This window comes from Simplicispira metamorpha (assembly GCF_004341365.1).
GTDB lineage: Bacteria > Pseudomonadota > Gammaproteobacteria > Burkholderiales > Burkholderiaceae_C > Simplicispira > Simplicispira metamorpha.
Genome location: NZ_SLXH01000014.1, coordinates 1 through 57,531, shown reverse-complemented (window position 1 = coordinate 57,531; position 57,531 = coordinate 1). Strand labels below are relative to the sequence as shown.

Below are 57,531 nucleotides of genomic sequence, written 5' to 3'. Positions count from 1 at the left end.
CACTGCACTTCAATACAGGTGCCGCAAGGGGTGTGCCGCAGGGCGTTTTCAATCAGGTTGCGCAGTCCCATCTCCAACAGCACAGGGTGCCCGGACAGCATGAGCGTGGCGGGCCCGTCCACTGACAAGGTGTCCTTTTTTTCCCAAGCGGCCTGTGCGTAATCGGCTACCACGGTACGCACCAGCTGCGCCACGTCCACCGGACTGGCAGCCCCATGCCATTGGCCGCGGCTGGTGCGCGCCAGCGCCAGCAATTGATCCAGCACATGGCCAGCGCGCAGTGCGTCGGTGCGTATGCGTGCCAATGCCGCCACCTGATCGGCAGAAAGCAGGCCACTGCCGCCTAAAGCCTGTGCCTGCAAGACCATGGACGCGAGCGGTGTGCGCAGTTCGTGGGCGACCTCGTTGGCCAACTCGCGCTCCCTTGCCAGCGCCTCTTGCTGGCGTGCCAACAAGGTGTTTACAGACCGTACCACCGCATCAAACTCCCGCCAGGGGTGCTGGCGCTCCAGGCGCTGCGCGCCCTGCACATCCAGTTGCTCGACTTCTTGCGAGAGTTCATGCAAGGGTCGCAGCCCCCGGGCAATGGCCAAACCCAAGGCCAGAAAAACCACGGGCAAAAGCCACATCCCGGGCTCTATCATTTGTCCGGCAATGTCATGGGCCAGCTGGTCACGCTCTTGCAGACTCAGCAGCACCATGACCTTGTGCCCATGCGCCACATCCCATTTGGAGAAGCTGCGCCACGGTTGTGCATCCGGCCCCAGGTACAGATTGGCGTAGCCTTCGGCCACATGGAACGCAGGCAATGGGGCATCGCCCACGCGCAAAATCACCCGTTGCTGTGCATCCCACTGCACCACGCTCAAAGCGTGCTGGTAGTCATGGCTTTTGGCCCACGGCAGTGCAACACCAGCGCTTTCCGGAATGGACTGTGTCCGGGTATGTACGCCCAGATTCAGCAACAAGGCTGCCGCACTTGCAAGCTGCCCATCCGTCAACTCATCGGCCTCATGCACCCCGGTGCGATAAGCCAGCCCGACAAAGCAGCCCCAGACCAGTACCAAAGCCCCCAGGCTCCAGAGCAACAGACGGCGTGTGAGCGATTGACTGCCCGCAGGCACTTGGGCAACCATCACGCATCGTCCCGGGGAATGAAGTAACCGACCCCCCGCATGGTTTGAATGCAATGGCTGCCCAGCTTGCGCCGCAAATGGTGGATATGCACCTCTACCGCATTGCTGTCCACCGCCGATTGCCAGTTGTACAGCCGCTCTTCCAGCTGTCTGCGTGAAAGCACCCGCCCTCGGGACTCCAGCAACACCAGCAACACGGCAAACTCGCGCGGCGACACATCCACCAACTGGCCGCGCAATCGCACGGTACGGACTGCGGGATCGAGCTCGATGTCGCCCTGGCGAATCAATGGCTGCGCTCGCCCTGCGGCGCGGCGCAGCAACGCACGCAGCCGCGCCTCCAGCTCATCCACATCAAAGGGCTTGGCCAAATAATCGTCAGCCCCCAGGTTCAGGCCTGCGATGCGCTGGCTCACTTGATCGCGTGCCGTCATGATGAGCACGGGGGTGGCGGGGTCTGGCAATCCAGCGCCTGCCAGACCGGGCTCTGCGCGGGTGTTGCCGCGCAGGCGCTGCAGCAGTTCACTACCGTCGCCATCGGGGAGCCCCAAATCCAACAGCACCGCATCGAATGGTTCTGTGCGCAATGCACTCCAGGCACTCGCTACACCATCGCACACATCGACGGCGTAGCCGCGCTGGCGCAGGTTGGTTCGCAGGCCCTCGGCAATACCGTTGTCATCTTCCACCACAAGGATTCGCATGGCGCCATTGTCGCCAGACATTAAGGCGCTGTTAAGTGGCGCACACTATGGTGCGAAGCATGTCTTTGTCTGCTGCGGCGCCTGCGCCAACCCATCCACCGTTTGCCGCGCTCGCCTGGACGCTGGTTTCCTTGCTGGGTGTACTGGCCTGGGATGCCTTGGCCCAGGATCGCGCACTGGCCCGTGTATTCGGTACAGCGACGGGCTTTCCCCTGCGAGAACAATGGTTCTTGGTCAGCGTACTGCACGAGGGGGCACGCCGCGCAGCCTGGGGCGTGATGCTGGTACTGACCATCGCAGTCTGGTGGCCTTTTGGCGTACTGCGCCAGATCAGCAGTGCCGATCGCCTGCAGCTGGCCATCACCGCTTTGCTGGGCGTCGCAGTGATCAATGTCTTGAAATACGCCAGCACGACCAGTTGCCCTTGGGATTTGGCTGAGTTTGGCGGGGTGGCACGGTATGTATCGCACTGGACTTGGGGCGCAGCAGATGGTGGCGTTGGCAGGTGCTTTCCGGCCGGTCATGCTTCGGCAGGGTTTGCCTTTGTCGGCGGTTTTTTTGCGCTGCGGCGGCAACAACCACGCGCCGCCCGCATCTGGCTGGCTTGTGCGGTAGCGGCAGGCCTGCTGCTGGGCATGGCGCAGCAGGCACGTGGTGCGCATTTCCTGAGCCATACCCTGTGGACGGGTTGGCTGTGCTGGAGCACGGCCTGGCTGACGGATGTGGCTGCCCGCAAGTTACCTCGCACGGCCTCTTGGGCAGACAGCACGCCACCAGCCCAAGGCGAGGAACCCGTCAAGCAGCAGCGGGTCAAATAGCGCGGCAGATTTTCAGCATGTTGGTGCCGCCAGGCGCCCCCATCGGCTCGCCGCAAGTGATGGCATACACATCTCCCGCCTGGACAATGCCCCGGTCTTTGAGATGGCGCTCTGCCTGCTCCAAGGCCGTATCCCTATCCGCACTGGTGTCCATCAACAGGGGACGCACATTGCGAAACAGTGCCATGCGGCGTTGTGTGGCCACTTTGGGGGTCAGCGCATAAATAGGGATGTGGATGCGGTGCCGGCTCATCCACAGCGCTGTCGAGCCACTGTCGGTCATGGCCACAATGGCTTTGGCGCCCAGGTGATGGGCGGTAAATAGCGCGCCCATGGCAATCGATTGGTCAATGCTGGAGAAGGTGCGACCGGAAAAATCAGCGTCCAATTGCACGTCTTCTGCTGCTTCGGCAGCAGAGCAGATTTTGGCCATCTCCTGCACGGTTTCGAGCGGAAACTTGCCGGCGGCTGTCTCGGCGCTGAGCATGACGGCATCGGTGCCATCCAGCACCGCATTGGCCACATCGCTCACCTCGGCGCGCGTGGGCACGGGATTGGTGATCATGCTCTCCATCATTTGCGTGGCAGTGATGACCACCTTGTCCATGTCACGCGCCATGCGGATCATTTTCTTTTGCAGCGCAGGCACCACTGCGTTGCCCACTTCTACGGCCAGATCGCCGCGCGCCACCATGATGCCGTCGCTGGCACGCAAAATTTCTTCCAGGCGGGGAATGGCCTCGGCACGCTCAATCTTGGCTATCAGGCCCGGTTTGTGGCGGTATGGGGCTGCGGCCACATTGCACAGTTGGCGCGCCATTTCCATATCGGTGGCATTTTTGGGAAAACTCACTGCCACATAGTCGGCCTGAAAAGACATGGCTGTTTTGATGTCTTCCATGTCCTTGGCCGTCAGCGCGGGGGCCGTCAGTCCGCCACCCTGCTTGTTGATGCCCTTGTTGTTGGACAACTCACCGCCGAGTTTGACGGTGGTATGTACCTGCTCGCCGCGCACGGCATTGACCGTGAGCACAATCAGTCCGTCATTGAGCAGCAGCAAATCGCCAGGCTTCACATCGCGCGGCAGTTCTTTGTAGTCCAGGCCGACACCACCCAGGTCGCCGGGCTCGGTGCGCGACGCATCCAGCACAAAGGGCGCACCGGGCTCCAGTTGCACCTTGCCCTGGGCAAATTTGCCGACGCGGATTTTGGGCCCTTGCAGGTCGGCCATGATGGCTACCTCGCGGCCCGCGCGCTGCGCAGCCTCACGCACCGCCGCAGCGCGGTCGATATGGTCTTGCGCACTGCCGTGGCTGAAATTGAGGCGCACGACGTTGACTCCCGCTGCAATCATCTGCTCCAGCAAGACCGGGTCGCTGGAAGCGGGGCCCAAGGTGGCAACGATTTTGGTAGCGCGGCGTAACGTCATGAAAAACCTCGTATGTAATTGAATTTCAATTTTCACACGAAATCAGTTACACACCGACGACCTACACAACAAGTGAAGGCGGGCATGGGCCGAACACCCCGGACGCGCCCGAAACACCCGTAAAAAAGGCCATCACGATGGATGGCCTGGGTTGGTATCTGGCGCCCACCGGGCCAGAAAAAGCGTCAGCGCGGCACCTGCAACAGGCGTTGCACATCCCTGTCGTTGGGCAAAGCGTAGTCGTGGCCACGCACGATGCGGCTGTCTTCGGTGCGCACGAGCTTGAGGCTCACATACGTGAAGCTGGCGGCGGCCGAGTAGGTACCCACCAGCACCATGGAGGCATTGTGGCTGCGAGCGATGTCCTTGATTTCACGCGAGAGCAGCAACTCGCCCGCGCCTTCTTTGACGAACACATCGCCACGCAGCTTGATTTCTTTCACGTTGAAACCGGCAGCTGCCATGTGCGAAGCGTATTGCTCGGACAAAGTGCGGCCCAGCGGCGCAGAACGGCTCAGATCATTGACGTTGACCACTGTAGCGACCAGCACCGGGCCGCCACCCAAGGCGCTCATGTCAAAGCCATCGGTCAAGCGGGCAATGGCCTCACGGCTGCTTTGCAGGAACGGACTGGCGGCAGCTTCCTGGTAGGTAGGCTCCACGCGCACCGGCGCTGCATTGTTGGCACAGCCTGCCAACACGGTAGCGGTCAGCGCCGCCAGAAGGGCAAAGGATTTCATTGCGAGACCACCTTCATGTTGACGTTTCTGTAGGAGGGACGCAAGAACAAAGGCGTGTCCGCATTTTCAAGGTAATACACATCGGTTTTACGCACCAGGTATTGCCCACCCCGGCTGACCGTGGTGGTCAAAATCATTTCGGTATTGGTAGGCCCACCAGAATTAATGCTGGCTCCATAGTCGGCAGCCGCAGACAAACCCAGTACACCCAGGAGTTGGGCATCGAGGTGCTCGTGGCGCAGCCCGTAAGCGGCCATGAGGCCTGCAGCAATCATGGTGTACTGACCAGGAACGAAATGGGGGCGATCGCTGTTATGGCGCACCAACTGGGTGTGATAGGTCACATCCAGCGCCTGGCCCGGGGCTTGCTGCACGGAGGCGCCGCTTTGCACCAGCTGGGTGATCAGAAACTCACGGAACGCCAGGTCGAAAGAACTGGGGCTGACAGGCAATGCCACATGCAAGGGTGTGCCTGGGGGCATACCGGCCTTGTCAAGTGAACCCAGCGTCTGGGCTACCACATCGCGCGAAAGCAGTTCCCAATGGCCAGCAGAGCGCACCTTGGGCTGAACCGTCAGCTCAAAATTCTCTGCGAGGGGGATTGGCGATTTAGCAGCGCACCCCGTCAAAACAGCCACAGCACCTGCCAACAAGGCGGCACCGATTGCTTTTGCAAACACCATGATTTCCCTCCTCCATATTGGGACGGCGGGATTTGAGAAACAGCACCCGTCCGATTCAAAAATAATTCTGGTCGTTAACCACGACAAAAACAAGAAAAAGGTAGTTCAAATATGCACGAATGCATGCTTCTTGTTGTTTTTGTCACATTGCGGGCAATGCTCAGGATGCAGCAACCTCTGTAGCGCGTTTTTGCAGAATTTCAAACGCAGGCAATGTTTTGCCTTCCAGCACTTCCAGAAATGCGCCCCCGCCGGTGGAGATATAACCCACCTGCTTTTCAATTCCGTATTTGGCGATGGCCGCCAATGTGTCGCCACCGCCCGCAATACTGAAAGCCTGTGATGCGGCAATGGCCTGGGCAATCGTGCGGGTGCCGTTCTCAAACGCGGCAAACTCGAACACACCTACCGGGCCGTTCCAGACGATGGTGCCTGCAGCCTTGAGCTGGTCTGCGAGTTTCTGGGCCGTTTCAGGCCCGATATCGAGGATCAGATCATCATCGGCCACGTCGGCAGCGGCCTTGACGGTGGCGGGCGCGTCGGCCGCAAAGGTCTTGGCCACCACCACGTCGGTGGGAATCGGCACCTCGGCGCCACGCGCCTTCATGGCGTCCATCACGGCACGGGCCTCGGCCAGCAAGGCGGGCTCGGCCAGGCTTTTACCGATGGGCAAACCAGCCGCCAGCATGAAGGTGTTGGCAATGCCGCCGCCTACGATAAGTTGATCGACCTTATCGGCCAGGCTTTGCAAAATCGTCAGTTTGGTGCTGACCTTGCTGCCAGCCACGATGGCGGCCAGCGGGCGCTGGGGCTGTGCCAGTGCTTTGGTCAGGGCGTCAATCTCGGCCGACAGCAGCGGGCCAGCGCAAGCGACGGGGGCAAACTGGGCGATGCCGTAGGTGGTGCATTCAGCGCGGTGGGCGGTGCCAAAGGCATCGTTGACGAAGATGTCGCACAGCGCGGCCAGCTTGCGTGCCAGGTCTTCTTTGTTCTTTTTCTCGCCCACGTTGAGGCGGCAGTTTTCCAGCAGTACCACCTGGCCGGGTTGCACCTGCACGCCGTCCACCCAGTCAGCGACCAGTGGCACGTCACGGCCCAGCAATTCCGACAAGCGTGCAGCCACGGGCGCCAGCGAGTCTTCTGGCTTGAATTCGCCCTCAGTGGGACGACCCAGATGGCTGGTGACCATCACGGCAGCGCCCGCATCCAGCGCCAGCTGAATGCAAGGGATAGAGGCGCGGATGCGCGTGTCTTCGGTGATGCGGCCGGCATCGTCTTGCGGCACGTTCAGGTCGGCACGGATAAACACGCGTTGGCCACGGGCTTGGCCTTGGGCACACAGGTCAGAGAAGCGAAGGATTTTCATGGCGGCAATGTCTGCAAACGGGCTGTTGGAAGCGGGCCACATTGTAGGCGCGCCCTACCCGGCGCCACGACCGCCGCCAGCGCAGCCGTTACCAGCCCCCGACGATGTGCAGCGGCAGGTACACCGCCATGCCCACGGCAATCGTGCCCAGGATGCCGCGGCGCCAAAAGTAGTACAGCGCAGCGCACAGCACGGCGGGCAGGCGGGCATCCCACCACGTAGTAATCAGCTGCCCATGGCTCATGACAATCTCGGGGGCAATCACTGCCGTCAGGGCGGCCAGCGGTGCGTATTTCAGGCCGCGCTTGAGCCAGCCGGGCAGGGGCATCTCGCGCTCCGGGATCATGAAAAAAGAGCGCGTCAGCACCGTGATGGCCGCCAGACCCAGAACCACCAATGCAGACTCGATCCAGGAGGCATCCATCACTGCGGCTCCTCGGGCTGGGGCACTTTGGCGGGCGGCGGCAAAGGGGTGCGGCTGCGCTCCAGCGCCTCCATGCCCAGGCCCACGGCCACAGCGGCGGCAATGGCCACCAGAATGTTGAGTTTGAGTGGCAGTGCAAATGCGGCAATGGCTGCCGTGGCCGCCACTCCGGCAGCCAGCCAGGTCGCACGGTCAAACAGCATGGACAGCAAGATGCCCAGCAGCGCCAGCACCCCGGCGAATCCCAGCCCCCACGACAACGGCACCACGTTGGCCAGCAAAATGCCAGCAATCGATGGCACCTGCCAGGCTATCCAGTTGGTGGATGCAGCGCCCCAGAAGTAGGGCACCTGCTCGGCCTGCACCTGGGGCTGCGGGTAGCGCTTCATGAAGGCCACAAAAATCACGTCGCCACTGAAATAGCCGATGGCCAGACGCTGGCGCAGTGGCAGGTGCTGAAAATAGCTGCGCCACAGGCTGCTGAAAATGACGAAGCGCAGGTTCACACACGCTGCCGTCAGCCAGACCACCCACAGCGGTGCGCCCACGGCCAGCAGCGGCATCACCGCCAGCTGGGCACTGCCCGCATACACCAGCAACGACATGATGATGGCCAGGGGCACGGACATGCCGCTCTTGACCATGGCCACCCCCGTGACCAGGCCCCAAGCCCCCACACCGACAGCTGCGCTGCCCATGTCGGCCACGCCCCGGCGGTACGCCGGGTGAACCACGGTGGCGCGCAGGGCCTGCCAGGCCTGTACCCAGGCGCTAGTGGTGGGCATCCGCCTCGGGGCCAGCCCCCAGCACCATGCCTGGCTCCAGCGCAAAGCCACGCAGAAAATCAGCGGCGGCCAGGCGCTTGCCACCGGCGCGCTGCAACGTGGTCAGGCGCAGTGCGCCATCACCACAGGCCACCGTGACGCCCGCAGAATCTACAGACAAAATTTGGCCTGAAGCCGCGCCAGATGGGCGCGAGCAGCTATCAATTTCACAGCACCACAGCTTGATGACCTCACCACCCAGCACGGTGGAAGCCCCCGGAAACGGATCAAAAGCACGGATACGTTGGCCAATCACCGTCGCGGGCAAAGACCAATCCACAGCGCTCTCGGCCTTTTCGATCTTGTGCGCGTAGGTCACACCCTGCGCGGGCTGGGGCGTGGCGTGCAGCTGGCCGCTGGCGACTTGCTCCAGGGCGCGCACGATCAGATCGGCACCCAGCGCCGCCAGGCGGTCGTGCAACAGCGCGGTAGTGTCGGTGGGGGCGATGGCCAGGCGCTCCATGAGCAGCATGTCGCCGGTGTCCAGGCCCGCGTCCATCTGCATGATGGTGACGCCGGTTTCGGCATCGCCCGCCTCGATGGCGCGGTGGATGGGCGCGGCGCCGCGCCAGCGCGGCAGCAGGCTGGCGTGGATGTTCAGGCAACCGTGGGGGGGCAACTCCAGCGTCCAGGTTGGCAGGATCAGGCCGTAAGCGGCCACTACCATCACATCGGCCTGTGCGGCCTCCAGGGCGGCGCGCGCCTCAGCGGCGTCTTGCGGGTATTTGCCATCCAGGCGCAGGCTGCGTGGCTGCGCCACGGGGATGCCGTGCTCCAGAGCGCATTGTTTGACCGGCGATGCCTGCAATTTCATGCCCCGGCCCGCTGGGCGGTCGGGCTGGGTCAGCACCAGGGGCACGGTGAACCCGGCATTGATCAGGCGCTGCAAGGCCATGCGGGCAAATTCCGGGGTGCCGGCAAAAACGACTCTCATGCAAGGGCTGCACACAGGCAGAAAAAAGAAACGCGAAACATCAGCGGTAGTGGTCGCCAGCAGCAGGGTCGTCGGTAAAGACCACCTCGTGGGCGATGCCCGCCGCATCGAAATGAATGTGGGCCAACCGGTAGCGGTCAAACTCCCGGAAGCGGTAAACCCAGACGGCGGTCTTGCCCGATGGGTCTGCGCCGCTGGTCTGGGTGGTTTGCTTGGCGGGCGGGCCCAGGGCGCGCAGCACATCGGCAGCGCGCTGGCCACCTTGGGCAACCGCCGCCAGGTGCTGCGCCGTGTGCACGGACTCCACGCGCAGCAGGCGGCCATTGGCGTCAAAGTCCAGCGCCTGCAACTGCGAGCCGTCGCGCTGGGTGCTGTAGAACAGCCGCTTGCCGCCGGGCAGGTCGTAGGCGGCACGCGGCTCACCCCAACGCACCGCCACATCGTCTTGCGACATGCCGGGGGCAACGCCGCCACCGGGCATTGCACAAGCGGCCAGCACCGACGCCGCAGCCAACAGCGCAACCACAGCGCCGGTACGGCGCGCTGGCCACCGCGCCGTCATTCGCGCGCCTCGCGCTGGCGCTTGAGCATCTTGGACTTGACGCGGTTGCGCTTGAGGGGCGAGAGGTATTCGACAAACACCTTGCCCAGCAGGTGGTCCAGCTCGTGCTGCACACACACCGCCAGCAGCCCCTCGGCTTCGATCACGCGCGAAGTACCCTCGGCGTCCAGCGCACGCACATGGACGGCCACTGCACGCTGCACTCCGTCGTAAATGCCCGGCACCGACAGGCATCCCTCGTCGCCGACCACGGTTTCCGGGCTGGCCCAGACGATCTCGGGGTTGATCAGCACCTGGGGCTGGTCGCGCTCTTCAGAAACGTCGATCACCACCACACGTTCGTGGACATCAATCTGCGTGGCGGCCAGACCGATGCCGTGGGCGTCGTACATGGTGTCGAGCATGTCGGCCACCAACTGGCGCACGCGCGCATCCACCACAGCGACCGGGCGCGCCACGGTGTGCAAACGGGCATCGGGATAACAAAGAATGGGGAGAATGGCCATTGCATCAGGGGAGAATATTTCGTCATTTTCGCCACTTTTGCTGCACCACGGCACAGGCTCGGCCAATAATCGTTGCCCAATCAAGGGCTTGGACTGAGAATCTCGGCCGATGTGTAACGTATTTCTGCCGCTTCTTCCCCCGCTCGGGCGCAAGGCGGTGCCAGCGAGGGAGCGCATTAGCGATGCATGACGACCAAACCAACAACACAGCCCTCCACCGCCTGCGGCGCACGGCACTGGGCGCCCTCACGGCCGTAACCACCGCCCTGCTGTGTATGTCGGCACAAGCCCAAAACGCTCCGGTCACCGGCAGCCAACGCGCAACGGCCCAGCAAGTAGCACAACAGGGCGTGCCGCTGGCAGAGCTGGCTCCCAACGCCCCCGACACCTATGTGGTCAAGCGCGGCGATACGCTGTGGGGAATCTCGGGCATTTACCTGCTGCGTCCCTGGCGCTGGCCCGAGCTGTGGGGCATGAACCTGCAAGACATTGCCAACCCCCACCTCATCTTCCCCGGCCAGACGCTGTACCTGGACAAGCAAGGCGGCTATGCCCGCCTGCGCACCCGCCCCAACGACAACAGCGAGCCCGCCACCGTGCGCGTTTCCCCGCGCACCCGCAGCGACAGCCTGGCCAACAGCGCACTGCCCACCCTCAAACCCCACCTGATTGAGCCCTTCCTGGTCGAACCCATGGTGGTGGACGAGCAGACCCTGCTGCGCGCACCGCGCATCGTCGCCACCACCGAAGACCGCGTGCTGATGAGCGCTGGCGACCGCGCCTACGCCCGCAGCGATGCATCCAACCCCTTGCGCGCTGAACCGGGCGAGCCGCGCCAATACCGGGTGTTTCGCGATGCCGTGCCCTTGAAAGACCCCGGCACGGGCGAAATCCTGGGCTACGAAGCACAGTACCTGGGCAAAGCAGAATTGGTGCATGGTGAATCGGTTGCCGTAACGCCTGACGGCAAAGGCGGCAGCACGGCAGACCATGTCCCGGCCACGGTGGACATCACCGCCACACGCGAAGAAATCCGCGCGGGCGACCGGCTGCTGCCTGCGCCCGAACGCACCTTTATCAGCTACACCCCGCACGCCCCCGAAGGCGATGTAGAGGCCCGGGTAGTCTCGATCTACGGCTCCGCTTTTGCCAATGCGGCACAAAACCAGGTCATTGCCATCAACATGGGAGAAGACGATGGCATACAAAGCGGCCATGTGCTCAACCTCATGACCCAGGGCGACCGCATCAAAGACACCACAGCCGATGCCCGGGACATGATCAAGCTGCCCAGTGAAAGCAACGGCATGGCCATGGTGTTTCGCACCTTCGACCGCATCTCGTACGCACTGATCCTGGATGTGCGCACCACCGTGCGCGTGGGCGACCGACTCATCACCCCCCGCTGAACCCCGGTGGTGCCAGCGTCCATGGAACGCGATGAACTCACTGCCTGGCTGCGACTGATCCTGACGCCTGGCGTTGGCAATGCCACCGCACGCCGCCTGCTGGCAGCCTTCGGACTGCCGCAACACATCTTCACGCAGCCGCGTGCCGCACTGGAAAACTGCGCCAGTGCGGCGCAATGCAAAGCGCTGCACAGCATTCCGCCCACCCTGCAAGAACAGCTCGATACCACCTGGCATTGGCTGCACGGCACATCGCCCGGCGGCCCTGTGCGCGCCATTGCGCCGCTGGGCCACCCGCTGTACCCAAGCGCCCTGCTCGATACGGCCGACCCGCCCCTGTTGCTGTACCTGCTGGGGCCAGAGCGCTTTCTCAACCCCAACGCCCCCGCACTCAGTGCAGCGCACTGCATTGCCATCGTGGGCAGCCGCAACCCGACAGCCCAGGGGCAAACCAACGCCAAAGCCTTTGCCCAGGCCTTGCGCGCCAGCGGACTGACGATTGTGTCCGGCCTGGCTTTGGGCGTAGATGCCGCAGCCCATGAAGGCGCGCTGGCCGACGCCACCGGAAACAGCGCCACGCCCGCCACCATTGCCGTGGTGGGAACAGGCCTGGATCGCGTCTACCCCAGTCGCCACCGGGAGCTGGCACACCGGATTGCCGCCCACGGCCTGTTGATGAGCGAATACCCGCTGGGCACACCGCCCCTGGCCGCCAACTTCCCCAAACGCAACCGCATCATTTCCGGCTTGTCGCAGGGCACGCTGGTGGTAGAGGCCGCACCGGCTTCGGGCTCGCTGATCACCGCCCGCATGGCGGCAGAGCAAGGTCGCGAAGTATTTGCCATTCCGGGCTCCATCCACGCACCCCAATCGCGCGGCTGCCATGCACTGATACGGCAGGGCGCCAAACTGGTCGAATCTGCCCAGGATGTACTGGAAGAGTTGCATCTGCCCGCAGCCCCCGGCTCCCGCACAGACGCAAAACCCGGCACCGATGTCGGTACAGATAACAGCGTCACCATCGAGAGCACCGCTGCCTGCGAATCGCCCTTGCTGACGGCACTGGGCTTTGATCCGGTCGGACTGGACACGCTGGTAGCGCGCACCGGGCTGGATACAGCCACCTTGCTGGTGCAATTGCTGGAGCTGGAACTGGACGGTGTGGTGGCACGCCTGCCCGGCGGCCTGTTCCAGCGCACAGCCCAGGCCTGAGCGGGGTCAGTTCAGCAAGCGCTCCGGGTTGGCATCGATTTTTGCCAAGGCATCGCGCGCAGCGCGCACCGTGAGGCCTTCTTCTTCCTGCGCCATGATCAAGCCTGCCTGCAAATACGCCGCCAGACGGCGCAGCTGGATCAGGTAGCTGCTGCCATCGACTGCGGCAAACAAATGCAGCTGTTTACGCTGGCTTTGCCAGACGTACTGCACCTGGGCACGGGCACCGTTGTGGTCCAGAGTGAACCAGGTGCCGGGCTGCAACTCACGGGCCCAGTCCAGCATGGCCTCCTCGACCGGCGTACCGTTGTCTGCCACGACATGGATGGCCGAGGCATCAATGCCCAGCATCATTTCGATGGATTCGGCATCCAGGGGCAAATCACCCAGCACGGCATCGTCGATGAAATCTTCCAGATTGGCCAAGCGCCGTGCCATGGCATCGATATGCTCACGTGGAATGGCCGCTGTCTTGGACAAGAACGCCTCCGCCAGAGTGTCGGTCAGTGCCTTGACTTGTACGTCTTGCGCGGCCCCCTGCACGCCCAGCAGGTTCAACCCCTGGCGCAAGCGCTGTAGCAAGCCTGGCAGGCTCTGGATCACCTGCGCACGGTCGCTGCGGTGGGGCTTGGCACTGGCGGCCCACACCAGATCGGCTGCCGTTTGCTTGAACGCCAGGGTGTCAGCATGCTGCGCACCTTCGCGCACCGCAGACAGCGCCAGTACCTCGGCCCAGGTCTTGAACAGGAAGTCGCGGATCTCGTCGCGCACCGGCATGTCTTTGAGCATGGTGCGCAACTCGATGGTGTACTGAATGGCCAAGGTCTCTTTTTGCTCGACCTGCTGCGCCACACTGACCACCCGCGAGGTGGACTGTTTTTGCGTCAGGAACTGGGCCAGGAACTTCTCAAATTCGTCGTGAACCAGCTGAAAAACCCGGCGCCCAGTCTCGGGGTATTGCTCAATTACCTGCACCACGCGGCGAATTTCAGCCTCCAGCGCACTGCCACCAATCGAGGTGGCATCAAAACCCATCACGCAAGCGCCCATGCGGTCAATCAGTTGGCGCGCCGGGTGGTTGAGGTTGCTGAAAAATTCCGGTTCAGCCAGTGCCACGCGCAAAACAGGCACCTGCAAACGGGCAAACCAGACCCGCACTACCGGTGGAATACGATCTTCAGAAAGAATGCTCTGGAACATGAGCGCCACCACTTCAATGATGGCTTTTTCGCTGTCGGTACCAGCCTTCTTTTTCAGCTCCGCTGAGCGGTCGCGCACCGCACCCACCAGTTGCACGACGGCAGCGGGGCTGACATCCTGCACCAGCGCGCCCACCGTGCTGTAGTAGGTCTCGGCCTGAACACGCTGCTCGGCCAGCGCATGCGCCAATGCCGCAGAGGCAGGCGGCGCCTGCACTGCGCTGGTACCCGATGCCCCCATGGCCCCCATGCCGGTAGCCGAAGACACCGGCACCAGCCCTGTCCCCATGGCGCCCAGACCGCCAATGGCACTGAGGCCACCGACGCCAACCAGCGCAGGCTGCGCCATCAAACGGCGCAACTGCCCCATGACACCATAGGCACGCTGGCGTGCGCGGGCCAAGGGAGTCAGGGCAGGCAACGGTGCCATGCCCGTTGCAGGCCGCGCCGCTGGGGCCGCATCAACGCTGACCGGGCCCAGCGCAGACTCAGTCCCCAGACCACGGGCGGCAGACAGCGCTCCCTGGGACTGCTCCAGCGCCTGCGAAACCAGACTGCCCGATACCGTTCCCGCGCCTGTGGCGCCCCCAGCGGGTCGGCTGACGCGCAAACGCACATCCTGGGGCGCAACGCCCTGCCCGCCCAGAAAATCGTTACAGGCTTGGTAGGCCGCTTGCACGCGCTCCGCGAGTGCGCGCTGCAACGGGTCGATGACCGTTTGCAAATTGGCACGCGGCAAGCCCACCTCCACCCACCGCTCGACCAACAACAGACTGAGGGTTTCGGGCCGCAAGATATCGTTGCGGCCCAGCTCCTGCCCTTCCAGCCTTTGCACGCGCAGGCGCAGCGCATCAAAGTGGGTGCTGACAGCCTCCAGAACGGTGAGAGCCATGCGCGAGGCAACGATCTTGTTCTCCACCACATCGTCACTGAGCAGCTCCAGGCTGGCACCGGACAAAGAGGCTGAACGCGAGGCACTGGCTTGCGGGCCCAGCGCTTGCTGCAAGGCGCGCTGGGTGGCACTGACCCACTCCGCCCGGTGCTGGCCATACAGCTGCCAGGCATCACGCCGGCTTTGCATCTCGCGCTGCGTGCCCGTCTGGCCCATGAGCGCAGTCAGAAACTCCAGCACCGCTTTATCGATGTCTGCCAGGCTCGCGCTCAGGGCTGCTACGAATTGCTGACGCACCTGGTGCGCCAGACTCTGCTGCGTGCGGGGCGTGACGGGGTTGTGCATGGCGGCCCAGTGCTAGTGCAAAAGAATGCCTTCCAGGTCAGACCGTGGCGCCTGCGTTGGGATCGTTGGGATCGCCGTCTTGGCGCACCGTCTTGACCAGATCTTCACGTTTGACGCCCAACCACATCGCAATGGCAGCAGCCACAAACACCGAAGAGTAAATCCCGAACAGGATACCGACCGTAAGCGCCAGCGCAAAGTAATGCAGGCTGGGGCCACCAAAGAAGAACATGGCCAGCACCATGGCCTCGGTGGAGGCATGGGTAATGATGGTGCGGCTCATGGTGCTGGTGATGGCGTGGTCAATCACCTCGTGCGTGTTCATCTTGCGGTAGCGCCGGAAAGCCTCGCGGATCCGGTCAAAAATCACCACCGACTCGTTGACCGAATAGCCCAGCACTGCCAGTACCGCCGCCAGCACCGAGAGCGAAAACTCCCACTGGAAGAAGGCAAAAAATCCCAGGATGATCACCACGTCATGCAGGTTGGCAATGATGGCCGCCACGCCAAACTTCCATTCAAAGCGGAAGGCCAGGTAAATGACGATGCCCAGCACCACCATGCCCAGTGCCATCAAGCCACCGTACAGCAGTTCCTCGCCGACCTGCGGGCCCACAAACTCGGTGCGGCGCAGCGTCACCTCCGGGTCAGCCGCCTTGAGGGCACCCAACACCTGTTCGCTTTGCTGGGCCGAGGTCACGCCCTTTTGCACTGGCAGGCGGATCATCACATCGCGCGCAGTGCCAAAGTTTTGCACCTGCACATCGGGGTAGCCCAGCTTGGAGACTGTCTCGCGCACCTTGGCCAGCTCGGCGGGCTGGCTGTAGGCCACCTCCATCACCGTACCGCCGGTAAATTCCACCGACAGGTGCAAGCCGCGCGAAAACAGGAAGAACACCGCCAGCGCAAAGGTAATGAAAGAGATCGCGTTGAACACCAACGCGTGCTTCATGAAAGGGATGTCTTTTTTGATACGGAAGAATTCCATGGTCTTCCTCCTTTAGTTGGTCTTGGCCACGGCGGTGTCGGCGTCTGGTTTCCAGACCTGGCCGATGGACACGCTCTTGAGCTTCTTCTTGCCGCCATACCAGAGGTTGACCAGCCCGCGCGAGAAGAACACCGCGGAGAACATGCTGGTCAAAATACCGATGCAGTGCACCACGGCAAAGCCGCGTACCGGCCCCGAGCCAAAGGCCAGCAGTGCCAGGCCGGCAATCAACGTGGTTACGTTGGAGTCCAGGATGGTGGCCCAGGCGCGCTCGTAGCCCACATGGATGGCCATCTGTGGCGAGGCTCCGTCACGCAGCTCCTCGCGGATACGCTCGTTGATGAGCACGTTGGAGTCAATCGCCACACCCAGCGCCAACGCCATGGCGGCAATACCGGGCAGCGTGAGCGTGGCTTGCAGCATGGACAGGATGGCCAGCAGCATCAGCACGTTGACACCCAGCGCCACGGTGGAAAACACGCCAAACAGCATGTAATAAAAGCACATGAACACCGCAATGGCCACCAGGCCCCAGACCACGCTGTTGATGCCGCGCTCGATGTTGTCAGCGCCCAGGCTGGGGCCGATGGTGTATTCCTCAATGATCTCCATGGGCGCGGCCAGCGAGCCAGCACGCAGCAGCAGCGCCGTGTCATTGGCCTCGGCAGTGCTCATGCGGCCCGAAATCTGCACCCGGCCGCCACCAATCTCCGAGCGGATCACGGGCGCGGTCACTACCTCGCCCTTGCCCTTTTCAAACAGCACGATGGCCATGCGCTTGCCGATGTTGTCGCGCGTCACGTCCTTGAAAATGCGCGAACCCTTGGCGTCCAGCGTCAGGTTGACGGTGGGTTCCTGCGTCTGGCTGTCAAAACCGGGCTGGGCATCGGTCAGGTTCTCGCCGGTCAGAATGACCTGTTTTTTCACGATCACAGCCTGGCCATTGCGGTCAAGGTACTTTTCAGCGCCAAACGGCACCGGGCCGCCGCCCAGTTCGGCCGCACGTGCTTCCGTGCCTTCGTCCACCAGACGCACTTCCAGCGTGGCGGTGCGGCCCAGAATGTCCTTGGCCTTGGCGGTATCTTGTACGCCGGGCAGCTGCACGACGATGCGATCAAGCCCTTGCTGCTGGATCACCGGCTCGGCCACGCCCAGCTCGTTGATGCGGTTGTGCAGGGTGGTGATGTTTTGCTTGAGCGCCTGGTCTTGCACGCGGCGCACGGCCTCGGGCTTGATGGTGGCGCGCAGCTTGAACTCGCTGCCCTCGGGCACGCTGGTGGTTTGCAGGTCGGCAAACTGGTCGGCAATCAGGTTGCGCGCTGCCGTCTGGGTGGCCTCGTCGCGCAGGCGCACTTCAATGGTCTGGCCATTGCGGCTGATGCCGCCGTGGCGGATATTCTTGTCGCGCAGTGCAGTGCGGATATCGCCCGCGTACGACTCGGCCTTTTTGGTCAGGGCCGCTTCCATGTCCACTTGCAGCATGAAATGCACGCCGCCGCGCAAGTCCAGCCCCAGGTACATGGGCGCGGCATGGATGGCGGTGAGCCAAGCGGGTGAGCGCGACACCAGGTTCAGCGCCACGATGTACTGCGGATCGGCGGCGTCGGGCACCAGCGCTTTCTGGATGGCGTCCTTGGCTTTCAGCTGGGTATCGGGCGTATCAAAGCGCGCCCGTACCGAGGTGCCCTCCAGCCGCAACAGGTCGGGCTTGACGCCAGCGCCGTCCAGGGCCACCTGCACGCGCTCCAGCACGGCAGCATCGACCTTGACGGTGGCCTTGGCCGACGACACCTGCACCGCCGGGGCCTCGCCAAAGAAATTAGGCAGGGTGTAGAGCACCCCCACCAGCAGCGCGACCACAATGATCGCGTACTTCCAGACCGGGTAACGGTTCATGATCGCGCTTTTACCTCTAGGACAATAGGATCAGGCCGGTGCCGTGGCGACACCGGTGCCTGCAAAAAAACCACCGTGCGGCTGCTTACTTACTTGATCGTGCCTTTGGGCAGCACCTGCGCCACACCGCCGCGCTGGACCTGCACTTCCACGCCCGAGGCCACCTCGACATGCAGGTACTGCTCGGACAGGCGCGTGACTTTGCCCAGCATGCCGCCGCCGATCACCACCTCATCGCCCTTGGCGATGGCGTCGATCATGGCGCGGTGCTCTTTCTGGCGCTTCATCTGGGGGCGGATCATGACAAAGTACAGCACCACGAACATCAGCACCAAAGGCAGCATGCCCGTGAGCGTCGATGTGAAGTCACCGCCCGCAGCGGCGGCGGCGGGGGCGGTCTGGGCAATAGCGGAGGAAATGAACACGGGAAGCTCCCAACAAAACAACGTCAACAGAATCCGCCCGGCCAGCACCCCCGGTGGGGCGCAGCCAGACGAAAAAAGACGCATTGTATGCGGCGCCCCCTGTGCATCCCCCGCCAGGGCAGCGGGGTATTGGAGCCGCCCCGGGACACCATAAAATCAAGCCAAAACAGGCCACAAAGCCCACCTGATAAGCGCTAGCAGCTATCAAATAAATAGCAATCACCAACCCACACCACACAGGCTGGCCGCGCCCGGCTGCGACCACGGGCCGCACCAGCCAGTCGCCCGCTCTGCCTTGGCCTTCAACCCGCCGGTGCGGACAGTGCCCGGCGCCACTGGGCCAGCAGGCCGTCCCACTGGGTGCGTGCAGCGCGCAGGTGGCGCTCCTTGACATGGCCATAGCCGCGAATGCCCTCGGGGATGCGCGCAATCTCGGTGGCCAGCGCCAGGCGCTCGGGGGTTAATCCGGCCAGCAGCTCCTCGATGCAGGCGCGGTACTCCTGGATCAGCGCGCGCTCGGTGCGGCGCTCAGCGCTTCGGCCAAACACATCCAGCCATGAACCGCGCAGCCCTTTCATCCGCGCCAATACCCCGAAGGCACTGCGCACCCACGGGCCAAACGACTGCTTGAGGGCCTCGCCGCGCTCGTTGGTGTGCGCCCACAGCGGCGGGGCCAGGTGGTGAACGATGCGGTAGTCGCCCTCAAACATGGCCGCGATTTTGTCGGTAAAGGCCGGGTCGGTGTGCAGGCGGGCCACTTCGTACTCGTCTTTGTAGGCCATGAGCTTGAACAGGTAGCGCGCCACCGCCTCGGTGAGCTGGGTGCTGCGGCCCAGCCGGGCTTCGGCGGCCTGCACTTTCTCGACAAAGGTACGGTACTCGGCAGCGTAGGCGGCGTTCTGGTAGCTGGTGAGGTGCGCCACCCGCAGCGCCAGCACCTCGACCAGCGCGGGCTTCTTGACGAACTGGATCACCTGCGCCGTCTGCAACTGCGCCTGCACGGTGGCCAGGTCGTGGGCACAACGCCGGCCCCATTCAAACGCAGCCTTGTTGTTCTCGATTTGCACGCCATTCAATTCCATGGCGCGCATCAGGGACGCATGCGTGAGCGGCACCCGGCCTTTTTGCCAGGCGTAGCCCAGCATCAGCGGGTTGGTGTAGATGCTGTCGCCCAGCGCCTGCACGGCCACCTGCTCGGCATCGAAACTGCCCACCTGGTCAGCGCCCACCGCGGCGGTGATGGCGCTCTGGCAGGAGCCACCCGGAAACTGCCAGTCCGGCTGGGTCACAAAAGCTGCCGTGGGCGTGCCGTGCGTGTTGAGCGCCACAAAGGTGCGCCCCGGCTGCATCACCGCCAGCGTGGCTTTGTTGGCGGCCACGATGGCGTCGCAGCCAATCACCAGGTCGGCTTTGGCGGTATCGACCTTGGTGGTGTAGATGGCCTCAGGCCGGTTGGCGATCTGGATGTGGCTCCAGGTGGCGCCACCCTTTTGTGCCAGGCCACCCGCATCCTGCGTGACCACGCCCTTGCCATCCAGGTGTGCGGCCATGCCCAGCAGGGAGCCAATGGTGATCACACCCGTGCCGCCCACGCCACCGACGACGATGCCCCAGGCGGCATCGGCCACCGGCAGCACCGGCTCGGGGATGGCGGGCAGGCTGGAGAGGTCGCCTTTTTTTTCCTTCTTCGGCTTTTTGAGCTGACCACCCTCGATGGTGACAAAGCTGGGACAAAAGCCGTTGACGCAGGAGTAGTCCTTGTTGCAGGTGCTCTGGTTGATACGGCGCTTGCGGCCCAGCGGCGTCTCCACGGGCTCCACCGACAGGCAGTTGGATTTGACCGAGCAGTCGCCGCAGCCCTCGCACACGGCCTCGTTGATGACCACGGTTTTGTCGGGTGTGGCCAGCAGGCCGCGTTTGCGGCGGCGGCGCTTTTCGGTGGCGCAGGTCTGGTCGTAAATGATGGCCGTGCAGCCCGCCACCTCGCGGAACTGGCGCTGGATGCGGTCGAGTTCGTCGCGGTGAAACACCTCCACACCCGGCGGCAGGTCGTTGAGCAGCTCGGGGTGGCCGCTGCGCGCGGCGCTGCTGTCCACATGGTGCGTGCGGCCGTGGTACTTCTCGGGCTCGTCGGTCACCACCACCAGTTGCACCACGCCTTCAGCGCGCAGGCTGTGCGCAATCTGCGCTACCGAGTGGCCCTCAGGGCGCTCGCCCACCTGCTGGCCGCCGGTCATGGCCACGGCGTCGTTGTAGAGGATTTTGTAGGTGATGTTCACCCCGGCGGCAATGCTCTGGCGGATGGCCAGCAGGCCGCTGTGGAAGTAGGTGCCGTCGCCCAGGTTGGCGAACACATGTGCCTCCTTGGTGAAGGGCGCCTGGCCGACCCAGGTCACGCCCTCGCCGCCCATCTGCGTGAAGGTGCTGGTACTGCGGTCCATCCACACCGTCATGTAGTGGCAACCAATGCCCGCCACGGCGCGGCTGCCTTCGGGCACACGGGTACTGGTGTTGTGCGGGCAGCCGCTGCAAAACCAAGGCGCCCGCTCGCCGGTGTCGGTGCTGACCGTGAGGGGTGCGCGCTCTTTGGCATCCAGGATGGCGATGCGGCTGTCCATGCGCGCCGCGATGTCGGCGGGCACACCGAGCTTTTTCAGGCGCTTGGCGATGGCGCGGGCGATGATGGCGGGCGTCAGATCGGCCTTGGCGCGCAACAGCCAGTTCTGGCTGGGGTTGGGCATGCTCCATTCACCGCCGGTGGCATCGCCCTCGGGCTCGTCAAATTTGCCCAGCACGTTGGGGCGCACATCGGCGCGCCAGTTGTACAGCTCCTCTTTGATCTGGTATTCGATGACCTGGCGCTTTTCTTCCACCACCAGGATTTCTTGCAGGCCCTGGGCAAAGTCGCGGGTAATGGTGGCCTCCAGCGGCCAGACCACGTTGACCTTGTGCAGGCGAATGCCCAGCTGGCGGCAGGTAGCGTCGTCCAGGCCCAGATCGACCAGCGCCTGGCGCGTGTCGTTGTAGGCCTTGCCGCTGGCAATGATGCCGAAGCGGTCGTGGGGGCCTTCAATCACGTTGTAGTTGAGCCGGTTGGCGCGCACATAGGCCAGGGCGGCGTACCACTTGTAGTCCATCAGCCGCGCTTCCTGCTCCAGCGGCGCGTCGGGCCAGCGGATGTGCAGGCCGCCAGGGGGCATCACAAAATCTTCGGGCAGAACGATCTTCACGCGGTCAGGGTCCAGGCTGATGCTGCTGGAAGACTCCACCACCTCCTGGATGGTTTTCATGCCCGACCACACACCCGAAAAGCGGCTCATGGCAAAGGCGTGCAGGCCCATGTCCAGAATCTCTTGCACGCTGCTGGGAAAAAACACCGGCGTGCCGCAGGCCTTGAAGATGTGGTCGCTCTGGTGCGCGGCGGTGCTGCTTTTGCTGATGTGGTCATCACCGGCAATGGCAATCACGCCGCCGTGCTGTGCGGTGCCCGCCATGTTGGCGTGCTTGAACACGTCCGAGCAGCGGTCTACCCCCGGGCCTTTGCCGTACCAGATGCCAAACACGCCGTCGTACTTCTTGCTTTGCGGGTACAAATCCAGCTGCTGCGTGCCCCACACCGCCGTAGCGCCCAACTCCTCGTTCACACCGGGCTGAAAGACGATGTGGTTCTCGGCCAGGTGCTTTTTGGCCGCCCACAGCGCCTGGTCGTAGGTGCCCAGCGGGCTGCCCCGGTAGCCGCTGATGAAACCGGCAGTGTTCAGCCCGGCGGCGGCGTCGCGTTGGCGCTGCAACATCGGCAAGCGCACCAGCGCCTGCACGCCGCTCATGAAAGCGCGGCCACTGTCCAGCGTGTATTTGTCCTCCAGGCTGACGGTGGCAAGGGCCTGGCGGACGGATTCGGGCAGAGGGGCGTTCATGGCGGTTTCCTGTGGGGGGCGCAACGCAGCGTCGGCCTTGTGGGCACTGGCTGGGCAGCGGATGGGTTGGAGGGCAAGTTTATGCACAGTGCCGCGCTATGTGCTTTCGTTTTTGTGCCACGTTTACCCTTGTTTCAGAAAGGATCTTTCCTGAAACAATCTACCCATGAACAATTTGGACAAATTTGACATCGCCATCCTCAGCGAACTGCAAACCGATGCACGCCTGACCAACGCCGAACTGGCCCAGCGCGTGGGCCTGTCGGCGGCGCCCTGCTGGCGGCGCGTGCGGGCGCTGGAGGAGGCGGGCTACATCCTGGGCTACCGCGCCGAGATCGATCGCCACAAAATCGGCCTGGGGGTGCTGGCCTTTGTGCGCCTGGACGCCGAGCGCAGCACGGGCGGCCTGACGCGCGCCATGGAGGAGGCCATCCGCCAGATTCCGGAGGTGGTGTCGTGCCACTACATCAGCGGCACCGGCACGTTCGAGCTGCAAGTGGTGGCCCGCGATCTGGACAGCTTCTCGCAATTTGCGCGCGAGGTGCTGCTGAACCTGCCCAATGTGAAGGACATGCACACCAGTTTTTCACTGGGCGAGGTCAAGGCGGGCGGCGCGCTGCCGCTGGCGCACCTGGTGCGCTGAATGCGCGCCCGCTGCCAGCAGCGCCACCACCTTGAACAAGCTACTATTTTGATAGCTGCTAGCGCGTATCCTGCGGGCTTTAGAAGCCGATTTTGCTTAAATTTGAGACACTACCCTCAGCGCGGCCACAGCGCCCACAGGCGCAGCCCCTGCTTGAGGCGCCCGGCAATATCGCCCGCATCCTGACCCCAGCCGGTGAAGTAATCCGCGCGCACGGCACCGATGATGGCGCTGCCGGTGTCCTGCGCCAGCACCAGGCGCTGGATCTGGCCGGTGGGGCCGCTGGAGGCCATCCACACCGGCGTGCCATACGGAATGCTCTGGCGGTCTACGGCAATCGAGCGCCCTGGTGTCAGCGCCACACCCTGGGCGCCGCGCGGGCCAAATTCGGCGTCCAGGCCCTCCAGCGGCTCTTCCTTGAAGAACACGTAGCGCGGGTTGCTCCAGAGCATCTCGGGCACGCGCTGGGGGTTTTGCGCAATCCAGGCTTTGATGCCCGGCCAGGTGGCGTCGCGCACCAGGTTTTGGTCGAGCAGCCAGCGGCCCACGCTGCGGTAGGGGTGGTCGTTGGTGGCAGAAAACGCCACACGCACCATGCGCGTGCTGCCGTCAGGCTCGGTGATGCGCAACCTTCCTGAGCCCTGGATGTGCAGCACCAGCGCATCAATGGGGTCGGCCAGCCAGGCAATGGCGCGCCCTTGCAGCGCGGCCTGCGCTTCGGGCAGGGTGTCAATTTGCTGGCGCGAATACCAGGGCTTGCGCGATGCCAGACCGGCAGGCGCGCGGTACAGCGGCACGGTGTAGCCGTTGCCGGGCTGGCGCATGGCGACCAGTTCGGGCTCGTAGTAGCCGGTGAGCAGGCCATCGGGGCTGCCGTTGGTGGCCTCAATGCGGTAGGGCTGCAGGCGTTCGAACAAAAAGGCGCGCTGCTCCTGGGGCGTGCCGATGCTCAGGCGGCGCACCTGTGGGCACAGCGCCACGAAGGCCGGCGGGGGGCGCTCGCAACTGCGCACCCAGGCATTCCAAGCCTCGTGCAACGCATCGCTGTCCAGGCCGGGCAGTTCTTGCCAGGCGACGGGCACCCAGCGGCTGCCAGGCTGTGCCATGGGAGCCGCACCTGCCACGGCAGGCGCAGGCGGGGAGACAGAAGGTGCCACGCGGGCGGGAACGCCGGGCGACGGCGGGGCAGGCGCTCGCGTGGAGCAGGCCGCCAGCGCCGCAGCCACCAGGGCTGCGGCAGCAAGGCGCAGGAGTGCGGTTTTCATGGTGCCGATTTTGCTTGAAGCGGCGACAAGCCAGCGCCGATAGCTTTCGTCCTACAGCCATACAGCCTGGGTGCTGTTACGGTGTCCCGTATAGGGCGCTGCATCATCGCCCCCCATTTCACCTTCAAGGAACACATCCATGCACATGCGCAAACACCTCATTCTGGGCACTGCCCTCACCGCCTTGTTCATCAGCGGCTGCGCCAACATGAGCGACACCCAGCGGCGCACCGCCACCGGTGCGGGCGTGGGTGCGCTGGCCGGTGCCGTCATCAGCTCGGCCACGGGCGGCAGCGCGGGCACGGGCGCCGTCATTGGCGCGGGCGTGGGTGCTTTGGGCACCTATGTCTGGTCGCAAAACATGGAGCGCCAAAAACGCGAGATGGAGCAGGCCACCCAGGGCACGGGCGTATCGGTGTCGCAAACCCAGGACAACCAGCTCAAACTGGACATCCCGAGCGACATCTCCTTTGACGTGGGCCGCTCCGACGTCAAGGGCAACTTTGCCCCGGTGCTTGATCGCTTTGCCGCCAGCCTGCGCGCCAACCAGAGCACCGACGTGCGCATCGTCGGCCACACCGACAACACCGGCAGCGATGCCATCAACAACCCGCTGTCGGTGGATCGTGCCAACAGCACACGCAATTACCTGACGGCCCGCGGCGTCAGCGGCGCACGCATCCAGACCGAGGGCCAGGGCTCTTACCAACCCATTGCCAGCAACAACACCGCCGAGGGCCGCTCGCGCAACCGCCGCGTGGAAATTTTTGTCGGCGAACGCCCACGCAACTGAGCCAGCCGCCCGCGCGGGCGGCCTCAATGGCTGTCGCGCAGCAGGTTGGCCAGTTCCACCGCTGATTTGACCTGCATCTTGTCGAACACCCGTGCGCGGTGAACTTCGACGGTGCGCACGCTGATGTCGAGCTGGTCGGCAATGAGCTTGTTAGGCAGCCCTTCGACCACGCACTGCATGACGGCGCGCTCACGGTCGGTGAGGTCATCCAGGCGCTGGCGCAGGTCGTCGCGCTGACTCAGGTGCGCCAGGCGCGCAGCAGACTGCGCCAGCGCCTGCTCGATGCGATCGACCAGGGCGTTGTCGGAAAAAGGCTTTTCGCAAAAATCAAAAGCGCCGCGCTTGACGGTGTCCACCGCCGTGGGCACATCGGCATGGCCGGTGAGAAAAATCACCGGCATGGCCGCGACAGCGCCACGCGCCAGCAGCGCATCGAACAAGGCCAGGCCGCTGGTGCCGGGCATGCGCACATCCAGCAGCAGGCAGCAAGGCTGGCGCTGCGGCGAGCGTGAGGCCAGGGCCGCCTCAAAGGCCTCGGCGCTGTCAAAAGACTCGCTGGGCAGGCGGCGCGTGCGCAGCAGCCACGCCAGCGCCTCGCGCACGCTGGCGTCGTCATCGACGATATAGATGGTGGCGTTGGCAACAGGCTCCATGGTTCAAACAGTCTTGGGGGTATCTTGCTCCGGCACCACCGCCGGCAGGGTAAAGGTGAACACCGTACCACGGGGCTGGTGGGGTGCAAATCCCAAAAAACCGCCATGCTGCTCCACCACGGTGCGGCACAGGCTCAGGCCCAGGCCCATGCCTTCGGGGCGGGTGGTGAAAAATGGGGTAAAGAGCTGGCGCGCAATCTCCTCGGTCAGGCCACAGCCCACATCAGCCACAGAAAACTCCAGCCAGCCGCTGCGTGCGTTGGAGGCGGCCCGGCGCACCCGCACTTCCAGCACGCGCGGCGCGATGCCGGGCTCGTCCATGGCCTGCATGGCGTTGCGCGTGAGGTTGAGCAACACCTGCTCCACCATGGTGCGGTCACACAGTAACAGGGGCAGGCCCGCCTCCACATGCACCCGCACACGCACATCGAGTTTGCGTGCTTGCAGCATCACCAGCGGCAGCACGGCGTCCAGCAACTCCTGCGCGGCCACGGTTTCACGCGACTGGTCGCGGCGGCGCACAAAATCGTGCACGCTTTTGATGACGCGGCCCGCCCGCTCGGCCTGCATGGCAATGCGCTGCATGGCAGTGCGCATGTCGTGCAAATCGGCCTGCAGGCTGGCGCCCTGGTGCTCTTGGGCAGCGTCCAGCAGGTTCAAAGAACCGGTGGCGTAGCTGGAGATGGCGGCCAGCGGCTGGTTGAGCTCGTGGCTGAGCAGCGAGGCCATCTCGCCCACCGTGGCCAGCCGCGCCGTGGCTTGCAGGCGCTCTTGCGAGGCGCGCGAGATTTCTTCCACCCGCTTTTGCTCACTGATGTCCAGAAACGCGCTCATCCAGCCGGTGTGCTGGCCCACGGCGTTGATCAGCGGCGCCTCAATGATGAGCACCGGAAAGCGCGTGCCGTCCTTGCGCATGAACACCGATTCAAAGCCTTCGCGGGGCGGCATGTGGCCGGCAAAGCGCACGGCCTGGCGCTGCTGGTACTCTTCCACCAGTTCCGGCGGCCAATAGGGCGCAGACGTGCTTTGCCCCAGCAGCTCGTGGGCCTCAAAACCGACCATTTCGCAAAATGCCGGGTTGACGTAGGTGATGCGCCCTTGCAGGTCACGGGCGCGCAGGCCGGTGATGAGCGAGTCCTCCATGGCTTTGCGAAACGCCAGCGCGTCGCCCAGATCGCTTTCAGCACGCAAGCGGCGGCGGTTGTCGCGCACCAGCACCACCAACACCGTAACCAGGGCAATCGACATGGCCGTGACCAGCGCGGTAAGCACGTTCGGGAACAGGCTGGGGGCACTGTGCCAGCTGTCCATGCGCAGGACAATGGTGTTGCCCGGCAAATCCAGCAGCTGCTGTGCGGTGAACATGCGGCTGCCCCGGCGCACCGCACCCAGCATGGCCAAGCGGGTGCCGTCGGCCTCGGTGAACGACACCTCCTGGCGCCGTGTCAGGCTGTGGCCCACCAGTTCGACCAACATGCTCTGCAACCCGTAGGTAGCGACCAAATACCCCTCTTCGTGCCCGGTGGAAATCAGGGGCAGGCACAGCTCCACCATCTCCGATCCCAGCCCATCGCCGTGGGGCTGGAAGTAACTGCTGGAATACGCAGGCCCGTTGAGGCGGCGCGCATTGGCACAGGCCAGTGCCGTATCGGAATGGGTGCCATCGCGCACGCCCTCCGTCCACTGCACCGCCGAAAAAGGCGACTCGGCATGGGCGCGCGGGCGCAGCGCACTATCGCGCCACTCAAGGCGCACCAGTTCGCGGTGCTCACGCAGCAATGCCTGCGCCAAACCCTCCCAAGCCAGCGGTTCGATGGCGCCAGTTTGCAGGGCTTGCAGGTTTTGCAGGTTGCGGGCCAAAGCGGTGCGGATGTCGGACACGGCATCGGCCGCATCGCGCTCCAGCTGCGCCTGTACCACGCTGGCCTCATAGCGGCCAGCCAGCCACACCAGGGTGACGAGCATGGCCGCCACCAGGGCTACCAGCAGCGTCCACAAAGACCAGCGGCGCCAGGCGCCTTGCCAGTAGCGCCAGAGCCAGTGCAGGGCCAGCAGCCTCACAGGACGCGGTGCTCCAGCGCAGGCAGCTGGGTGCGCACTTGCTGCAGGCGCTGGGCCTGTAGTTCGCCCAGCACCACGCCAGCGCCTTGCGCCTGCTGCGCCAGCACCTCGCCCCAGGGGTCAATCACCATGCTGTGGCCCCAGGTGTGGCGACCGTTCTCGTGCACGCCGCCTTGTGCCGGGGCCAGTACGTAGGCCTGGTTTTCGATGGCGCGGGCACGCAACAGCAGCTCCCAGTGCGCCTGACCAGTGGTGAAAGTGAAGGCACTGGGCACCAGCAACAGATCGGCCCCGGCGCGGGCGTGGGCCCGAAACAGCTCAGGAAAGCGCAGGTCATAGCACACGCTCAGGCCCACACGCCAAGACTGGCCGTTGCGGGCCACCAGGGTGAAGACCACTGGCTCGGTGCCGGGCTCGATGCGGGCGCCCTCGTCGTAGCGCTCATGCCCGTTATCAAAGCGAAACAGGTGGATCTTGTCGTAGCGCGCCACGCACTGCCCGCCGGGGTTGTACACCAGCGTGGTGTTGCGCACCCGCTGCGCATCGGCGCAGGCCAGGGGCAGCGTGCCGCCCACCACCCACAAGCCCAGTTGCCGCGCTGCCTCGGCCAGAAAGCTTTGTACCGTCCCTTGTCCGGGGGATTCGGCCCAGGCCAGCTTGTCGGTATCGCGCCAACCCATGGCGCCAAAGTATTCGGGCAGCACGGCCAGTTCGGCACCGGCGCCCGCCGCCTGCTCCAGCAGGTGGCGGGCGGTGGCCAGGTTGTCGGCCAACGCCGTGCTGGAGACCATTTGCAAAGCGGCTATTTTCATGGGGCATCTCCGGTGACAGGGGGCAGCGTGGTAGCGGGGGCGCTGGCGGGCACAGCAGCGGGTGGACTGGCCGCACCACCTGCCGTGCGCTGCGCGCGGCGCAGCGGCACCACGCGCGGCTCGGCCCAGGTGCCATCGATGCGGAACTCCTGTGTGGCCGCCGCAATCAGCGGGCCACGCAAAAACACCTGCGCCAAAAAACTGCCCAACCCCACCACCGGGTTGATGGCCGTGGCCACCAAAGAGGCGGTCATGGCGTTGATTTCAGGCACCACCACCACGTGCAAGTCTTGGGTTTCGTGGTCGATGTCCGCGCGCCCCTCCATCAGCACGGCGGCGTTCACGCCCTTCATTTGCAGGTTGTTGGTGATGGCCACGCCCTGCTCTATGCGCACGTCACCGCGCACAAAATCAAAGGCGAAACCGTCGCTGAATACGTCCCGGAAATCCAGATTCAGACGCCGGGGCAGCGACTGCAGGCTCAGCACACTGAGCAGCTTGGCCAGCCCCGGATCGGCCTTGAGGAACTGGCCCGTCTCTACCTGCAAGTTGATCTGGCCCGACATGGAGGGGTAGTCCGGCGACAACGGCGCACCGCGCCAGGCCACCTGCCCCTGCAATCGCCCCTGGCCCCGGCGCACCACGTCGGCCATGCCAAAACGCTGCAACAACTCGCCTGCATCGCGGATGTCGAGCTTGAAGTTCAGCACCGTGCGGCGCAGTGGCCCCGTGCGCGGGCCAGGTGCCTCGCCTGCGCCCAGCAGCGCCCAGTTGCCGTTGGCGGTGAAGGTGGCTTCAGGGGTGCTCAGATTGAGCTTGTGCAGGCGCCATTCGCGCTGCACGCCTTCGCCGCCGCGGTTGGTGGCGGCTATCTCCACGCGCCCAAGTTTGTGCCCGCGCAGCTCAAAGTCTTCGACCACGATGTCCAGGGCAGGCAGCTGGCGCGGTTGCTCGTCCAGCAGGGCTTCGACTTGCGTGGAAGCACTTTGCGGCACGCTCAAGCGCGAGAGCCGGGCAAACAGGCGCCCGGCGGGGCTCTCCGTGCCACCGGCCGGGCGGTATTCAACGTAGCCGCTGAGTTGTGCAGCGTCCAGGTTGGCGCGCCAGACGCCGCCCTCGCGCGAGCCACCGGCCACCACGTTATGCAAAGTACGCCCCTGCACCGTCAGTTCACGGGCACGCACGGCCAGCACCGTGGGCAGGTAATCCGAGGCGCCCTGGGCGGCGGATTCCTGCTCGGTCTGCTCAAGCTGCGCAGACGGCACCGCAGGCGCTGGCGTAGCAACCGCCGCCACCCCGGACAGCAGCAATGGCTCCCAGGCGTCCACATCCAGCAAGGCCAGCTGGATGTTGGCCGCCACCCCGCGCGCGGGCAAGGCCATCGCCTCGTCCGGGGCCAGGCCCACGGCGATGGCGCCGCGCAGCACCTGCGGCGCAGGCCCACTCAGGTCACGCACATACTGCACCTGGCCCAACGTGCCCCATTGCAATGTGAACTGTTCGTGCAGCGGTGCAGGCGCGCTGGTGCCGGGCTCTGGCGCCGCCACCGATTCGCGGGTCAGGCGACTCTCCAGGCGCAGCGGCACGCTGCTGTCGGCGGTTTTGGCCAACGGCGCAGGCAGGGCCAGCGCCATACCCTGCAAGCTGCTGTGGATTTGCAACTCGGGCACGCCCCGGCGCAAGGTCAGTGCCAGGGTATAGGGCGTGCTGCCGCTGGCATGCTGCGCCAGGCGCGAGAGCAAACCCAGCTCCCGCGCTTGCTGCAAGCCCTGCGCCGAGGCCACGCCCTGGGCGCGCAACTGCAAGGCCGATTCGGTGGGCGCAGCGCCCGCAGGCAGTGCGCGCATGCCGCCTTCAAAGCGCACTTCGCCGCCCAGCGCACTGGCCTGCACGCCCTGCAAAGCAAAGCCGGTGTGCGTGAACTGCACCGTGCCGCGCGCACGCGCCAACACCGGGGTATCGGGGGTCATGCGCACCTCGTTGCCCGCCAGCACCACGCTGCCTTGCACCTTGGTGTTGTGAATATCGCTGATGGGCAAGCTCAGGTTCAGCTGCAAATCGGCGTTGCCACTGCCACTGGCCTGGGCCAGCGCCTGCCCGGTCATGGCGTCCAGCGGCGAGTTGCGCATGAACGCCAGCAGCTCAGGCAGCGGCCCGCGCGCCTGCGCACTGACGGCCACCACGGTGTGGGACAGGTCGGGGATGTGCGCCTGCACCTTGGCCAGGCGCGTGTTGCGCATGCCCGCAAAGGTGCCGCTGGCGTCACGCACCTGCATGGAAGAGCGCTCAAACACCAGCTCACCAGCCAGTTGGGTCAGCGCGGGCCAGGGCAGCTCGCCCGCGCTTTGCAGGCCGGGGGGCACGTAGGCGTAGGTCACATCCTTGACGCGGGCGGCAATCCGGAACTCGCCCAGTTTGGGGTTGTTGAACGGCATGTCATGCAGGTCGCCCTTGACGCGAAAGTCTGCGCTGCTAGCCACGCCCGCCACCACGGCGTCGCGCACATAGTGGCGAGCATCCTGGGGAATGGACAAGGGCAGATAGCGGTGTACCCGCGTGCCATCGGCGCGGCTGAGGGTGCCGCTCAAGTCCAGCACACCCGGAAAGCGCGAACGGCTGGCCGATCGCGCAGGATCGCTGGTGTGCCAGGTGGCGCGCAGCTGGCCCTGGGCATCGGCGTTGGCAAAGTGCGTTTCGCCCACCTGCACGGCAATGCGCTCGCCAGCCAGTTGCCAGCGCACCTCGCTGCGCAGCTGTGCCAGTGGCAGCCAGGGGTCTTCAAATACGCCGGGCAGCACCAGGGCGCCATCGGTCATGCCCACCGTGGCCTTGCCTGCGGCCTGGGTCATTTCCAGCTCCACGTTGGCGCCGCGCAGGCCCAATGCCCCGCTGGTGCCCACAGGTGCTGCGCTGGCCAGTGCCAGGCCCGTGACGCGGGCGCGCACCTGGTAACTGCGTGGAGCATCCCAGGGCCCTTGCCAGTGAGCCTGCACGGTGTCCACCAGTCCTTCCGGGGTGTAGGTGCGCAATGCTTCATGGGTGGCCTCGCCCAGAGGCAGGCGCTGGGCCACGCGCGCCAGCGCGGCCAGATCCAGCCGGTCGGCCTGGAATTCGCCCTGCGCCGATGCTTTGCCGCCGGGGTTGGTATAGCGCACGCGCAGGTTGCCGCCCGGCCAGTGCAGGCCGTCGTCGCCCACCCATTGCAGGCCCTGCGTGTACAGCTCAAAGCCCCCTGCCAGCCGCCGCGCGCCCAGGCGCCCCTGCACCGAGGGCAGCCGCAAAGGCTCCAGCTGCGGCGCCAGCGTGGCATTGACGTTGGCCAGCGCCACATCGGCGACGGCGCCCACCCACTGGCCGCGCTCCAGGCTCAACCAGGCACGCAATGCGCCCCGGCCCTGTGCCAGCGCCACGCCCAGGTCGGCGTGCAGGTGCAGGCGGGACACATCCACCCGCGCAAAATTGGCAAACAGCTGCCCGCTCCACTGCTGCCAGCGGCCACTGTGCGTGGACAGCAGCGGCTGGCGAAACAGCCCGGTGATCTGAAAACGATCGCCCCACTGGGGCGGCGGCGTGGCGTCCAGCCGCAGTTGATGGCGCCAGGCGCCGTTGCGCAGCAGCACATCGACCTGGCTCAGCGCCAGCGGGGCAGCGGCGCGCTGCTCGTCCGTCCAGCGCACCGTGCCACCGCGCACCACCACCTCGGGTTGCGAAAAAAGCCAATCGACGGCGCGGCTGTCATCGCTGGCACCACCGGGCAAGGGCAGTCCGGCGATGAACACCTGGCCCGTGCGGTCACGGCGAATGTCCAGCTCGGGGCGCTCGATGTAGAGCTGCTCAAACCCGAAGCGCCACAGCGAGCGCGGCGACAGCGCCAGCACCACGCGCTGCAAGCGCAGCGCTTCGCGCCCTTGGGCATCCAGCAGCGCCACCTCGCCCAGTTCAATGGAAGGAATCAGCCCCTGCGTGTGCGCCGAGAGGGTGCCAATGCGCACGGGTACCCCCAGCGCGCGTTCGGCCTGCGCTTGCAGCTGCACGCGGTATTCGCCGATTCGCGGCACAATCGCGCCGTGCAGAGCCCCCCAGGCCACCGCCAGCACCAGGGCAGCGGCCAGCAGCAGCCCCAAAGACCACCGCGCAAGCCACGCCAGCCACCGAAGCAGGCGTGGAGGGTGCGAAACAGGGTCAGTCATGGCAGGCGTGGAGGTGGCCAGAATTATGACCCGCAGCCACCGCGCGGATTCCGTGCAACCCAGCGTCGTTTTACATGCGGCTTTGCCCTGCCGCCCAGGCCATGCAGACAGTTTTGACTGACCCCACCGATGCCGCCCCCGGGCCGGCAGCCCACTCCCGTTTTTTCCAGCGCCTGCACCGGCGCTACGGCCCGCAGCTGGCGCTGCTGCCTGCCGGAGCGCCTGTGCGCGCCACCATGGAGCAGGCCCTGGCCGCACTGCTGGCCAGTGGCAACAGCACCGCCACCGCCCTGCGCACACTGCGCCAGCTGGTGATGGAGCGCCTGATGCGCCTGGACTGCGAGACCCGCGCGCCCCTCGAAGTCGTCACCCGCGCCATGACCGAGCTGGCCGAGCTGGCCCTGGACCGCGCCTGCCAGCAAGCCCGCCAGGAACTGGACGAACGCCACGGCACGCCCTGCGGCCCTGACGGCCAGCCAGTGCAGTTCTGGATCATCGGCATGGGCAAACTGGGCGCACGCGAGCTCAACGTCTCCAGCGACATCGACCTGATCTACGTCTATGAGCACGACGGTGAGACCGCAGGCACCGCCGACGGGCGCGGTCGCATCTCCAACCACGAGTACTTTGGCCGCGCCGTCAAAATCATCTACAGCCTGATTGGCGACACCACCGAACACGGACTGGTGTTCCGCGTCGATCTGGCACTGCGTCCGCACGGCAACTCGGGGCCACCGGCGGTGTCGCTGGCGGCGCTGGAAGAGTATTTGCAGATCCAGGGCCGCGAATGGGAGCGCTTTGCCTGGCTCAAGAGCCGCGTGGTGGCGCCCTTCGATTGCATCGCCAGCCCCCAGGTGCAGGCCCTGCGCGCCGTAGTGCTGCCGTTTGTCTTCCGCCGCTACCTGGACTACAACGTGTTCGACGCCCTGCGCGCCCTGCACCGCCAGATCCGCGACCATGCCGCCCGGCGCAGCGCGGGCCACCCAGAGCGCGCCAACGACGTCAAACTCTCACGCGGGGGCATCCGCGAGCTTGAATTCACCGTGCAACTGCTGCAAGTGGTGCGCGGCGGCCAGTTCCCTGAACTGCGCAGGCGCCCCACCCTGCAAGCCCTGGAGCGCCTCGTGCAAGCGGGCCTGATGCCCGCGCCCACCGCCGAGGCCCTGGCCCAGGCCTACCTGTTCTTGCGCCAGGTCGAGCACCGCATCCAATACCTGGACGACCAGCAAACCCACGTCCTGCCCACCCGCGACGACGACCTGGCCTGGATTGCCCAGACCATGGGCCATGCCGACTGTTGCAGTTTTTTGCACGCCCTGGACGCCCACCGCGAACTGGTGGCGCAAGAATTTGACACCCTGCTGGGCGGCAACGACAAAAAACAATGCAACGGCGGCGGCTGCGGCGGCCCCAACGCCAACGCGGCGCCTCCGCCCGAACTTGAAGCCCTGCTGGAGCAATTGCCCGAGCCCCTGCGCGAGCGCGTGGGAGAGTGGCGCACCCACGCCCGCGTGGGCGCCCTGCGCGAGGAAGCCCGCACGCGGCTGTTCCGGCTGGTGCAGCGCACCGCCCAGTGGCTGCGCGAAGGCCGCGCCAGCGCCACTGCCACCGTGCGCCTGGTGGACTGGCTCGAATCCCTGCTGCGCCGCGAAAGCTACCTGGCCCTGCTGCTGGAGCGCCCCGCCGTCCACGAGCAGCTGCTGCACCTGCTGGGCGCGGCGCGCTGGCCCGCGCGCTATTTGCTGCAACACCCCGGCGTCATCGACGAGCTGGCGGGCAGCAGCCTGCTGCAAGAGCGCTTTGTGGCTGCCGACTTCGAGCGCGACCTCTCGCTGCGCCTGGCCTCGCTGCGATCGACCCAGGAAGACGACGACGAAGCCCTGCTGAACCTGCTGCGCCGCGCCCACCACGCCGAAACCTTCCGCACCCTGGCGCGCGACGTGGGCGGCCGCCTGACGGTAGAGCAAGTGGCCGATGACTTGAGCGCGCTGGCCGACAGCGTGCTGCGCATCACCGCCCAGTGGTGCTGGGAGCGCCTGAAAAACCGCCACCGCGAGCAACCCGAGTTCGCCATCATTGGCTACGGCAAGCTCGGCGGCAAAGAACTGGGCTACGGCAGCGACCTGGACATCGTGTTCGTGTTCGATGACGACGACGAGCGCGCCCCGGAGGTCTATGCCGCCTTTGTGCGCAAGCTCATCAACTGGCTCACCGTCAAGACCGGCGAAGGCGATCTGTTCGAGATTGACACCGCGCTGCGCCCCAACGGCAACTCAGGCCTGCTGGTCACCAGCTTCAAGTCGTATGCCGACTACCAGCAGCAGCGCGGCAGCAACACCGCCTGGACATGGGAACACCAGGCCATGACGCGCGCGCGCTTTGTGCTGGGCACCGAGGCCCTGCGCACGCGCTTTGACGCGGTGCGCGCCGCCGTCATCAGCGCCCCGCGTGACGCCCAGGCGCTGCGCGGCGAAATCACCGCCATGCGCGCACGCGTGTTGGGTGCGCACCCTGCGCCCCCGGGCCAGTTCGACATCAAGTACAGCGAAGGCGGCATGGTGGACGCCGAATTTGCCATGCAGTACCTGGTGCTGTCGCACTCGGGCACGCACCCGCAGCTGCTGGACAACGTGGGCAACATCGCCCTACTGCAACGCGCCGAAGCCGCTGGCCTGCTGCCCGCTGGCGTGGGCCAGGCCGCCGCAACCGCCTACCGCGAGCTGCGCCGTGTGCAGCACCGGGCGCGTCTGGACGAGGCGCCCACCCAGGTCATGCCCCCGGCATTGCAAGCCGAACGCGCCGCCGTGCAGGCGCTGTGGCTGGCGGTGTTTGGCACCCCCTGACATCCGCCCGCCGCCCCATCACATCAAAAAGCATAGCTGCTCGCGCTTATCCCGCAAGGCCTGGATCCTGTTTTGACCTGAAAACCAGGACAGCCATACGGCCCCGCCTGCCCTGGCCCGCTCCCGGCACCGCGCTGGCACGGGTTCTGTCATTTCCGCGCAAGCGCGCCGTGGTCATAATCTGCCTGCCCATGAACCTCCTCACCCTCAACATCGACACCATCCCCCTGGGGCAACCCCTGCCCTTTGCGCTGCGCGGCGCTGCCGGGGGGCTGCTGGCACACAAAGGCTTCGTCATCCGCAACCGCGAGGAGCTGGAGGTGTTGCTGGCGCGCGGAGTCCAGCTGTGTGTGGACACCGAAGAGTCGGGCGACAGCCACCGCACCTACCTGTCGCAATTGCAGCGCATGCTGCTGTCGGAAAAACCCCTCAAAGACATCGCCAGCATGCAGATGGAGGCCGCTGCACAGCCAGCGCGCAACCAGGCGGCGCCCGCTGGCCCGTCCAGCTGGCCCGACTTGCAGCAGCGTGCCACCCAGTTGCTGCGCTCGCCGCAGGTGGGCGAGGGCGAGTTTGCCGACCGCTTTCTGGAACTGCACGGCGAACTGGCCCAGCAATGCCTGCAAACGCCCGATGCCACGCTGCTGGCACTGATCCGCATCTCGGGGCAGGAGACGCACATGTACAGCGCCACCCACAGCATGCTGGTGGCCTGCGTGTGCATGGTGGTGGCCCGCGCCACGCTGCGCTGGACCGAAGACCGGGTGCTGCGCATCGGCTGCGCCGCCCTGAGCATGAACTGCGCCATGACCGAGCTGCAAGACCAGCTGGCCGTGCAAAAAGACCCCCTCTCGCCCGGACAGATTGCCGCCGTGGAAAACCACGCCGACCGCACCGTGGCCCTGCTGCAATCGCTGGGCGTGCGCGACACGCTGTGGCTGGACGCCGTGCGCATGCACCACCACCGCGCCCCTGGCACGCTGGCCAGCAAAAGCGAGGCCCAGCAAATGGCCCGCCTGATGCAGCGCGCCGACATTTTTGCTGCGCGCCTGGCACCCCGGGTTTCGCGCACCCCCATGCCGGTCACGGCGGCCATGCAGTCGTGTTACTACGACGAAGCGCACCAGGTCGATGAAGCGGGCGCTGCCATCGTCAAAACCCTGGGCGTGTACCCACCCGGCACTTTTGTGCGCCTGACCAGCCAGGAAGTGGGGCTGGTAGTGCGGCGCGGTGCCACCGCCACCACGCCCAAGGTGGCCGTGCTGCTCAACCGCGAAGGCATGCCCACAGGCGAGATGATTCCGCGCGACAGCAGCCAGCCCGCCTGGAAAATCACCGGCGTGGTTTCGCAGCGCGAAGTGCGCGTGCAAATCCCGCTGGAGCGGCTGCTGGCCATGGTCTGATCAGGCAGGGGCCGCAGCGGCCCGCCACAGCGCCACCTGCTCGGGCAGGCGCTCCAGGGCGTGCAGCCGCAGCACCCCCGCCACCACGCCCTGCCGGTCCAGCGCCGGGCAGCTCCCCCCGGCCCACACGGTCACTGCGGCGGGCAGCGTCTGGCGCAGCTCGCGCAGGGCGGTCAGCACGGCGCTGGCGCCCTGCACGGGCGTAAAGCTCAGGGCCACGATGTCGGCGCGGTGCGCCAGGGCGGCGGCGGCAATCTCGGGCACCGGGGTTTGCGTGCCCAGCGACAGGCAGGCGCAGCCCTCCAGTGCCAGCAGCGCCTCCACCATCAGCAACCCAATGGCATGCGGCTCACCCGGAAACGTGGTCAACAGCACCCGGGGGCCCGCCGCGTCGGGGTGCGCGGGCACGCTGGCAATGGCGCCGCGCAGCACGCCGGTGATGCACTCGGTGTAGAGGTGCTCCTCAAACACCTGGAACCGGCCCTGCATCCAGGCGTCGCCCACCGCCGTGGTCAGCGGCGCCACCAACCCGGTGACAAACTGCAATAACCCCAGCCGCAGCGCCGCCTGGGCCAACTGGCGGCGCAGGCCCGGCGCATCGTGGCGTTGCACCAGCGCCAGGCAGGCGGCCACATCGGGCAGCACCGCCGGGCCTGCCTGCGCGTGGCGGGCCCCGGTGGCAACGCCGGCAGCGGGAACCGCCAGGGCCTGCAACGCGGGCAAGTCCAGTGCCACCACGCGCCCAGGGCGGTGCCCGGCGTCCAGCAGGCGGCGAACCAGGCGCAAGCGCTCGACCTGTTCGGGCGGGTACAGGCGCTCATCAAAGGCATCGCGCGCGGGCTGCGGAAAACCATAGCGGCGCTCCCACACGCGCAGCGTGTCTTTGGACAAACCCGTATCCCGCTCTACTGCGGCAATCGACCAACCGGGGCTGGCCCCGGACATGTGCTCATTCATATATCAAACCTCAAACCGGGCCCATGCCCCATGACCCACTGGCTTGTGCAGCCATCACGGAACGGATTAAAGCGCAGATGGACAAATTGTGCTGAAATATACAAATGTCCTAGACAAAAAGGAATGTTGTCCATGATGAAGCACCGCAACGGCCCTGCGCGCAGGCCCCACTCCCCCCGGCGGGCACCCACGCCCGCCCAGCCCTCCATGTGGTTACTTTTGTTGGATTTGCTCACACGCCCGCCCCGGAACTTTTGCGCACCGGCACCGCTCCACTCTCCCATGGAGCGCCCAGTGGCGTTCCACCCATTACCGTTGCGAAGCCTTTCAGACCTGCGGGTTCTGGCTGCAATCCCGGAGCGCTTCTCCTCCCTCCCTCACTTATTCGCTCGGGGGCGCTTCGCAACTTTTTTCTTCCCGGTCCAGGTCGGTGGTGTGCGGCCATGAGGGTCGCTGTTGTCGGCTCAGGCATCTCTGGCCTGGCGGTGGCCCACCGCCTGCGCAGTCAAGCCCAGGTCACGCTGCTGGAGGCAGGTGACTACTTTGGCGGCCACACCCACACCGTGGATGTCACCTTGCCCACCGTGCAGGGCCAGCCGGTCACGCATGGCGTGGACACAGGCTTTCTGGTGTTCAACGAGCGCACCTACCCGCAGCTGATTGCCCTGCTGGCCGAGTTGGGCGTGCCCACGGCCCAATCGGACATGTCGTTCTCGGTGCAGGTGCCCGATGCGCGCGGCGGCAACGCGCTGGAGTGGAGCGGCTCCAGCCTGGCCAGCGTGTTTGCCCAGCGCAATAACCTGGTCAGCCCGCGCTTTTGGGGCATGCTGCGCGACCTGCTGCGCTTTAACCGGCTGTGTACGCAGCTGGCGCAGGCCGGGGCGGAGTCGGCCCTGGTGCAGCCGCTGGGCGACTTTCTCAACCAGCACCGCTTTGGCACCGCCTTCCGCGACTGGTATTTTTTGCCCATGCTGGGCTGCATCTGGAGCTGCCCCACCGACCAGATGCTGCGCTTTCCGGTGGCCACCATGGTGCGGTTTTGCCACAACCACGGCCTGCTGCAAGTGAGCGACCGCCCGCAGTGGTGGACAGTGGCCGGGGGCGCGCGCCAGTACGTGGACAAAATCCTGGCCGGTGTGGCCGACAAGCGCCTGTCCACCCCCGTGCGGCGCATTGAACGCAGCGCCAGCGGCGTGCGTGTGCTCACCGACGGCCACGACGAGCACTTTGACCAGGTCGTGCTGGCCGTGCACAGCGACCAGGCGCTGGCACTGCTGGCCCAGCCCAGCGCCGAAGAACGCGCCGTGCTGGGCGCCATCCGCTACCAGCAAAATCGCGCTGTGCTGCACACCGACACCAGCGTGCTGCCCCAGCGGCGCGCAGCCTGGGCCGCCTGGAACTACGAGCGCGCCCCGCACAGCAACCGCGAAAGCGCCCGCGTGTGCCTGCACTACCTGCTCAACCAGTTGCAGCCGCTGCCATTCACCCAGCCGGTGCTGGTATCGCTGAACCCCGTGCGCGAGATCGCGCCCCAACGCGTGCTGGGCAGCTACGACTACGCCCACCCGGTGTTTGACATGGCTGCCATCCGCGCCCAAGGCCATGTACCGCAACTGCAAGGCCGCCAGCACACCTGGTTCTGCGGCGCCTGGACGGGCTACGGCTTCCATGAAGACGGCCTGCGCTCGGGCTTGGCCGTAGCCGACCAGTTGCTGGCCCTGCAACGCGCGCCCCAGGCGCAGGCGGCCTGAGCCATGACCGCGCACCGCCCTGCGGCATCCGCCATTGGCCCGGCCACACCAGCTGCGCTGACCGCTGCGGCCCCGCTGGCTGCGGTGGCACCAGCGGTGGCTGCCCCGGCTGCGCCGCTGATCGGCTTCGGCCAGGTGCGCCACACCCGCCTGCGTCCAGCGCACCACGCCTTTGCCTACCGCACGTTTTTCTTGCTGCTGCCCATGCGCACGCTGCAAGCCCAGCCCCGGGCAGCGCTGCCCCTGGCGCTGAACTGCGCGGGGGCCATCAGCTTTCACGACACCGACCACGGCGATGGGCGCAGCGCCGCAGCGGGCGGTGCGCTGGCCTGGCTCGATGGCCTGCTGCACGCCCACGGCATCACCGACGCCACGGGCGAGGCCTGGCTGCATTGCTACCCACGCGTGCTGGGTTACACCTTCAAGCCCGTGAGCTTCTGGTACTGCCACCGGGCGGATGGCAGCCTGCGCGCCATCGTGGCCGAGGTCAACAACACCTTTGGCCAGCGCCACTGCTACCTGCTGGACGCGCCGCGCTACGGCGCCGAACTGCACGCCGACAAGGTGTTCCACGTCTCGCCGTTTTGCGATGTGGCGGGCAGCTACCGCTTTCGCTTTATGCGCACGGAGCGCGGCGGACAGGCGCACACCGTAGTGCGCATAGACCACCACGACGACCAGGGCGTGCTGCTGCAAACCAGCGTCAGCGGCACCTTGGCGCCCATCACCCGCCAGAGCCTGCGCCGCGCTCTGTGGGGCTACCCGGCCATGACGCTGGCCACCATCGCCCGCATCCACTGGCATGCCCTGCACCTGTGGGCCAAGCGGGTGGGATTTCGCTCCCTGCCCGCGCCGCCGGCCAGCAGCGTGACGCATGGCGGCGCGGCGCCTGCGGTATCGCCCACCACGTTGCCCACAGCCTCAGCCGCCACGTCCCGCGCGCCAGCAACCTGGCCCACAGCGTCGCAGCCTGCCACGCCCACCCCATTGCCCGCCACTTCACCGACCGCACCGCCATGAACACCACCACCGCCCCCCGCGCGGCCAGCGCCCTGGCCCCGGCCCGCCTGCCCGCCAACATCCCCGCCAGCGCCCGCACCGCCCTGCGCCTGCTCGCGCGCCTGCAACACGGCGCGCTCACGGTGCAGTTGCCCGACGGCAGCGTGCAGCACTTTGGCCCCGGCGGCGGCACCGTGGCCGCCATCACCCTGAAAAACTGGAACGTCTTTGCCGCAGCGCTCAAGTCCGGCGACATCGGCTTTGCCGAGAGCTACATAGCGGGCGACTGGACCACCCCGCACCTGGCCGAGCTGCTCAAGCTGTTGATTGCCAACCGCCAGGCCATCGAGGGCATGGTCTATGGCACCTGGGCCGGGCGGCTGCTGTACCGCCTCAAGCATCTGCTGCACCGCAACACGCGCGCCAACAGCCAGAAAAACATCCACGCCCACTACGACCTGGGCAACGCCTTTTACGCACTGTGGCTGGACGAGACCATGAACTACTCGTCCGCCTGGTTTGAGGGCCGCCTGGACGGCGACCTGAGCGCCGCCCAGCACGCCAAGGTGCGCCGGGCACTGACCCTGGCGGGCGTGGCGCCGGGCAGCCGCGTGCTGGAGATCGGCTGCGGCTGGGGCGCGCTGGCCGAGATGGCCACCACCGAGTTCGGTGCCACGCTCACCGGCGTGACGCTCTCGACCGAGCAGCTGGACTTTGCCCGCCAGCGCATGGCGCGCCTGGGCGTGGGCAGCCAAGCCGACCTGCGCTTGCAGGACTACCGCGACATCCAGGACGGCCCCTACGACGCCATCTGCTCCATCGAGATGATCGAGGCCGTGGGGCAGGAATACTGGCCCACCTACTTCCAGAGCGTGCAGCGGCTGCTCAAACCCGGCGGGCGCGCCTGCATCCAGAGCATCGTCATCGACGACGCGCTGTTTGACCGCTACACCCGCTCCACCGACTTCATCCAGCAGTACATCTTCCCCGGCGGCTGCCTGCCCTGCCCGCGCGAGTTCCGCCGCCAGGCCCAGGCCGCCGGGCTGCGTGTGGTCGATGAATTGGCCTTTGGTCTGGATTACGCCGAGACGCTGCGGCGCTGGCACGAGCGCTTTGTGGCCCAGCGCACCCACATCCTGCAACAAGGCTTTGACCAGCGCTTTTTGCACATCTGGGAGTTTTACCTGGCGTACTGCGAAGCGGCTTTCACCATGGGCAACATCAACCTGGTGCAGTACACCCTGGAGCGCGAATGAATATCAAAATGATAGCTGGTTGCGCACTATTGGCGGGCGTTACAACCACTTTTTACCTATATTCTGGCGCCGCTGTGGCGTCTGCTGCTGCCATGCCCGCCACCACCTCCGCAGGCACCGCTACAGCCGCAGACACCCAAGCGCCCATGGCCGGGTTGCAGGGGCGCGGCCAGGGCGTGCTGCGCTTTTGGGGCCTGGCCATTTACGAGGCGCGCCTGTGGGTCAGCCCCGGCTTTGCCGCGCAGGACTACGCCGCCCTGCCGCTAGCGCTGGAGCTGACCTACCAGCGCGCGTTCACGGCGCAGGCCATTGCGCAGCGCTCCATCGAAGAAATGCGCCGCGTGGGCAACTTCTCGCCCGAGCAGGGCGCGCGCTGGCAACAGGCACTGCAAGCGACCCTGCCCGACGTGCAGCCCGGCGACCGGCTCATGGGCCTGTACCGCCCCGGCGCGGGGGCCGTGTTCCAGATGCAGGGGCGCACCGTGGGCGAGGTGGCCGATGCCGAATTTGCCCGGCTGTTTTTCGGCATCTGGCTGTCGCCGCGCACCTCCGAGCCACAGCTGCGCCAGGCGCTGCTGGCCCTGCCCGCGCCATGACGAACAGCCAGCAGCCCCTGACGGCCCGCCAAGGCCTGGCCTATGGCCTGCTGGGCTTGCCGCTGGCCTTTGTGGCGCTGCCGCTGTACGTGCTCTTGCCCCACCACTACGCCCAGGCCTACGCCATGCCGCTGGCCACGCTGGGCGCGCTGCTGCTGGGCGCGCGCCTGCTGGACGCCGCTATCGACCCGCTGCTGGGTCGCTTCAGCGACCGGCTGTTTGCCCACTCGCTGCGCGCCGTCTGGACAGCGGGGGCGCTGGCAGCGCTGGCGCTGGTGCTGGGGCTGGCGGCGCTGTTCGTGCCCGAACGCTTCAGCGCCGACCTGCCCCGCCAGCCGCAGCGCCTGCTGGTCTGGGCGGCGCTGGCGCTGCTGCTGACCTACACCGCCTACAGCCTGCTGGGCATTGCCCACCAATCCTGGGGCGCGCGGCTCGGCGGCAACGAGCTGCAACGCAGCCGCACCGTGGCCTGGCGCGAGGGCTGCGCGCTGGTCGGCGTGGTGCTGGCCTCGGTGCTGCCTGCGCTGGCCGGACTGCCGGCAATGCTGGCGGTGTTCAGCGCCGCGCTGGCACTGGGCTGGCTGGCCTGGACGCGCGCACCTGCGCCCAGCGCCGCACCGGCCACGGCTACAGCACCGACCACCTCGCCTGCACCGCCGCCCCCGGCCAGCCTGTGGCACCCCTGGCACAGCACAGCGTTCCGGCGCCTGCTGGCGGTGTTCATGGTCAGCGGCATTGCCAGTGCGGTGCCAGCCACGCTGGTGCTGTTTTTCATCCAGGATCGGCTGCGCGCCACGCCCGCGCAAGAGCCGCTGTTTCTGGGCACGTATTTTTTGTGCGCTGCGCTGTCGATACCGCTGTGGCTGCGCGCGGTGGCGCGCTGGGGGCTGGCACGCAGCTGGCTGGCGGGCATGCTGCTGGCGGTGGCCGTGTTTGGCTGGACGGCCACGCTGGGCGCGGGCGATGTGGCGGCGTTTATTGCGGTGTGCGCGCTCTCGGGTGTGGCGCTGGGCACCGATCTGGCGCTGCCCGGCGCGCTGCTGGCGGGCGTGATCGCCCAGGCAGGTGACGCGGGCCGCCACGAAGGCGCCTACTTTGGCTGGTGGAACTTCGCCACCAAACTCAACCTGGCGCTGGCCGCAGGCCTGGCGCTGCCGCTGCTCGATGCCCTGGGCTACACGCCCGGCACACGCGACCCAGAAGCCCTGCGCACCCTGGCCCTGGCCTATGCCGTGCTGCCCTGCGCCCTCAAGCTGCTGGCGGCAGCGGCGCTGTATGGCCTCATCGTGCGGCCTGCCGCTGCGGGTGCGGGCCAGCCCGCCCCAGCGGCGCACCCCGCAAGCCCCGCAAGCCCCGCAAGCCCCGCAAGCCCCGCAAGCCCCGCAAGTTTTGCACACCCTGCGCCCTTTTCTGAAAGGTAACTCACCATGCAACGACGCCTTGTTCTCAGCGCTGCCGTGGCCAGCAGCGCCAGCCTCATCGGCTGCGCCAGCCCGCAGGTGGGCGACTACGCCAGCCAGACGCCCACCCTCGATCTGGCCCAATATTTCAACGGCACCGTCGATGCCCACGGCATGTTCCAGGACCGCAGTGGCCGCATCGTCAAGCGCTTTACCGTGGTCATGGACTGCCAGTGGCAGGGCAACCAGGGCGTGCTCGACGAGGCTTTCAGCTACTCGGACGGCACCACCGGGCGGCGCATCTGGCGCCTGACGCGCCACGCCGATGGCCGCATCACCGGCACCGCCGACGACGTGGTGGGCGAGGCCGAGGGCCACACCGCAGGCAACACCTTCCGCTGGAAATACACCCTGCAACTGCCCGTGGACGACAAGGTCTATGAGGTGCAGTTTGACGACTGGATGGTGCTGATCGACGAGCGCGTGATGCTCAACCGCGCCACCATGACCAAGTTTGGCCTGCGCCTGGGCGAGGTCACGCTGTCGTTCACCAAGCGCTGACTGCCCGCACTGCTTGCCAGCGCTGAACCGGTACACACCCCATGGCATTGAACCCTCGCATCACCCACTGGCCGGGCCAGCGCGTCTGGCTGGTGGGCGCCTCCAGCGGCATAGGCCGCGCCACCGCTGCCGCACTGCACGCGCGCGGCGCACAGGTGGTGGTGTCGGCGCGCAACGCCGACGCGCTGCAATCGTTTGTGGCCCAGCACCCCGGCAGCCAGGCGCTGGCGCTGGACAGCACCGATCGCCAGGCCGTAGCCGCTGGCGCCGCCACCTTGCTGGCCCAGGGCCCGCTGGATTTGGTGTGCTACTGCGCGGGCCACTACCACGCCATGCGCGCCCAGACCTTTGACCTGGACGATGCGCTGCGCCACCAGCAGATCAACACCACTGGCGCGCTGCACGTGCTGGGCGCCGTGCTGCCCGCCTTTCTGGACGCCGCGCGCCAGGGCCGGCCCGGCCACCTCAGCCTGGTGGGCAGCGTGGCGGGGTTTCGGGGGTTGCCGCAGGGGCTGGCCTACGGGCCGACCAAGGCCGCGCTGATCCACCTGGCCGAGGCGCTGTACCTGGACTTGCACCATGAAGGCATCGCCGTGAGCATCGTCAACCCCGGCTTTGTGGCCACACCGCTGACGGCGCAAAACGACTTTTCCATGCCCGCGCTGATCTCGCCCGAGCAAGCCGCCAGCGCCATCGTGCAAGGCTGGGAGCGCGGCGACTTTGACATCCACTTTCCCAAGCGCTTTACCCGGGTGATGAAGCTGCTGCGCCTGCTGCCCTACCGGCTGTATTTTCCGGCGGTGCGCCGCTTTACCGGACTGTGAAAGGCTTTGCCCCATGACCGCTGCCATCACCCTGCACCCCGACGAGGCCGTCACGGCCATCGTGGCGTTTTTTGAGCACCTGCGGCCCGAGAACCTGCCGCAGATCGGGCAGCTCTATGCCGCCAACGCCCGCTTCAAAGACCCGTTCCAGGACGTGCAGGGCGTTGCCGCCATCACCGGCGTGTTCGAGCACATGTTTGTGGCGCTGGATGCACCGCGCTTTGTGGTCACGCAGCGCGTGGTGCAAGGCACGCAGTGCTTTCTGACCTGGGATTTTCACTTCCGCTTCCAGCGCTTTGACCGCCACGTGACCCAGACCGTGCGCGGCGCCACGCACCTGGTGCTGGACGCGCAAGGCCGCATCCTGCTGCACCGCGATTACTGGGATGCCGCCGAAGAGCTGTATGAAAAAATTCCGCTGGTCGGTGCGCTGATGCGCTGGCTCAAAACACGCGCCAACGCCTGAAGCGCGCTCAGGCGGGCGTGGCGGGCACCACAGCAGGCGCTGGCACAGCCGCCGCATCGACAGGCTTGGTATCGGCAAAGCTGGGGCGCAGCGCCAGCTTGTCCATCAGCTTGGCCAGGTTGGGGTGCTCGGTGCGCCAGGCGATGTCAGGGAAGCGGAACTCCAGCCAGCCCAGCGCGCAGCCCACGGCAATGTCGGCCAGCCCCAGGTGGATGCCACCGTAAAAAGGCCGGTCGCCCAGCCCGTGGCCCAGGGCAATCAGGCTGGCATTGACCTTGGCCATCTGGCGATCCATCCAGGCCTGCGAGCGCTGGGCCGGTGTGCGGCCCGCAAAGGTGTTTTCCAGGCGCACCAGAATGGCCGCGTCGAGCATGCCATCGGCCAGCGCCTCCCAGGTCTTGATCTCGGCGCGCTCGCGGCCCGACGGGGGAATCAGCTTGCCCACGGGCGAGAGGGTGTCGAGGTATTCCACAATCACCCGCGAATCAAACAGCGCCTCGCCCCCCTCCATCAGCAGGCAAGGCACTTTGCCCAGCGGATTGGTGGCGGCAACGCGGGCGCCATCGCCCCAGACATCGTCCAGCACGAACTGGTAATCCAGCTTTTTTTCGGCCATGACAACGCGCACTTTGCGCACGTAGGGGCTGGTGGTCGATCCGATCAGTTTCATGGTGTTTTGACAAAAGCGGGCAAGCGCTGCAAAGGCGTAGCAGGCGATTCTATCGAGTGGACGCCGCGCTATGCACCTGCGTGCTGCGCGCCCTACAATCGCGCCCCATGAGCCCCTCGACCCTTACTGCCCTGTCGCCGCTGGACGGCCGCTACGCCGCCAAACTCTCCACCCTGCGCCCCATCATGAGCGAGTACGGCTACATGCACCGCCGTGTGCAAGTGGAAGTGGCCTGGTTCATGGCGCTGTCGGACGCCGGTTTTGCCGAGTTCAAGCCCCTGACCACCGGCGCACGCGCCTACCTGCTGGGCTTGGTGAAAAACTTCTCCGAGGCCGATTGCGCTGCCATCAAAGAGTTTGAAAAAACCACCAACCACGACGTCAAGGCCGTCGAATACTGGATCAAGAGCAAGTTCGAGGCCCGGCCCGAGCTGGAAAAAGCCACCGAATTTGTCCACTTCGCCTGCACCAGCGAAGACATCAACAACACCAGCCACGCGCTGCAATTGCGCTCCGGGCGCGATCAGGTGGTCTTGCCGGGCCTGGACCGCATCATCCTCAAGCTGCGCGAAATGGCCCACCTGCACGCTGACGTGCCCATGCTCAGCCGCACCCACGGCCAGACCGCCAGCCCCACCACCGTGGGCAAAGAGCTGGCCAACGTGGTGGCGCGCCTGACAACGGCCGTAGACCGCATCGCGGGCGTGAAGATCATGGCCAAAATGAACGGCGCCGTGGGCAACTACAACGCCCACCTCTCGGCCTGGCCCGAGTTTGACTGGGAAGCCTTCTCGCGCCGCGTGATCGAGACGCCCGAGCCCATGGGCCTGGGCCTGACGTTCCAGCCCTACTCCATCCAGATCGAGCCGCACGACTACATGGCCGAGCTGTTCGATGCCGTGGCGCGCGCCAACACCATCCTCATCGACCTCTCGCGCGACATCTGGGGCTATGTCTCCCTGGGCTACTTCAAGCAGCGCCTGAAGGCGGGCGAGATTGGCTCGTCCACCATGCCGCACAAGGTCAACCCCATCGACTTTGAAAACGCCGAGGGCAACCTGGGCCTGGCCAACGCGCTGCTCAAGCACCTGTCTGAGAAGCTGCCGATTTCGCGCTGGCAGCGCGACCTGACCGACAGCACGGTGCTGCGCAACATGGGCGTGGCCCTGGGCTACGCGGCGCTGGCCTACACCTCGCTGCTGACGGGCCTGAACAAGCTCGAACTGAACGAAACCGCCCTGGCCGATGACCTGGACGCCGCCTGGGAAGTGCTGGCCGAGCCCATCCAGACCGTGATGCGCCGCTACGGCGTGCAGGGCGCCTACGAAAAGCTCAAGGAAGTCACGCGCGGCCAGAGCGTCACCGCCGAAGCGCTGCACGGCCTGATCCGCGCCCTGGACATTCCCGAGGCAGAAAAAGAGCGCCTGCTGGCCATGACGCCCGGCAGCTACACCGGCAAGGCGGCTGAACTGGCGCGCCGGGTCTAGGCTGGGCGATGGGCCTATCGGCTTTCAAGCCTTTTTGGCCTCTGGCGCTTACCTGGTAAGCGCTAGCAGCTATCATTTTTGATGCCCTGGAAACCCCAGGGCATTGCTTTTTCCGGGCCTGCGCCCGCCGTTTTCTGCCTGACACCCTTTACTGCGAACGCCCATGGCCATCAAATCCACCATCTTCAAGGCGAACCTGCAAATCGCCGACATCGACCACGGCTACTACGCCGACCACGCCTTGACGCTGGCGCGCCACCCCAGCGAGACCGACGAACGCATGATGGTGCGCCTGGCCGCGCTGGCTATTTCAGCGCACCAGCTCAATGACCTGTGCCACGGCGATGGCACCCTGGCCTTTGGCGCGGGCCTGTCCGACCCGGACGACCCGGACGCCTCGCTGACCGACTTCACCGGGCGCAAGCGCGTGTGGATCGAAGTGGGCCAGCCCGAAGACAAGCCCCTGACCAAAGCGTGCAGCAAGGCCGACTCGGTCATCGTCTATTGCTTCAACCACGCCGCTGAAATCTGGTGGAAAGGCATCGAAACCAAGCTCTCGCGGCTGGAGAAGTTGCAGGTCTGGCGCATTCCCACCGAGGCGTCGCAAGAGCTGTCCCGCCTGGCCGAGCGCAGCATGCAGCTGCAAGCCACGGTGCAAGAGGGCGCCCTGACGCTCAGCAGCAACCTGGGTAGCGTACACATCGAGGCCGTGCGCTGGAAATAGGCCACGCGCGCGCCCGGCGCCGGTGCAAGGCGGCCTCAAAAACTCCTGATTTGATAGCTTATAGCGCTTTCTGGTCGGGCCTTGCAGGCCGATTTGGTTTAAAAAATCAGGGATTGCCAGCCACGTTTTCTGCGGCCCGCTCGGCGTAGCGGTTGAAGCGCCAGGCCGTGCCCTCGCGGGTGATGCGCTGCCAGACGGCGCGCTTTTGCGCCGGGCTGTAGGCCAGCCAGTGCTGCACTTCGGCAAAACTGCGGCCACAGCCTTTGCAGCAGTCATCGCCCTGGCTGGTGGAGCAGATGGCAATGCAGGGGGTGTCAGGGGTGGTGGCATACCAGTCCAGCCAGGCGGCCAGGGCGGGCGCGGGCAGGTCGGCCTCGTCCAGTGCCTGGGCGCGGGCATAGACCATGCGGGCATACACCTCGGCCAGCGCCAGCACCGGGGGCGCCAGCGCCACGCCATCGGGCGAGGGGCTGCGCGCGCGCCAGTGGTTGATGGCCGCTTCGATGTCGGTGATGTGGATGGTGCTCATGGGGTGCCAAGCCTGCCGGGACGGGGTGTTTGCAAAGGCTGGGCAGGATACGCCAGACCGGACGCACCCGCCGCCAGCCCAGCGGCCGATCTACGTGGTATCCACATCGGGCGCGGGCTTGTGCCAGCGCCCAGACAGTGCTCCAATCGGGGCCTTCGAAGGGGAGTAGCTCCCGATCGGAACCGTCGTCAATACGAAGCTTTGCTTCCGGCGCTTCCGGGTTCGGCCTCACACACGGGGCGCCGCACCGAGCAAGACCTTTGATGGGCCCACAGTGGGCTGATCAAGGCCATCCCCGCGCAACCTGAGCCCTTGCGGCACGCCCTTGATCCGCCCATCGCAGGCCCTGACCGCCTGGACGGACTCGGTGCCACAGTGGCCACCGGCCCGTCCTTTTTGCCCACTGATACCGAGGAACTTATGGAATTTTTGTCTTCGCCCGAATTCTGGATTGCGCTAGGCCAGATCATCATCATCGACATCCTGCTGGGTGGCGACAACGCGGTGGTCATTGCCCTGGCCTGCCGCAAACTGCCGCCCGCCCAGCGCACCAAGGGCATCATCTGGGGCACCGCTGGCGCCATCGTCCTGCGCGTGATCCTGATTGCGTTTGCCATGACGCTGCTGGCGCTGCCGTTCCTGAAGTTTGTCGGCGCGCTGCTGCTGGTGTGGATTGGCGTCAAGCTGCTGGCCCCCGATGAAGAAGGCCACGGCAACGTCGAAGGCAGCGACAAGCTGTTTGCCGCCATCAAGACCATCATCGTGGCCGACCTGGTGATGAGCGTGGACAACGTGATCGCCATCGCCGGTGCGGCGCAAAACGCGGGCGAACACCAGATGCTGCTGGTGGTGCTGGGCCTGCTGATCTCCATCCCGATCATCGTCTGGGGCAGCCAGCTGGTCATCAAGCTGATGGACCGCTTCCCGATGATCATTACGTTTGGCGGCATGCTGCTGGGCTGGATCGCTGGCGGCATGCTGGTCACTGACCCGGCCTTCGTCAACCCCGCCATCGTGGACTGGATGCCCAAGTGGGGCAGCCTGGACGAGAAGGGCATTGCCGTGATCTCGGACACCATGTACTGGGCCTCGCACGTGGCAGGCGCGCTGCTGGTGTTGGCCGCAGGCAAGATGATTCTGGCGCGCCGCGCGGCCAGCGGCGAAACGGCTGCACACTGAGTGGGCGCTGCCTGCTGCCAGCGCACTGGGCGCTGGCGCAGTGCCAAAAACCGAAGGGGGCGCAAGCCCCCTTTTTTATTGGGCCGCGCAAGTAGATGGCGGCGCGGCCCAGTTCAACGCTCGGCGGCCTGTTGGGCTTGTTCGCGCGCCAGGGCTTCGACGGCGCGCAGCCGCGTGTCAATGATGGAGGCTTCCACAAAATCTGCCGGTGCGCTGCCCTTGCGCGCCACATCCTGCCCGGCTTTGAAGCGGTCCACGGCGGCGGCGTAGTCGTAGCGCGCAGCGTGGGCCTCGGCTTCGGCGCGCACGCTGCGCAGCACCTGGCCTTGGGCTTGCCACACGCTGGCCAGCAGCTGCCAGGCACCGGCGTCGCGCGGGTGCGTAGCCAACCAGGTTTGCAGCGGCCCGGCCATGTCTTGCGCCTGGCCGGCGCGCAGCAGCACCTGGGTGCGCAGCAACAGCGTGGGACGATCCGGGCTGCTGGCAGCACCGCCCCCAGCAGACAGGGCCTGGCGGGCGGCCTGCACATCGCCTGCGGCCAAAGCCAGCTCGGCGGCCAGCAACTGCACCTGGCGCTGCGCCGGGGCGTCGCCCTGCACCACGGCCTGCAACGGCGCCAGCAGGGCACGGGCGCCTGCGTGGTCACGCAGCTGGCTGGCGGCCAGCGCGGCGGCATACAACGCGCCCGCGCGCCGCGCTGCGGGCTGCGCGGCAAACCCCGTGCTGCGCGGCTCGGCCTGCCATTGGCGCAGCACATCCACCCCGGGCCGCGACAGCACCCGCGCGCGCGCCGACACCATGGCGTGTTCCAGCGCAGGCGCGGGCGCGAGCGTGCTGGCACCGGGCGACAGGCGCGACTGCATGTCGGCAATGCGCTGCGTGGTCAGCGGGTGGCTGCGCAGGTAGGGCCAGGAGCCGTTGTCGTTAAGCCGGTTGGCCTGTTGCAGCTTGTCAAACATGCCGACAAAGCCCTGCGGCGCAAAACCGGCAGGCGCCATCAGGCTGTAGCCAACGCGGTCGGCCTCGCGCTCCATGTCGCGCGAGAAGTTGAGCTGGTTTTGCACCACCAGCGCCTGCCCGCCAATCGCCAGCGCCTGTGCGGCATCGGGGCTTTTGCTGGCAGCCAGCGCGCCCAGAATCATGGCGCCGATCATCAGCGGGGTTTGTCGGCTTTGCTGGGCCATCAGCCGCGCGATGTGGCGCTGCGTGACGTGGCTGAGTTCGTGCGCCAGCACCGAGGCCAGCTCGTCGCGGCTGGCCACCACGCCGATCAGCCCCAAATGCACGCCCAGGTAGCCGCCGGGCAGCGCAAAGGCGTTGACCGAGCGGTCGCGCCCCAGCAGCACCTCCCAGGCAAAACGCTCGTCCAGCTCGGGCGAAAGCTCGCCGCGCGCACGCGCCGCCGCCAACAGCGCCAGCCACTGCGTCTGCACATATTCGACCAGCACTGGGTCGTCGATGTAGTCGGGGTCGCGGTACAGCTCGCGGATGATGCTGTCACCCAGGCGGCGCTCTGCCCCGGCGGTCAGGTCGCCGCCATCGCCCAGCGTGGGCAGGCGCGGCTGGGCCAGCGCCGGGGTGCCCACTGCACCGCAGATTGCTATCAGAACAGAAGCTGCCAGCGCACGCCCAGCAAGCACCAGAGGCATTTTTGGCTTGAATAATGGGCGGGGTTGCTGCGGCCCGCGCGCCCCGGGAGCAGTGGGTGGCAAAGTGGGCAAGGCCGGGGCAGCGCAGACCCGCAGGCCAGTGGCTGCGGCGGGGCCGGTGGTGGGGTGCAGGCGGTATGGCATCACCGTATGATGCCCAGTTGTCTGAATGTTTCCTAGCCGCATCAACCGGTTACACCCCCATGTCTGCACTCACCCACTTTGACGCCCAGGGCCAGGCCCATATGGTCGATGTGGCCGCCAAGGCCGCCACCCACCGCATTGCCGTGGCGGGCGGGCGCATAGAAATGCTGCCCGCCACCCTGGCGCTGATTGAAGCGGGCAACGCCAAAAAGGGCGATGTGCTGGGCATTGCGCGCATCGCAGGCATCCAGGCCGCAAAAAAAACCAGCGACCTGATTCCGCTGTGCCACCCGCTGGCCCTGACCCGTGTTGCTATCGAATTTGAAGCTGCCAGCGCACGCCAGCCGGGCGCTTGCGGCATATTTTGTGCTGCTACCGTAGAAACAGTGGGCCCCACCGGCGTGGAGATGGAGGCCCTGACCGCCGTGCAGGTGGCGCTGCTCACCATCTACGACATGTGCAAGGCCGCCGACCGGGGCATGTCCATCCACGATGTGCGCGTACTGGAAAAGCACGGCGGCAAATCGGGCAGCTTTACCGCGCCTTGAGGGCAGCGCCCCACCCGGCACGCTGTTTACGGCGCCGGGCGCGCGCCCGCAGCGATGGCCCGGTTGGCCGCTGACCAGCGCGCAAACTCGGCGGGGAAAGCGGCGCGGTAGCGGTGCAGGTGCTGGGCCACCACCGCGTCGTGGCCCAGCAGGGCGGCGCTCTCGATCAGCGCTTCGATCACCCGGGGCTCGGGCGAGAAATGCAGCACCTGCTGCGCCAGCGGGTAGATGCGCGAAGCGGTGGCGGGCGTGACCGGGGTGGTGGTCAGCACGACAAAATCCACCTGGTCAGCAAACAGCCGCGTCCCGGCCACCTGGGCCAGCACCGCCTCAGTGGAGGCACCTGCGCGCTGCGCTGGCGGCACAAACACCTGGGCCAGACGCAGGTACTGGGCGCTGACGTACCCCCCCCCGGCCAGCAATAACGCCACCACCAGCGCCTGCACCGCCAGCGCCCCCGGCCTGCGCAGCAGCACCAGCGCGTGCGCCCAATGCCGTGCCCACCCTGCCCCTGGCGCCCCGGCGCGCTCCGACCCCGACTGCGGCACCAGCAACAACGCCAGCGCCAGCACCGTGATCCATTGAAACGGCCCGTACCACAGCGGAAACTCCAGCAGGCTGTGGATGCCCACCACCGCCAACATGCCCCAGGCCAGCTGGCGCGCCGGGTTGACCTCGCGCCAGGGCTGCGCGCGCCACAGCGCCCACACCGCCGCGCCGCACAGCACCAGCGCCACCGGCAGCCCCAGCTCCACGGCCAGGTGCAGCGGCAGGTTGTGCGCGTTGTCCAGAAGCGTGCAAAAGCGCTCCCCGGGAAACAGCGTGATGTAGTGGGCATAGTCCAACTCGCCCCAGCCCCAGCCCAACCAGGGCTTTTGCGCAATCAGGTGCAGCACGTTGGCCCACAGCACGCGCCGGCTGGTGCAGACAGGCCCGCCATCGGTAAAACGCCCCAGCAGCCCGTCGGCCTGAAACCCCGTCCATTGCCACAGCAGCTGCGGCAACAGCCAGGCGGCTGCGCCGTACACCAGCGCGCCCACCAATGCCAGCACCAGCGCCAACCGCCCCATGGACGCCCGCCAGCACCAGAGCAAAGCCACCAGCACCAGCCACTGCAACAGCCCCGTGCGCGAGGCCGTGGCCGCGCTGGCCAGCGCCAACGCCACCAGCGCCCAGGCCGAAAACACCCCCAGCAGGCCCACCGCCCCGGGCAGCGGCACCCTGGTATCCACACCTGCACCTGCAATGGCACCGGCGCCCGTGCCCACATCTACAGCCCTGTCGGTATCTGCGTCCGTGGCAGACCAGCGCACGGGCAAACGTGCCTGCGCCTGCGCCAGCAGCCACAGCAGCGCCCACACGCCCACGCTGAGCAGCGACGCCTGCTGGTTGCGCTGGCGCACATTGCCCATGGCCAGCCCCGGTGACGACGGTGCCACCCACGGCGCCCAGCCCAGGGCACCATCAAAATACTGCAACAACCCCGCCGCTGCCGCCAGCAGTGCGCCCCACAACAAACCGCCCGCCACCCAGCGCGCCCACAACGCCGGGGCCAGCGCCTCAGCCGCCCCTCCCGGCGCCGAACGCGCGCACCACGCAGGCCACCACCACAGCACGCCAAACCCCAGCAAGCCACAGCCCCACGCCACCATCAGCGGCCAGAAATTGGGATTCGGCGCCTGCGTGAACGGAAACACCATGGGCAAAGCCACCGCCAGGCCCAGCACCAGCGCGCGCACAAAAGAAGAAAGGTTCATGGAGCACCACAGCAAAGCGGCCACTGCGCCCAGTGGCCCCCAAGCGCCTGCACAGCGCAGGCGCAACAGCGGCGTATTGTGGGCGCACCAGGCACCGGCACTGCCCGCTTTTTGCCGGGCTTGCTCCCGCTGCGGCAACGCGCAGCACAGGCTTGCTGCACGCCAAATCCATCAAATTGGATAGCTGCAAGCGCACGCTCCATGAGCGCTGGGAGCCGATTCGGCTTTAAAACGAATCCAGCGCCACCCAGCCCACGGGCTGGGTCGATTGCGCGTCGATCAGCACCGTCCAGGCGGTTTTGCGTGAGATCAAGGGCAAATAGCGCAGCGCATCCAGGGAGCGACCTGTGCTGAGCACCGCGCGATCAATGGCATCGGCATGGCTGGGAAAGCGTTCTTTGAGCTGCGCTGCGGGGCGCGACTCTTTCAGCACCTGCTCATGGGCGGCTTCGTAGGGTTGCCACAAAGAGGGCTGGGCCGCCTGGGGGATGCCACCCGTGGCTTGCAAAATGGACTCGATGGCCTCCGACGGCTGCAGTGGCCGCAGCGACAGCAGCGTCGGCCCCCGCAAGGGCAACTGCTGCAAACCGGGCGGGGCTTTGGCCAGCGTTTCAGGCTCGATGTCCACGGCATGCACCACGGTCATGCGGTGGTATTCAAAAACCAGGTGAACGGGCCGGGTGGTAAACACCGCCCACAACCCGTAGGCCAGAGCGGCCACCTGCAGCAGGCCAATCACCGTGAAGTCCATCATCAGATGGCGGCGCGTTTTGGCGGGATTGAAAATCACCAGCGTGATCAGCGGCCCCAGCACCACATCGACGGCCACCATCAAGGCAAACAGCTCACGCCCGCCCGACAGCTCGCGGTACGGGTATGGATACCACCAGCCAAACACCACCAGCGCCGCCAAGGTGGCAACGCTCAGGCTGATAGCAAGGTGAATGGCGCTGGCGCGCAGACGGGATTTCCAGGATGGCATGGTCAAAAACAAGTGATTGAAAGATTAATATATCTGATATTTGATGGAATCAAATTCAATTATCAACTTCAGGAAAATCAATAGAACCAATAGAAAAAGGATATTTCTTCCCCCATTGACTCCACATTATTCTCACATTTTGACATTTACTTTTATTGTGAACTCGGCAAATTTTTTCCAGGGTATTTTTTGCACCCACTGAATTACCATAAAAACCACTGGCCAGCGCATAACGAAACATCACAAATGACAAACCAAAACGGTCAGAAATCCAGCCTGTTTTTTGCCACTCCTCCTTGGAAATATTCTCTCCAGGATCACGGTAACCGTAGCGCATCAAAGCATCTAACTGGGTAAGCAACCGGATTGTGGGAACAGGCACTGGCTCACTCCTTAAGCCAATGTGGGCCGATTCAAATCGCAAGTTCCGAACGGCATTTTCTACAGAAAAATAATCGTGCGCAATGATGGCAAAGAATCCTGCGACACCCATGGCCAATCCGGCCATAAAACGACGCCCCAACCCCCACCCCGAATTAGCAGCAGAAGGAATCAACCCATGCAGAGTTCCCATGATAAAACCGAATGGGACCAAAAAATAAGCATACGCCAGTGGATACTCCAGTAGTGCGTGAACCATTACGCCAGCCAGCGCCAACATGGTCATGACAGCGATGCCGTTATTAAGGCGACGAAACTGCTGAAAAGTCCAGAATAAAAAACAAAACACAATGCCCAGCCCCAAAGGCAAACCCGTCCAGAGGACTGCATCCAAGGCAATGTTGTGTGAAAAATCAAATATTCCGACCCGAAATGCAGAAGCCGAATCGAGTTGCTGTGCCAGGCCCGTTTGCAACCAACCATACCCCAGCCAAGGGCGTTGCAGTACAGCCTCCAGCATAGACAACCAATACGAAAAACGCACACCACCTTGCATTTGCTCGCCCAAGGTTCGGCCAGCAGTAACCAGGAGGGCATCGGCCAACCAGGGCAAGGTTACAACCCAAAAGGTAAAAACAATGCCCATGCCTACCAGATGGTGCCGTCTTACCCGCAAGGGTATGCGCTGGCCCAACCACCATAAGCCCACCACCAGACAGACTATTTGCAGCCATCCGGTGCGAGATTGTGAGAGTGCCATACCAAAACTGAGCCAACACCAAGCCAACCCAAAAGATGTGCCACGCACCACGCCGCGCTCATGAAAATAAAGCAAACCGGCACAACCCAAAAAACACAAGGTGCAAAAATTGTTGGGTTGGCCCAAGTTGGCAAAAGGGCGCGCACCTACAGGCATGTCCAGCAGAAAGATGTTCAGACCCTCTACGTCCAACCACTGCATCAGTGCCAACCCCACCGACAGTGTTGCCGCTCCCAACACGGCGAACCAGAAGGCATCCAGATTCTGCCTGGCCTCTGTTCGGGCCACCACCTGACCAACGTACACCGCCAGTAACCACGCCAGCAAATAGGCCAGCACCATCACGGCATCGCCCACAAAAAATACTACCCCCATAGCAAGTTGCAAAGCCAGAGAAGCCAGCACCAACATTGTCATTCCCGCCAAGGGAGGGCTCAATCGGACAGCTACAACAGATCCACACCGCGTCAGTTGCCACGCTGCAATGGACAGCACCAGTACGCTGGACAAGGCAGAGGTTTCGAGCCACGCACTGAGCCACGGGAAGTACGTGTTGGTCAAAAACCAGCCCAAACCCATGGGCAACATTCCCAACAACATCCAAAAATTCAAACTTTGCACGGCATGTATGGATTTAGAATTTATCCGTAAATAATATTAACGGGCAACCTGATCTTGCGCAGCGTAATGATGGCAGCGGTCAGGTGGTTGAGCGCCAGAAAGGTGTGCTCCAGCTTTTCGTAGCGCACCAACAGCTTGCGAAACCGGTTGAACCAGCCGTGGCACGCCTCAACCACCCAGCGGCATGCCTTCTTCTTCGGGTTTTTCTCCTTCTGCTG

Annotated in this window: 47 protein-coding genes and 1 pseudogene (1 of these 48 only partly in view); 19 read left to right on the top strand and 29 right to left on the bottom strand. The window is 65.5% G+C overall.

Translation table 11 applies throughout. From position 1 onward, the window contains the following. Together EV674_RS09100 and EV674_RS09095 are read right to left on the bottom strand one after the other, a co-directional pair. On the bottom strand, positions 1-1,136 hold the 5' portion of the coding sequence (locus tag EV674_RS09100) for a histidine kinase dimerization/phospho-acceptor domain-containing protein (protein ID WP_119013975.1). The gene continues 265 nt to the left of window position 1, outside the view; only the first 1,136 of its 1,401 coding nucleotides appear in the window; it begins with the start codon at positions 1,134-1,136; the stop codon falls past the left edge of the window. Further along, a complete protein-coding gene (locus EV674_RS09095; protein WP_119013993.1) occupies positions 1,136-1,840 on the bottom strand; it encodes a response regulator in 705 nt (234 codons plus the stop codon). The genes EV674_RS09100 and EV674_RS09095 overlap by 1 nt, the downstream gene beginning before the upstream one ends. Positions 1,841-1,899: 59 nt before the next feature. Between EV674_RS09095 and EV674_RS09090 the strand changes: the two genes are divergently transcribed. Next, the gene (locus EV674_RS09090) at positions 1,900-2,658 is read left to right on the top strand and encodes a phosphatase PAP2 family protein (RefSeq protein WP_119013974.1); all 759 of its coding nucleotides are present in this window, start codon (positions 1,900-1,902) and stop codon (positions 2,656-2,658) included. Here EV674_RS09090 and pyk read toward each other — a convergent pair. From pyk to def, 9 genes are all read right to left on the bottom strand, one after another. Continuing rightward, the gene (gene pyk / locus EV674_RS09085) at positions 2,651-4,087 is read right to left on the bottom strand and encodes a pyruvate kinase (RefSeq protein WP_119013973.1); all 1,437 of its coding nucleotides are present in this window, start codon (positions 4,085-4,087) and stop codon (positions 2,651-2,653) included. The genes EV674_RS09090 and pyk overlap by 8 nt on opposite strands. Before the next feature lie 185 nt (positions 4,088-4,272). Further along, the gene (locus EV674_RS09080; RefSeq protein WP_119013972.1) at positions 4,273-4,827 is read right to left on the bottom strand and encodes a FlgO family outer membrane protein; all 555 of its coding nucleotides are present in this window, start codon (positions 4,825-4,827) and stop codon (positions 4,273-4,275) included. Then, positions 4,824-5,510: a hypothetical protein gene (locus EV674_RS09075; protein ID WP_119013971.1), complete on the bottom strand. Its 687-nt coding sequence runs from the start codon at positions 5,508-5,510 to the stop codon at positions 4,824-4,826. Before EV674_RS09075 ends, EV674_RS09080 begins: the two co-directional genes overlap by 4 nt. A gap of 160 nt (positions 5,511-5,670) precedes the next feature. Continuing rightward, on the bottom strand, positions 5,671-6,876 hold the full coding sequence (locus EV674_RS09070) for a phosphoglycerate kinase (protein WP_119013992.1): 1,206 nt from the start codon (positions 6,874-6,876) through the stop codon (positions 5,671-5,673). Positions 6,877-6,964: 88 nt separating this feature from the next. Continuing rightward, positions 6,965-7,300, bottom strand: a complete 336-nt coding sequence (locus EV674_RS09065; RefSeq protein ID WP_119013970.1) for an AzlD domain-containing protein — start codon at positions 7,298-7,300, stop codon at positions 6,965-6,967. After that, entirely contained in the window at positions 7,300-8,085 is a 786-nt protein-coding gene (locus EV674_RS09060) for an AzlC family ABC transporter permease (RefSeq protein WP_119013969.1), read from the bottom strand. The genes EV674_RS09065 and EV674_RS09060 overlap by 1 nt, the downstream gene beginning before the upstream one ends. Then, on the bottom strand, positions 8,072-9,058 hold the full coding sequence (fmt, locus tag EV674_RS09055; protein ID WP_119013968.1) for a methionyl-tRNA formyltransferase: 987 nt from the start codon (positions 9,056-9,058) through the stop codon (positions 8,072-8,074). Before fmt ends, EV674_RS09060 begins: the two co-directional genes overlap by 14 nt. A 40-nt stretch (positions 9,059-9,098) precedes the next feature. After that, on the bottom strand, positions 9,099-9,620 hold the full coding sequence (locus EV674_RS09050; RefSeq protein ID WP_119013967.1) for a hypothetical protein: 522 nt from the start codon (positions 9,618-9,620) through the stop codon (positions 9,099-9,101). Continuing rightward, on the bottom strand, positions 9,617-10,126 hold the full coding sequence (gene def, locus EV674_RS09045) for a peptide deformylase (RefSeq protein ID WP_119013966.1): 510 nt from the start codon (positions 10,124-10,126) through the stop codon (positions 9,617-9,619). Before def ends, EV674_RS09050 begins: the two co-directional genes overlap by 4 nt. Before the next feature lie 182 nt (positions 10,127-10,308). On the opposite strand from def, the gene EV674_RS09040 reads away from it, so the two are divergent. Both EV674_RS09040 and dprA read left to right on the top strand, forming a co-directional pair. Further along, complete coding sequence (locus EV674_RS09040) at positions 10,309-11,535, top strand: LysM peptidoglycan-binding domain-containing protein (protein ID WP_119013965.1); 1,227 nt, start codon at positions 10,309-10,311, stop codon at positions 11,533-11,535. Between the two features lie 21 nt (positions 11,536-11,556). Then, complete coding sequence (gene dprA / locus EV674_RS09035) at positions 11,557-12,747, top strand: DNA-processing protein DprA (protein WP_119013964.1); 1,191 nt, start codon at positions 11,557-11,559, stop codon at positions 12,745-12,747. Between the two features lie 6 nt (positions 12,748-12,753). Here the strand turns inward: dprA and EV674_RS09030 are convergent, their stop codons facing one another. From EV674_RS09030 to EV674_RS09010, 5 genes are all read right to left on the bottom strand, one after another. Continuing rightward, complete coding sequence (locus tag EV674_RS09030) at positions 12,754-15,183, bottom strand: DUF1631 family protein (protein ID WP_119013963.1); 2,430 nt, start codon at positions 15,181-15,183, stop codon at positions 12,754-12,756. A 37-nt stretch (positions 15,184-15,220) separates the two neighbouring features. Further along, positions 15,221-16,171 carry a protein translocase subunit SecF gene (gene secF, locus EV674_RS09025; RefSeq protein WP_119013962.1) on the bottom strand — a complete coding sequence of 317 codons (951 nt, stop codon included), beginning with the start codon at positions 16,169-16,171 and terminating at the stop codon, positions 15,221-15,223. 12 nt (positions 16,172-16,183) lie between these two features. Continuing rightward, entirely contained in the window at positions 16,184-18,067 is a 1,884-nt protein-coding gene (gene secD, locus EV674_RS09020) for a protein translocase subunit SecD (RefSeq protein WP_119013961.1), read from the bottom strand. An 89-nt stretch (positions 18,068-18,156) separates the two neighbouring features. Next, positions 18,157-18,492 (bottom strand): preprotein translocase subunit YajC, encoded by a 336-nt coding sequence (gene yajC, locus EV674_RS09015; RefSeq protein WP_119013991.1) that lies wholly within the window; start codon positions 18,490-18,492, stop codon positions 18,157-18,159. Positions 18,493-18,794: 302 nt separating this feature from the next. Further along, on the bottom strand, positions 18,795-22,409 hold the full coding sequence (locus EV674_RS09010; protein ID WP_119013960.1) for an indolepyruvate ferredoxin oxidoreductase family protein: 3,615 nt from the start codon (positions 22,407-22,409) through the stop codon (positions 18,795-18,797). Between the two features lie 166 nt (positions 22,410-22,575). On the opposite strand from EV674_RS09010, the gene EV674_RS09005 reads away from it, so the two are divergent. After that, complete coding sequence (locus EV674_RS09005) at positions 22,576-23,052, top strand: Lrp/AsnC family transcriptional regulator (protein ID WP_119013959.1); 477 nt, start codon at positions 22,576-22,578, stop codon at positions 23,050-23,052. A gap of 116 nt (positions 23,053-23,168) precedes the next feature. Here the strand turns inward: EV674_RS09005 and mltA are convergent, their stop codons facing one another. After that, positions 23,169-24,317: a murein transglycosylase A gene (gene mltA / locus EV674_RS09000; protein ID WP_119013958.1), complete on the bottom strand. Its 1,149-nt coding sequence runs from the start codon at positions 24,315-24,317 to the stop codon at positions 23,169-23,171. 145 nt (positions 24,318-24,462) lie between these two features. On the opposite strand from mltA, the gene EV674_RS08995 reads away from it, so the two are divergent. Beyond that, positions 24,463-25,110: a YiaD family glycine zipper/OmpA-like lipoprotein gene (locus tag EV674_RS08995; protein ID WP_119013990.1), complete on the top strand. Its 648-nt coding sequence runs from the start codon at positions 24,463-24,465 to the stop codon at positions 25,108-25,110. A gap of 23 nt (positions 25,111-25,133) precedes the next feature. Here the strand turns inward: EV674_RS08995 and EV674_RS08990 are convergent, their stop codons facing one another. Genes EV674_RS08990 through EV674_RS08975 form a run of 4 tightly spaced genes read right to left on the bottom strand, consistent with a single transcriptional unit; the run spans position 25,134 to position 32,826 of the window. Then, positions 25,134-25,763, bottom strand: a complete 630-nt coding sequence (locus EV674_RS08990) for a response regulator transcription factor (RefSeq protein ID WP_119013957.1) — start codon at positions 25,761-25,763, stop codon at positions 25,134-25,136. A gap of 3 nt (positions 25,764-25,766) precedes the next feature. Then, complete coding sequence (locus EV674_RS08985) at positions 25,767-27,824, bottom strand: two-component system sensor histidine kinase NtrB (protein WP_241524978.1); 2,058 nt, start codon at positions 27,822-27,824, stop codon at positions 25,767-25,769. Next, positions 27,821-28,636 carry a carbon-nitrogen hydrolase family protein gene (locus EV674_RS08980; RefSeq protein ID WP_119013956.1) on the bottom strand — a complete coding sequence of 272 codons (816 nt, stop codon included), beginning with the start codon at positions 28,634-28,636 and terminating at the stop codon, positions 27,821-27,823. The genes EV674_RS08985 and EV674_RS08980 overlap by 4 nt, the downstream gene beginning before the upstream one ends. Continuing rightward, the gene (locus tag EV674_RS08975) at positions 28,633-32,826 is read right to left on the bottom strand and encodes a YhdP family protein (RefSeq protein ID WP_119013955.1); all 4,194 of its coding nucleotides are present in this window, start codon (positions 32,824-32,826) and stop codon (positions 28,633-28,635) included. Before EV674_RS08975 ends, EV674_RS08980 begins: the two co-directional genes overlap by 4 nt. A 101-nt stretch (positions 32,827-32,927) precedes the next feature. On the opposite strand from EV674_RS08975, the gene glnE reads away from it, so the two are divergent. Next, complete coding sequence (gene glnE / locus EV674_RS08970) at positions 32,928-35,669, top strand: bifunctional [glutamate--ammonia ligase]-adenylyl-L-tyrosine phosphorylase/[glutamate--ammonia-ligase] adenylyltransferase (protein WP_119013954.1); 2,742 nt, start codon at positions 32,928-32,930, stop codon at positions 35,667-35,669. A 191-nt stretch (positions 35,670-35,860) separates the two neighbouring features. Continuing rightward, a complete protein-coding gene (locus EV674_RS08965; protein WP_119013953.1) occupies positions 35,861-37,072 on the top strand; it encodes an HD-GYP domain-containing protein in 1,212 nt (403 codons plus the stop codon). Here EV674_RS08965 and EV674_RS08960 read toward each other — a convergent pair whose 3' ends face one another. Beyond that, positions 37,073-38,029 carry a MerR family transcriptional regulator gene (locus EV674_RS08960; RefSeq protein ID WP_119013952.1) on the bottom strand — a complete coding sequence of 319 codons (957 nt, stop codon included), beginning with the start codon at positions 38,027-38,029 and terminating at the stop codon, positions 37,073-37,075. Between the two features lie 443 nt (positions 38,030-38,472). Here EV674_RS08960 and EV674_RS08955 point away from each other — a divergent pair, with 443 nt between their 5' ends. The 8 genes and pseudogenes from EV674_RS08955 (at position 38,473) to EV674_RS08920 (ending at position 45,882) form a co-directional block, all read left to right on the top strand. Next, positions 38,473-39,780: an NAD(P)/FAD-dependent oxidoreductase gene (locus tag EV674_RS08955; protein WP_119013951.1), complete on the top strand. Its 1,308-nt coding sequence runs from the start codon at positions 38,473-38,475 to the stop codon at positions 39,778-39,780. 57 nt (positions 39,781-39,837) lie between these two features. Next, a pseudogene (locus EV674_RS08950) lies at positions 39,838-40,653 on the top strand (DUF1365 domain-containing protein); the annotation flags it as partial. A 143-nt stretch (positions 40,654-40,796) separates the two neighbouring features. Then, positions 40,797-42,035, top strand: coding sequence for an SAM-dependent methyltransferase (locus EV674_RS08945; protein WP_119013950.1), 1,239 nt, complete (start codon positions 40,797-40,799; stop codon positions 42,033-42,035). Positions 42,036-42,127: 92 nt separating this feature from the next. Continuing rightward, entirely contained in the window at positions 42,128-42,631 is a 504-nt protein-coding gene (locus EV674_RS08940) for a chalcone isomerase family protein (protein WP_119013987.1), read from the top strand. After that, complete coding sequence (locus EV674_RS08935; RefSeq protein WP_119013949.1) at positions 42,628-44,052, top strand: MFS transporter; 1,425 nt, start codon at positions 42,628-42,630, stop codon at positions 44,050-44,052. The genes EV674_RS08940 and EV674_RS08935 overlap by 4 nt, the downstream gene beginning before the upstream one ends. A 6-nt stretch (positions 44,053-44,058) precedes the next feature. Then, positions 44,059-44,592 carry a DUF3833 domain-containing protein gene (locus EV674_RS08930; protein ID WP_119013948.1) on the top strand — a complete coding sequence of 178 codons (534 nt, stop codon included), beginning with the start codon at positions 44,059-44,061 and terminating at the stop codon, positions 44,590-44,592. Positions 44,593-44,633: 41 nt separating this feature from the next. After that, complete coding sequence (locus EV674_RS08925) at positions 44,634-45,416, top strand: SDR family NAD(P)-dependent oxidoreductase (RefSeq protein WP_119013947.1); 783 nt, start codon at positions 44,634-44,636, stop codon at positions 45,414-45,416. Positions 45,417-45,429: 13 nt separating this feature from the next. Further along, positions 45,430-45,882 carry a nuclear transport factor 2 family protein gene (locus tag EV674_RS08920; RefSeq protein WP_119013946.1) on the top strand — a complete coding sequence of 151 codons (453 nt, stop codon included), beginning with the start codon at positions 45,430-45,432 and terminating at the stop codon, positions 45,880-45,882. 7 nt (positions 45,883-45,889) lie between these two features. Here the strand turns inward: EV674_RS08920 and EV674_RS08915 are convergent, their stop codons facing one another. Then, on the bottom strand, positions 45,890-46,552 hold the full coding sequence (locus EV674_RS08915; RefSeq protein WP_119013945.1) for a glutathione S-transferase N-terminal domain-containing protein: 663 nt from the start codon (positions 46,550-46,552) through the stop codon (positions 45,890-45,892). A 107-nt stretch (positions 46,553-46,659) separates the two neighbouring features. On the opposite strand from EV674_RS08915, the gene purB reads away from it, so the two are divergent. Further along, a complete protein-coding gene (gene purB / locus EV674_RS08910; RefSeq protein WP_119013986.1) occupies positions 46,660-48,039 on the top strand; it encodes an adenylosuccinate lyase in 1,380 nt (459 codons plus the stop codon). Between the two features lie 163 nt (positions 48,040-48,202). Beyond that, on the top strand, positions 48,203-48,763 hold the full coding sequence (locus EV674_RS08905; RefSeq protein WP_119013944.1) for a YaeQ family protein: 561 nt from the start codon (positions 48,203-48,205) through the stop codon (positions 48,761-48,763). Between the two features lie 106 nt (positions 48,764-48,869). On the opposite strand, the gene EV674_RS08900 is transcribed toward EV674_RS08905, so the two are convergent. Continuing rightward, entirely contained in the window at positions 48,870-49,292 is a 423-nt protein-coding gene (locus EV674_RS08900; protein WP_119013943.1) for a DUF3717 domain-containing protein, read from the bottom strand. Positions 49,293-49,712: 420 nt separating this feature from the next. Between EV674_RS08900 and EV674_RS08895 the strand changes: the two genes are divergently transcribed. After that, on the top strand, positions 49,713-50,471 hold the full coding sequence (locus EV674_RS08895; protein ID WP_119013942.1) for a TerC family protein: 759 nt from the start codon (positions 49,713-49,715) through the stop codon (positions 50,469-50,471). A 113-nt stretch (positions 50,472-50,584) separates the two neighbouring features. Here EV674_RS08895 and EV674_RS08890 read toward each other — a convergent pair whose 3' ends face one another. Continuing rightward, positions 50,585-52,120 (bottom strand): M48 family metalloprotease, encoded by a 1,536-nt coding sequence (locus EV674_RS08890; RefSeq protein WP_119013941.1) that lies wholly within the window; start codon positions 52,118-52,120, stop codon positions 50,585-50,587. Positions 52,121-52,323: 203 nt separating this feature from the next. Here EV674_RS08890 and moaC point away from each other — a divergent pair, with 203 nt between their 5' ends. Beyond that, entirely contained in the window at positions 52,324-52,812 is a 489-nt protein-coding gene (moaC, locus tag EV674_RS08885; RefSeq protein ID WP_119013940.1) for a cyclic pyranopterin monophosphate synthase MoaC, read from the top strand. A 26-nt stretch (positions 52,813-52,838) separates the two neighbouring features. On the opposite strand, the gene EV674_RS08880 is transcribed toward moaC, so the two are convergent. The 4 genes from EV674_RS08880 to EV674_RS08865 form a co-directional block, all read right to left on the bottom strand. Continuing rightward, a complete protein-coding gene (locus tag EV674_RS08880; protein ID WP_119013985.1) occupies positions 52,839-54,569 on the bottom strand; it encodes an O-antigen ligase family protein in 1,731 nt (576 codons plus the stop codon). A gap of 226 nt (positions 54,570-54,795) precedes the next feature. Next, positions 54,796-55,551 carry a TfpX/TfpZ family type IV pilin accessory protein gene (tfpZ, locus tag EV674_RS08875; protein ID WP_119013984.1) on the bottom strand — a complete coding sequence of 252 codons (756 nt, stop codon included), beginning with the start codon at positions 55,549-55,551 and terminating at the stop codon, positions 54,796-54,798. A gap of 55 nt (positions 55,552-55,606) precedes the next feature. Next, positions 55,607-57,313 (bottom strand): PglL family O-oligosaccharyltransferase, encoded by a 1,707-nt coding sequence (locus EV674_RS08870; protein ID WP_132750407.1) that lies wholly within the window; start codon positions 57,311-57,313, stop codon positions 55,607-55,609. Positions 57,314-57,333: 20 nt separating this feature from the next. Then, positions 57,334-57,531, bottom strand: a 198-nt coding sequence (locus EV674_RS08865; RefSeq protein WP_165887085.1) for a transposase, incomplete at its 5' end; no start/stop codon positions are given.

What these genes read in the sequence shown, in the direction of transcription:
- EV674_RS09095 (WP_119013993.1), bottom strand. Translation starts at nt 1,840, where the DNA reads ATGCGAATCCTTGTGGTGGAAGATGACAACGGTATTGCCGAGGGCCTG.
- EV674_RS09090 (WP_119013974.1), top strand. Translation starts at nt 1,900, where the DNA reads ATGTCTTTGTCTGCTGCGGCGCCTGCGCCAACCCATCCACCGTTTGCC.
- pyk (WP_119013973.1), bottom strand. Translation starts at nt 4,087, where the DNA reads ATGACGTTACGCCGCGCTACCAAAATCGTTGCCACCTTGGGCCCCGCT.
- EV674_RS09080 (WP_119013972.1), bottom strand. Translation starts at nt 4,827, where the DNA reads ATGAAATCCTTTGCCCTTCTGGCGGCGCTGACCGCTACCGTGTTGGCA.
- EV674_RS09075 (WP_119013971.1), bottom strand. Translation starts at nt 5,510, where the DNA reads ATGGTGTTTGCAAAAGCAATCGGTGCCGCCTTGTTGGCAGGTGCTGTG.
- EV674_RS09070 (WP_119013992.1), bottom strand. Translation starts at nt 6,876, where the DNA reads ATGAAAATCCTTCGCTTCTCTGACCTGTGTGCCCAAGGCCAAGCCCGT.
- EV674_RS09065 (WP_119013970.1), bottom strand. Translation starts at nt 7,300, where the DNA reads ATGGATGCCTCCTGGATCGAGTCTGCATTGGTGGTTCTGGGTCTGGCG.
- EV674_RS09060 (WP_119013969.1), bottom strand. Translation starts at nt 8,085, where the DNA reads ATGCCCACCACTAGCGCCTGGGTACAGGCCTGGCAGGCCCTGCGCGCC.
- fmt (WP_119013968.1), bottom strand. Translation starts at nt 9,058, where the DNA reads ATGAGAGTCGTTTTTGCCGGCACCCCGGAATTTGCCCGCATGGCCTTG.
- EV674_RS09050 (WP_119013967.1), bottom strand. Translation starts at nt 9,620, where the DNA reads ATGACGGCGCGGTGGCCAGCGCGCCGTACCGGCGCTGTGGTTGCGCTG.
- def (WP_119013966.1), bottom strand. Translation starts at nt 10,126, where the DNA reads ATGGCCATTCTCCCCATTCTTTGTTATCCCGATGCCCGTTTGCACACC.
- EV674_RS09040 (WP_119013965.1), top strand. Translation starts at nt 10,309, where the DNA reads ATGCATGACGACCAAACCAACAACACAGCCCTCCACCGCCTGCGGCGC.
- dprA (WP_119013964.1), top strand. Translation starts at nt 11,557, where the DNA reads ATGGAACGCGATGAACTCACTGCCTGGCTGCGACTGATCCTGACGCCT.
- EV674_RS09030 (WP_119013963.1), bottom strand. Translation starts at nt 15,183, where the DNA reads ATGCACAACCCCGTCACGCCCCGCACGCAGCAGAGTCTGGCGCACCAG.
- secF (WP_119013962.1), bottom strand. Translation starts at nt 16,171, where the DNA reads ATGGAATTCTTCCGTATCAAAAAAGACATCCCTTTCATGAAGCACGCG.
- secD (WP_119013961.1), bottom strand. Translation starts at nt 18,067, where the DNA reads ATGAACCGTTACCCGGTCTGGAAGTACGCGATCATTGTGGTCGCGCTG.
- EV674_RS09010 (WP_119013960.1), bottom strand. Translation starts at nt 22,409, where the DNA reads ATGAACGCCCCTCTGCCCGAATCCGTCCGCCAGGCCCTTGCCACCGTC.
- EV674_RS09005 (WP_119013959.1), top strand. Translation starts at nt 22,576, where the DNA reads ATGAACAATTTGGACAAATTTGACATCGCCATCCTCAGCGAACTGCAA.
- mltA (WP_119013958.1), bottom strand. Translation starts at nt 24,317, where the DNA reads ATGAAAACCGCACTCCTGCGCCTTGCTGCCGCAGCCCTGGTGGCTGCG.
- EV674_RS08995 (WP_119013990.1), top strand. Translation starts at nt 24,463, where the DNA reads ATGCGCAAACACCTCATTCTGGGCACTGCCCTCACCGCCTTGTTCATC.
- EV674_RS08990 (WP_119013957.1), bottom strand. Translation starts at nt 25,763, where the DNA reads ATGGAGCCTGTTGCCAACGCCACCATCTATATCGTCGATGACGACGCC.
- EV674_RS08980 (WP_119013956.1), bottom strand. Translation starts at nt 28,636, where the DNA reads ATGAAAATAGCCGCTTTGCAAATGGTCTCCAGCACGGCGTTGGCCGAC.
- EV674_RS08975 (WP_119013955.1), bottom strand. Translation starts at nt 32,826, where the DNA reads ATGACTGACCCTGTTTCGCACCCTCCACGCCTGCTTCGGTGGCTGGCG.
- glnE (WP_119013954.1), top strand. Translation starts at nt 32,928, where the DNA reads ATGCAGACAGTTTTGACTGACCCCACCGATGCCGCCCCCGGGCCGGCA.
- EV674_RS08965 (WP_119013953.1), top strand. Translation starts at nt 35,861, where the DNA reads ATGAACCTCCTCACCCTCAACATCGACACCATCCCCCTGGGGCAACCC.
- EV674_RS08960 (WP_119013952.1), bottom strand. Translation starts at nt 38,029, where the DNA reads ATGAATGAGCACATGTCCGGGGCCAGCCCCGGTTGGTCGATTGCCGCA.
- EV674_RS08955 (WP_119013951.1), top strand. Translation starts at nt 38,473, where the DNA reads ATGAGGGTCGCTGTTGTCGGCTCAGGCATCTCTGGCCTGGCGGTGGCC.
- EV674_RS08945 (WP_119013950.1), top strand. Translation starts at nt 40,797, where the DNA reads ATGAACACCACCACCGCCCCCCGCGCGGCCAGCGCCCTGGCCCCGGCC.
- EV674_RS08940 (WP_119013987.1), top strand. Translation starts at nt 42,128, where the DNA reads ATGCCCGCCACCACCTCCGCAGGCACCGCTACAGCCGCAGACACCCAA.
- EV674_RS08935 (WP_119013949.1), top strand. Translation starts at nt 42,628, where the DNA reads ATGACGAACAGCCAGCAGCCCCTGACGGCCCGCCAAGGCCTGGCCTAT.
- EV674_RS08930 (WP_119013948.1), top strand. Translation starts at nt 44,059, where the DNA reads ATGCAACGACGCCTTGTTCTCAGCGCTGCCGTGGCCAGCAGCGCCAGC.
- EV674_RS08925 (WP_119013947.1), top strand. Translation starts at nt 44,634, where the DNA reads ATGGCATTGAACCCTCGCATCACCCACTGGCCGGGCCAGCGCGTCTGG.
- EV674_RS08920 (WP_119013946.1), top strand. Translation starts at nt 45,430, where the DNA reads ATGACCGCTGCCATCACCCTGCACCCCGACGAGGCCGTCACGGCCATC.
- EV674_RS08915 (WP_119013945.1), bottom strand. Translation starts at nt 46,552, where the DNA reads ATGAAACTGATCGGATCGACCACCAGCCCCTACGTGCGCAAAGTGCGC.
- purB (WP_119013986.1), top strand. Translation starts at nt 46,660, where the DNA reads ATGAGCCCCTCGACCCTTACTGCCCTGTCGCCGCTGGACGGCCGCTAC.
- EV674_RS08905 (WP_119013944.1), top strand. Translation starts at nt 48,203, where the DNA reads ATGGCCATCAAATCCACCATCTTCAAGGCGAACCTGCAAATCGCCGAC.
- EV674_RS08900 (WP_119013943.1), bottom strand. Translation starts at nt 49,292, where the DNA reads ATGAGCACCATCCACATCACCGACATCGAAGCGGCCATCAACCACTGG.
- EV674_RS08895 (WP_119013942.1), top strand. Translation starts at nt 49,713, where the DNA reads ATGGAATTTTTGTCTTCGCCCGAATTCTGGATTGCGCTAGGCCAGATC.
- EV674_RS08890 (WP_119013941.1), bottom strand. Translation starts at nt 52,120, where the DNA reads ATGCCTCTGGTGCTTGCTGGGCGTGCGCTGGCAGCTTCTGTTCTGATA.
- moaC (WP_119013940.1), top strand. Translation starts at nt 52,324, where the DNA reads ATGTCTGCACTCACCCACTTTGACGCCCAGGGCCAGGCCCATATGGTC.
- EV674_RS08880 (WP_119013985.1), bottom strand. Translation starts at nt 54,569, where the DNA reads ATGAACCTTTCTTCTTTTGTGCGCGCGCTGGTGCTGGGCCTGGCGGTG.
- tfpZ (WP_119013984.1), bottom strand. Translation starts at nt 55,551, where the DNA reads ATGCCATCCTGGAAATCCCGTCTGCGCGCCAGCGCCATTCACCTTGCT.